This window comes from Streptomyces sp. NPDC056486, assembly GCF_042795295.1.
GTDB lineage: Bacteria > Actinomycetota > Actinomycetes > Streptomycetales > Streptomycetaceae > Streptomyces.
The window spans coordinates 1-54079 of sequence record NZ_JBHTSF010000054.1 but is presented as its reverse complement, the minus strand read 5'-3'; the positions used below and the strand labels follow the sequence as shown (position 1 = coordinate 54079).

The following is a 54079-nucleotide window of genomic DNA, read 5'->3' as shown; positions in this document are numbered from 1 at the left end:
GCACAGGGGACGGGGTGTGGCTAGCCCTCGAAGCCGCGCAGGCGTTCCATGTCCCGGCGGTCGCGCTTGGTGGGGCGACCGGTTCCTCGGTCGCGTACGCCGGCGGGGGCCACGGCCTCGCGGGGCGGTGGGGGAGGGCTGTTGTCGACGTAGCACTCGACGGCCACCGGAGGGCCGACGCGCTTGCGGATGAGGCGTTTGACGACGACGACGTGCTCGCGGCCGTCCGCGTGGCGCAGGCGCACCTGGTCGCCGACGTGCACGCCGTAAGCGGGCTTCACGCGCTCGCCGTTGACCCGCACATGGCCGCCCTTGCAGGCCGCCGCGCCCATCGGGCGGGTCTTGACCAGGCGTACGGCCCAGATCCAGGCGTCGATCCGCACGGACCCCCCGCCCGCAGCACCGCCCGCACCCGCGCCCCCGCCTGAAGTCTCCGAAGCCATGCCCCGACTTTAGTGCCTGCCCGGCGGTTCATGGCCGGGGCCCGCGATGCCCGGCTCAGCACCTCGCGGCATGGCGGCTCGGCCGGGAAGGCGCTGTGTGGCAGCTGTGCGGCAGCAGTGCGGCATCCCCGGCCGCCCGGCGAGCCGTTCGGAAACCGTTCGCCTCGGAGTCTGATAATTCGGGCTAATCACCACAAAGCCGGATGCAGACCCAGGGGTGCCGCCTATGAAGCTCGAAGCCACCGTCGATGACCTGATGGACACGTTGCGCGCCGACCTCGAACGGCTCGCCGCGATCCCCTCCATCGCCTTCCCCGGTTTCCCGGCCGAACCGGTGAGGGAGGCGCACGATCTGCTGGTCGAGCTGCTGCGGGGAGCGGGGGTGCCGACCGTCGAGCGGCTCGACCTGCCGGACACCTCGCCGGTGATCTACGGGGAGATCCCGCCGCCGACCCCCGAGGCGCCGACGGTCCTGCTCTACGGCCACTACGACGTCCAGCCGCCGGGTGACGAGAGCCTGTGGAAGTCGCCGCCCTTCGAGCCGACCCCGATCGACGCGGCGGAGAGCGGCCTGCGTGCCCGGGGCATCGCGGACGACAAGTCCAACGTCATCGCCCACCTGGGGATGCTGCGGGCCTACGGCGGCCGCCCGCCCGTCGGGATCAAGATCGTCATCGAGGGGCAGGAGGAGTACGGCAGCGCCTTCGACGCCTATCCGCCCACCGACCCCGAGCGGTTCGCCTGTGATGCCATGGTGGTCGCCGACCTCGGCAACCTCCGCCCCGGCACCCCCACCCTGACCACCGCCCTGCGCGGCGCGTCCGAAGTCGTCGTGGAGGTGCGCACCCTCGACGAGCCGCGCCACAGCGGGGAGTTCGGGGGCGCGGCGCCCGACGCGCTGCTCGTGCTCCTCAAGGCGCTTGCCACCCTCCACGACGTACACGGAGACGTGGCCGTGGAGGGGCTGCGGCGCGAGGAATGGAGCGGCACGAGCTACACCGAGGACGAGTTCCGTTCGCTCGCCGGTGTGCGCGAGGGAGTGCCGCTCATCGGCAGCGGCAGCCTGGGCGAGCGGCTGTGGAGCGGCCCCGCGATCACGGTGATCGGCTTGGACGCGCCCGGCGTCGAGCACGCCGCGTCGGCCGTGGTGCCGTACGCACGCGCCAAGTTGAACCTCCGCTTCCACCCCCGTCAGGACGCGAAGGAGGCGCAGGACAGGCTGGTCCATCACCTGCGCTCGCTCACCCCCTTCGGCGTCCACCTCACCGTCACGCCCGGCGACACAGGACCCGGCTACGAGGCGGCCACCGGCGGCCCCGCCTACCGCGCCGCGCGCGCCGCGCTCAAGGAGGCCTGGGGCGAGGACGCCTCGTTCGTGGCGACCGGTGGCTCCATCCCCCTGGTCAACGGCCTCGCGAAGGCCGCACCCGGCGCCGAGGTCCTGCTCTTCGGCGCCCAGGACAGCATGTGCAACCTGCACGCCCCGAACGAACGCGTCCTCTTCTCCGAGCTGCGCAACACGGTCCTCGCCATGGCCGCCTTCGTACGTGAGTACGCCGCCGACTTCAGCGGACCCGACGCAGGACCCGACGCAGGCTCCGGCGCCGCCGGGGAGAGCGGCGTATGAGTACCACCGCGACCGGCCAACCCGGCACCGAAGAGCCCGAGCACAAACCGAAGTTCACTTTCCCCAGCGCCCTGACCATCCTCGCGATCGTCACCGTGGCCGTCTGGCTGCTCGCCTTCCTCATCCCGTCCGGCGCCTACGACCGCAACGACAAGGGCGCCCCCGTCGAGGGCAGCTACCACCGCGTCGACTCTGGCCAGAGCTTCGTCGACCGCCTCAACGACCTCTTCCTCGCGCCGGTCAACGGTCTGTACGGGATCCAGGACGAGAAGTCGGGCGTCGTCGGGCCCGACATGGCCGGTGAGCTGTACGGAAGCGCGGGCGTGTTCCTGTTCGTGCTCGCCATCGGCGCGTTCATCACCGTCGTCTTCGCCACCGGCGCGCTCGACCGCGGCATCGGCCGTCTCGCCCACCGCCTTGGCGGGCGCGGCGCGATGCTGATCGCGGGCGTGATGGTCGTCTTCTCCGTGCTGGGCACGGTCGAGGGATTCGCGGAGGAGACGCTCGGCTTCTACGGCCTGATCGTGCCCCTGATGCTCGCCCTCGGCTACGACCGGATGGTCGCGGTCGGCGCGATCATCCTGGGGGCCGGGATCGGCGTGCTCTGCTCGACGGTGAACCCGTTCGCGACCGGCGTCGCGTCCTCCGCCGCGGACATCTCGCTCGGCGACGGCATCGTGCTGCGGTTCGTGATGTGGGTCGTCTTGACCGCGGTCACGATCGCCTACGTCATCCGCTACGCGAAGCGCGTGCAGAAGAACCCGGCACGCTCCCTCTCCGGCTTCCTGCCCGGCGACCGCGAGCAGACCGCGTCCGACGCGGGCGAGGTGCCGGAGCTGACCCGCCTGCACAAGGCTGTGCTCGTCCTGGTCGCCCTTGTCTTCGCCTTCATGATCTTCTCCGTGGTGCCCTGGTCGAGCGCGCTCACGGGCAAGGCGGACGCGACGCCGTACGGATTCGAACTCGGCTGGTCCTTCCCGCAGTTGGCGGCTCTCTTCCTCGTCGCGGCGGCGCTCGTCGGCTGCGTGGCGCGGATGGGCGAGCAGAAGCTCAGCTCGACGATCATCCAGGGCGCGGCCGACTTCATCTCGCCCGCCCTGGTGATCGTGCTCGCGCGCGGCGTCACGGTGATCATGAACAACTCGAAGGTCACGGACACCGTCCTGCACTCCATCGAAGGGGTGGTGAAGGGGACGTCCTCCGGCCTCTTCGCGATCATCGTCTTCGTCGTGAACCTGCCGCTCGCCTTCCTGATCCCGTCCACATCCGGCCACGCGACCCTCGCCATGCCGATCCTCGCCCCGCTCGCCGACTTCGCCGGGGTCTCCCGCTCGGTCGTCGTCACGGCCTGGCAGGCGGCGAGCGGCTGGATGAACCTCTGGGTGCCGACGACCGCCGTGACCATCGGTGGCGTCGCGCTCGCGAAAGTCGGCTACGACAAGTACCTGCGCTTCGTCTGGCCGTTGCTCGCCATCTTGTTCGTACTGATCTGCGTCTTCGTGGCGCTTGGAGCGGCTCTCACATGACAACGACCTCACCAGCTGCGGTGGCTCGGCCCTCGGCCGCCGCTTACCGCAATCTCGCCGTGGCCACCATCGGGTTCACGCTCACCTTCTGGGCGTGGGACTTGATCGCGCCGCTGGGCAGCGATTTCGGGGAGCGGCTCGGCCTCTCCTCGTTCGCGCAGTCCCTGCTGGTCGCCGTGCCGGTCATCGTCGGCTCGCTCGGCCGTATCCCGGTCGGTGCGCTGACCGACCGCTACGGCGCCAAACTGATGTTCCCGCTCGTCTCGGCGCTCACCATCGTGCCGGTCCTGCTGATCATTCCGGCCAGGGGCAGTTACGTCGCGATGCTCGCGGTCGGTTTCCTGCTCGGCCTGGGCGGAACGACGTTCGCGATCGGCATCCCGCTGGTCAACTCCTGGTTCCCGCCCGCGCACCGCGGCTTCGCGCTCGGCGTCTTCGGGATGGGGATGGGAGGCGTGGCGCTCTCCGGGTACTTCACGCCGCGGATCGCCAAGCACGGCGAGAACCTGCCGTTCGTGGTCGTGGCGGTCGCGCTTGCCGCCTTCGCGGTGGTCGGGGCGCTGCTCATCACCGACCGCCCCGACCGGCCGGTGCCGACGAGTCCGCTCACCACCCGCCTCGGGGAGGCAGGGCGGCTGCGGGTGACGTGGGAGCTCTCCTCGCTGTACGCGATCGGCTTCGGCGGCATCGTCGCCTTCGGGGTCTACCTGCCCACATATCTGAAGACCTGGTACGACCTCTCGCCCACGGACGCGGGCACGAAGGCCGCAGGGTTCGCCCTGGTCACGGTCATTTTCCGGCCCATCGGCGGCTGGCTCTCCGACCGGATCCACCCGGCGACGGTCACCTCGTCCGCGCTGGCCGTCGTCGCGGTCTTCGCCATCGCGCAGGCCTTCGAACCGTCGCTGAATCCGGGCGGCACGATCTGCTTCCTGGTCATGGCGGCGGGCCTCGGCACGGCGAGCGGCGCCGTCTTCGCGCTCGTCTCGCAGGTGACGCCACAGGCGCAGGTCGGGTCCGTGACGGGGATCGTGGGGGCGATGGGAGGCCTGGGAGGGTTCGTCCCGCCGCTGGTCATGGGGGCGATCTACAGCGCCAAGGACTCGTACTCGATCGGATTCATGCTGCTCTCGGATCTGGCGCTCGCGGGGTGTGTGTACGCGTACGGGCGGATGCGGGGCCTGCGGGCCGGGTAGCGGCGGAGCCAGGGTTCGGGCGGGCCCTGCGGGGTCATCCCCAATCCCGCCCCTTCCCGAAACCATGGGGCTTCGCCCCCTGGACCCCGACAAGATGGCCTCAAACGCCGGCCGGGCTGAAATCTTTCAGCCGTCCGGCGTTTGAGGACCGGGGTCTGGGGCGGAGCCCCTGCGCGGCGAAGCCGCCAATAGATGCAGCCGGGAAGGGGCGGGGTTGGGGACTAACCCTGTTCCTCGTCCTCGCCGAAGAGTTGCCGCACCGTCGACCGGTAGTTGGTCCTGACATGGGCCAGCGCCACGCCCCGCGCCCGCTCCGCATCCCCCGAGGCCACCGCCTCGTACAGCTCCCGGTGCTCCGCGAGCAGATGCGTCCACTCCTCGTTCCGCCGCGTCATCCACCGCAGCCGCCCGTCCACCGGCTCCATGACCGACGTCAGCAGGCCGTTCCCCGCCATCGCCAGGATGCGGTCGTGGAAGCGCGTGTTGATGTCCGTGATCGCCTCCGCGTCCGCCGTACGCGTCGCCTTCGCGGCGCTGTCGAGCAGGGTGGACAGCTCCGCGAGCCCCTCCTCGGTGGCGCGCTGCGCCGCGCGCCCCGCCGCGAACACCTCCAACGCCTCGCGCAGCTCGAAGAGTTCGGTCACGTCGGTACGGGTGAGGCGGCGGACCACGGTTCTGCGCGGGGTCTCGAAGGTGACGAAGCCCTCGGCGACCAAGGCCCGGATCGCCTCGCGGACCGGGACCCTGGACACTCCGAGGCGCTCCGCGAGCTCCCGTTCGACCAGGCGGTCGCCCGGGCCGAGGCGTCCGGCGATGATCTCCTGCCGTAGCTCGGCGAGCACGCGTTCGCGTACGGCGGCCAGCGGCTGCTCCACGGTCGTCATGGTGTCCATCATTGCCGAACCCCGCATCGATTTACCGATTCGTAACCGTACGGACATTGCCGGGCGCCTCCGGGAGCGGGAGCATGACGGAATCTTTGGTATACCAAACTTTGGTATACCAAAGAGCACCGCACCTCCGTCCCCCTTGCAGGAGGCCCCGTGTCCCTCACCGAGCGCGCCGACGCCCCAGACGCCGCGACCGACTTCGTGCCCGATCCCCGTCTCATCAACGAAGACCTCGCTCCCTCCGCCGAACGCAAGTGGAAGGTCTTCGACCTCTTCGCCCTGTGGATGTCCGACGTCCACAACCTCGGCAACTACACGTTCGCGGCCGGTCTGCTGGTCCTCGGCCTGAACGTCTGGCAGATCTTCACCTCGCTCCTCGTCGGCTTCCTGCTCATCTACGTCGGGATGAACATGATGGGGCGCATCGGCCAGCGCCACGGCGTGCCGTTCCCCGTCGTCAGCCGCATCAGCTTCGGCGTCTGGGGCGCCAACATCCCCGCCCTGATCAGGGCCGTGATCGCCATCATGTGGTACGGAATCCAGACCTATCTGGCCTCCATCGCGGTCAATGTGATGCTGATCGCCGCCTTCCCGGGCCTCGACTCCTGGACCGAGCACTCCTTCCTCGGCCTGCACGCCCTCGGCTGGTGTTCGTTCGTCGCCCTCTGGCTCGTGCAGGGGCTGATCATGACCCGAGGCATGGAATCCGTACGGAAGTTCCAGGACTTCTGCGGGCCCGCCATCTGGGTCGTGATGATCGCCCTCGCCGTCTGGATCCTCTGGAAGGCGGGCTGGACCATCTCGCTCACCAGCACCCCCAACCCCGTCTCCACCGGTGAACAGGTGCGGCAGTGGTTCGGCGCCATCGGGCTCATCCTCGCCACCTACGGCACGCTGATGCTCAACTTCTGCGACTTCTCGCGCTTCGCCCCCGACTACCGCACCGTCAAGCGCGGCAACTTCTGGGGCCTTCCCATCAACTCCACCGCCTTCGTGATCCTCTCCGTCATCGTCACCGCGGGCAGTCTCGAAGTCTTCGGCAAGGCCATCACCGACCCCGCCGAACTGGTCGCCGAGATCGGCAACACCTGGGTCCTCATCTTCGGGGCGCTCACCTTCGCCGTCGCCACGATGGGCGTGAACATCGTGGCCAACTTCGTCTCACCCGCGTACGACCTGGCCAATGTCTGGCCGCAGAAGATCACCTTCAAGATCGGCGGGATCATCTCCACGGTCGCCGCGCTGCTCGTCACGCCGTGGAACCTCTACTCCAACCCCACCGTCGTGAACTACTTCCTCGGCGGCCTCGGCGCCTTCCTCGGACCGCTGTTCGGGATCATCGCGGTCGACTACTTCTGGGTGAAGCGCGGGCGTATCGACGCCGAAGCGCTCTTCAAGGCCGAGCCGGGATCGCCGTACTACTACAAGAAGGGCGTCAACCCGAAGGCGCTCGCCGCCTTCGTGCCGACGGCGGGCTTCGCGGCCGTCTGCGCCCTTGTGCCGTTCTTCGACTACGTCGCGCCGTACTCCTGGTTCATCGGGACGGCGACGGCCGCCCTGCTCTACGCCGTGCTGTGCCGCGCCGAGCGGTCCGCGGCGCTCACGGACGCGGTGGAGGTGGAGGGCTAGTGCGCATCGTCGTCACCAACTGCAACACGACGCAGGCGATGACCGAGGAGATCGTGCGCGGCGCCCGGGACGCGGCAGCCCCCGGCACCACGATCACCGGCCTCACCCCCGCCTGGGGGCCGGAGTCCGCCGAGGGGTGGCTCGACAGCTATCTCTCGGCGGCCGCCGTCCTCGACACCCTGCGCGGAACCCTGCGCGCAGACGAGGAGCCGTACGACGCCGTGGTCATGGCCGGGTTCGGCGAGCACGGACGCGAAGGTGCCCGGGAACTCCTGGACGTGCCGGTCGTCGACATCACCGAGGCCGCCGCGCATCTGGCCTGTCTCCTTGGCCGGCGGTACGGCGTCGTCACCACCCTCGACCGGGCGCGCGGCCAGATCGAGGACAGCCTGCACGCGGCGGGCGTCGCGCAGAACTGCGCCGCTGTCGTGGGCACCGGGCTCGGCGTCCTGGACCTCGGGGACTCCGAGGTCACCGTCCGCGCCTTCCTCGCCGCGGCCGAGCGGGCCCGCGACGCGGGGGCCGAGGTCCTGGTGCTCGGCTGCGCCGGGATGACCGGGCTGCAGGAGAAGGTCGGTGCCGCCCTCGACATGCCCGTGGTCGACGGGGTGGCCGCCGCGGTGAAGCTCGCCGAGTCGCTCGTCGGGCTCGGCCTGACCACGAGCCGCGCCGGTGGCTACGCCAAACCCCTGCCGAAGACTCGCACTTGGGCGCCGCCGCCGTCGGAGTGATTCTTCGGGTGATCTGCCGCCGGACCGGCGGTGTACGGGGCCTCGCGGGGGCCCGGCGACCACAGACTCCGGGGAACGCGCCGGGCCCATCCGGTGCCGAGCAACTGGAGGTGCCCGGTGTCGCAGCCGCCCTTCCGATCACCCGGTCGAGTCCGTGCCCGCCTTGCCCGGTTCCTCGCCGTCGCGCTGCTGCTGAGCGCGGCGGCGTCCGGCGGCGCGGAGGCGGCAGGGCCCGAGCCCCGGGCGGCCGTCGCACCCGGCGCCACCTTCTGGGTCGACCCTGGAAGCGCCGCCGCCCGCCAGGCCGCGGCGTGGCGGAGCCAGGGCCGGACCGGCGATGCCTGGCTCATCGAGCGCATCGCCACACGCCCCCAAGCAGTGTGGCTGCACAGCCCGGGGCCGGGTCCGGTGGTCCGCGCGGCCACGGAGGCGGCGACCGCCGCGCGCCGTACCGCGGTACTCGTCGCGTACTTCATCCCGCACCGCGACTGCGGTGACTACTCGGGAGGCGGGGCGGAGAGCGCGGCGGAGTACCGGCGGTGGGTCGACGAGTTCGCCGCGGGTATCGGTGACCGCGCCGTGTACGTCGTCGTCGAACCGGACGCCGTCGCGCAGAAGATCGCGGGCTGCGCGAAGGCCGACGCCCGCGAGCGGTACGGGCTGCTCGCGTACGCCGTCGCTCGCATCAAGGAGCAACCGCACGCCAAGGTCTATCTCGACGCGGGCAACTCGGGCTGGATCCCCGACCAGAACCGCCTGGTCGCCCCGCTGCGAGATTCCGGTATCGCCAAGGCCGACGGCTTCGCCGTCAACGTGTCCAACTACCAAACGAACGGGGCGAGTTCAGCGTACGGCTACCGTCTCGCCCGTGCACTCGGCGGTGCCAAGCACTTCGTCGTGGACAGCAGCCGCAACGGCAACGGCCCCTACACCGGCGGGGGCGACGAAGCCTGGTGCAACCCGCCGGGCCGCGCCCTCGGCACCCCGCCCACCACCGCCACCGGCGCCGCCGCGCTGGATGCCTACCTGTGGATCAAGCGCCCCGGCGAGTCCGACGGAACCTGCCGGGGCGGGCCGAGGGCGGGGCAGTGGTGGCCGCAGTACGCACTGGGGCTCGCGATGAGGGCGCGAGGCTGACGATCTGGCCAGGGGGCTACTCCGGGACGACGGCCGTGGCCGTGATCTCCACCAGCTGGCCCGCATAGCCGAGACACGTCGTGCCCAGCAGCGTCGAGGTGTGCGGCCCCTTCGCGAGCAGGTCGGAGGCGCGCACGACCTCCCACGCCTCGCTCAGCGGTCCTGGCTCGTCGCTCACGACGTACACCGTGCTGGCCACCACCTGCGTCAGGTCGCTGCCGATCGCCCGCAGGGCCTCGTCGAGGTTGGCGATGACCTGCTCGGTCTGGCGCGCCACGTCACCTTCCCCGACGAGGTTCCCCTCGGGGTCGAGCGGCACCGAGCCCGCCATGAAAGCGAGCTTGGTGCCGGCCTCGACGAGTGCGGCGTGGGCGTATCCGGGCGGCGGGAAGAGGGTGGGCACGACGGTGCGGTATGTGGTGGTCATGGGCCCTGATCCTGCGCGAGGCGGGCGGCGGTACGCATCCGAATTACGCCGGGGGCGGCAGCGGGCCCTTCAGCGCACCACCGCCGGTGAAGTCCCTCCCCGTACAAGCAAGTTCGGTGCCCCATCGCCGTCGGCCCGCGCCGTCCAGATGTCCTGCTTCCTGCCCTCGGCGCCCGGCAGGGCGTACGCCAAGGTCTTGTCGTTCAGCCATGCGGCCTGGTCGTCGACGCCGCGGGTTTCGGCGAGGGGGTGTTCGCGCAGGGTGCGCAGGTCCAGTACGTAGAGGCGCCAGGGGTTCGAACCGCCCTTCCGTACGCGCTTCTTGAACGCCAGGCGCGTGTTGTCGGGCGAGAGCGAGGGGCACTCCACGTTCGTGCGCAGGGTGCGGGCCGCCCACTTCGTCATGTCGCCCTGGACCAGGTACGTCCTGCCCTTCGTCGACACCGTCGCGTAGAAGCGGTTGTCGTCCTTGGCGAAGGTGACGCCCCAGTAGTTGACGTCGGGGGAGTGGTAGCGGCGGCCGTCGAGGGTGAGGGGGATCTCCTCCATGTTCTTGATCAAGTAGCCCGTGCGGGTGTCCAGAATCGATGTGCGGGTGGAGAAGGAGGAGCCCGCGTACGAGTCCCCCGTCGCGAACATCGTCCAGGACAGCATCCGGCCCGATGCCGAGACCCGGGCCCGGTTGGGGATGCCGGTGAGCGCGATGCGGCGCTTCTCGCGCAACTGGCGGTCCAGGACGATGGCGTACGACTTGGGCGGGATCCCCGAGCGGCGCTGGAGGCAGAGCGCGGTGTCCCCGGCGGCGTAGAAGCGCTCGCAGGAGGGGCCGCCGGAGGTGCGGGGGCCCTTGCCGGGCGGGCGCGGCGCGGGGTCGGTACGGGCCACGCGGCCCGCGTCCGCTGCTTCCGTGCCGCGGAAGTAGAGATGGCCCGGATCGAGTGCGAACTCCGAAGTGGCGGCGGCCGGTTCGGCCCGTTCGGCCGCGTGCAGGGTGTAGGTGACGGCCACTGCCGCGAGGACGGCGGCGGCCGTGGCCACGGCGATGACGCGGGTGCGCAGGGACTTGGGGGTGGAGGCGGGGGGTGGTTCGGAGGCGGGGGGCTTCATGTCGGTGTCTGCCTTTCCCGGCGGGGCAGGAGCGCCGTCGCCCCCGCCAGTGCCGCCGTCAGTGCGAGCGCCGCGCAGGTCAGCGCGGGACCGATGCCCCACAGCGTCCAGGCCGCGCCGAACCCGGCCGCCGCGATGAGGCGGGCCAGGGCCTGGCCCGTCTGCAGGATTGCCATGCCGCTGGCCCGGCGCTCCTGCGGAAGCACCGGCGTGGCGAGCGCCATCAGGACGCCGTCGGTGGCCGCGTAGAAGATGCCGAGGAGCAGAAGTACGCCGATGAGCAGGGCCCAGCCGTCGGTGGGGGAGAGCAGCAGGACGTAGCCGCCGAGCAGTGCCACATGCCCGGCCAGGAAGGGGATGCGGCGCCCCGCGCGGTCGGCGAGGCGCCCGGCGGGCACCGCGAGCAGCAGATAGACCGCGGCGGCGCCAAGCGGCAGGAGCGGGAACCAGCTCACCGCGAAGTCGAGCCGCCGCTGGAGGAGCAGATAGAGGAAGGCGTCGCCGATGGTGGCCGCGCCGAGGAGAGACGCGGCGCCGAGGATGCGCCGAAAGGCGGGGAGCCGCAGGAGGTCGAGCACCCTGCCCCTGGGGCCTGTTGGCTGTGTCTCCTTCGGCGGGGAAGGCAGGCCGTCCCGCCCGGGAACGAACGCGATCAGCATCAGCACTCCGAGCAGCCCGAAGCAGAAACTGACCACGAACACGGCGTCGTACGCGTCCGCCGTCGCCCAGAGCAGCGCGAACGCGGCGAGCGGCCCGAGCAGCGCGCCCGTGGTGTCCATCGCGCGGTGCACGCCGAACGCCCGGCCCAGGGCGTCCGGCGGGCTGCTGAGCGAGATCAGCGCGTCGCGCGGCGCGGTCCGTACTCCCTTGCCGACGCGGTCCGCTGCGAGCGCCGCGCCGATCCCGGCCGTGGCGCCGCCCGCGAGGAGCAGGCCGAGCCGGGAGAGCGCGGAGAGTGCGTAGCCGCCGCCCGCGACGAGCTTGTGCCGCCCGCCGCGGTCGGCTGCGTACCCGCCGAGGAGTCGTACGAAGGCGGTGACGCCGTTGTAGAGGCCGTCGAGGAATCCGAACTGGAGTGGTGACAGGCCGAGTTGGAGTACGAAATAGAGCGGAAGGACCGCCGTGACCATCTCGGACGAGATGTCGGTGACCAGGCTGACCGCGCCGAGGGCGATGACGGGCCCGGCGACGCGACCGCGCTCGGCCTTGGCTTTGGCGACCGCATCCGTGGATGCCAGATACATCTCAGCAGCTCAGTGGCTCAGCAGCTCAGCGGCACTTGTAGGACGGGCTGCTGTCCTTCGTCGCGCCGTCCGTGCCGACGAGGTTCCAGGAGAAGCCGGTGTCGGTGAAGTTCAGCTTCACCACGCCGAAGGTCTTGGTGATCCGCTTCTGGCTGTTGGGCTGGACCTCCTCGATCTTGTACGGGTTGGCGCCGCCCATGCCGCCGAGCAGCTCGACGATGCCGTTGGCGTCGGCCTTTCCGTCCGCGTTCTGCGGCGCGAACCGCTCGTAGTGGTGATCGTGGCCGTTCATGACCAGCTCGGCCTTGTTGGCGTACAGGAGCTTCCATACGGGCCTGCTGACCGGGTCGTTGCCGTGCTCGCCCGAGGAGAAGAGGGGGTGGTGCCAGTAAGCGGCCACGCACTTCTTGGAGTTGGCGGCGAGATCGGCCTTGAGCCAGTCGATCTGCGCCTTGTCGTCGAAGCTGTTGGAGTCGAGGGCGATGAAGTGCCAGTTGTCCTGGTCGTAGCTGTAGTAGCTCTCGCCCTTCGGGTAGGCGATGCTGCCGAAGTAGGACTTGTAGCCCTTCAGGGCGCCTGCCGGGTCGTACGTCTCGTGGTTCCCGGGCACCGGGCGTGTCTTGTCCTTGAACGCGCCCCAGCTGGTGTCGTAGTAGTCCTCGAAGTCCCGCAGCCGGGCGTCGTCGTACTGGTTGTCGCCCATCGTCAGGACGAAGGACGGGTCGAGCTTCTCGACGAGCGCGGCGGTCTTGGGGTGTGCGCAGCCGCTGTCGCCCGATGTGCACTGTTCGGCGATGTCGCCGGCGGCCACCGCGGTGAAGGCGGCCCTGGTGTCCGCGCCGTTCGGCGTGGCGTCGGCCTCACCGGCCGGGGACCAGAGGAGGACCCCGCCGACGAGGGCGAGGGATGCTCCTGCTGCCAGGGGGATGGCCCAACGGGTCTTTTCGGTACGGGATTTCATGGCGCGGGGGGTGGGCGGCATGTCCGTCTCCTAGTTCGGCGTGGGGGGCCGTGAGCGGTGCGGAGGCCATTCGCAGGCATCTTGTCGGCATGGCATGTGCGCGTCAATCCTTTGGGCGAACTATTGTTAGGAAAGTTTCCTACTAACAATCATCCCGGGGTGGCTGGCCTAGGGTGGCCTGCGGGAATGACGTACGAGTGGCCGAGGGCGAGCGAGGTGGTGAACGTGATGGCGGGGATGGCGGGGATGGCAGGGGCTGGCGCGCCCACTGCTGCCACTGCCGCGCCCACTGCTGCCACCGCCGCGCCGCTGCCCGCTGTGGGGCGGCTCGGAGAGCTCGTGCGCTCCTGTGCTGCCGTCTTCCTTCCGGCCGAGGTGCCGAGGGAGGGGCGGATCGCGTTCTGGGCGCCGGAGGGGGAGCTGCCTGCCGGGCTTTCCGGGGCTGGGGCCGACGCGGGATCGTCTCCTGGTGAGGGCGGGCTGCCCGGCGCGACGGAGGGCGAGATCGCCGTCGTACGCCCCCACGGCAAGGGCGTCCGTACGCGTACCGTCCCCGCGCTGATCCTGCCGGTGGCGGAGGCCGCCCCGCTCCTGCTGCGCGCCGGACCCGCGCACCCCGCGGTGGCCTGCTGGGCCGCCGCCACCCGGCACGCCCTCCACCTGGCCGCGCGGGGCAGGCTGCTGCCCGGCCTGACCGGCGAAGACCTGGACGCGTGGCGGGCAGGGCCGCTGGACGCCGCCGATGTCACGCAGCTGCGAGGCATCGCCGCCGCGCTGCCGGCGGAGGCACACGCCGTACCGCTGCCCGGCAGCAAGCCCCTCCTGCTCCCCGAGCCGCTCGCCCTCGTCAGGGCCTTCGTCGACGCGGTGGTGGACACCCTGCCGCGCACGCCCGCAGCGGCGCACGCGGTCGGCGCGCCCTTCGCCGCGCGGGAACCGCAGCGGCTGCCGGGTGCGCGGGAGTGGGCCGCGGAGGTGGCGGCCGGGATGGATGCCGGGGTGCGGGTGTCGCTACGGCTCGATCTGCAGGCGCACGAGGTGTTCGACGCGGCGGCGGACGGCGTACCCGATGCCGCGGCCGGTGACCAGAAGGGCGGCGAGGGGGGCGGCCCCCGTGAGAGCGTGGCCAGCCCGGCGGCGGCCGTCGTGCAGGTGCACAGCCTCGCCGACCCCACCCTCGTCGCGGATGCGGCCCAACTCTGGTCCGGTACCGACCACTTCGGCCCGCGTGCCCGCGTGGACACACTGCTCGCGGTGCGGCGCGCGGCCCGCGTATGGCCACCACTGACCCGACTCCTCGAACGGCCGCGCCCCGACGTACTGCCGCTGAGCGAGGGGGAGTTGTACGAACTCCTCGGCGTGGCGGCGACCAGGCTCGGCGCGGCGGGGGTGGCCGTGCACTGGCCCAGGGAGCTGACCCGCGGCCTTACCGCGACGGCGGTCGTGCGTCCCGCGCCCGGCACGGCGGCGGACAACTTCGATTTCTTCAAGACCGAGCAACTCCTCGAATTCCGCTGGCAGTTGGCGCTGGGTTCCGGCGACGGGGAGGGTGAAGGGGGACTCCTCACCGAGTCGGAGATGGACATCCTGGCGGAGGCGCACCGCCCGGTCGTACGCCTCCGTGACCAGTGGGTTCTCGTCGACCCCGAACTCGTACGCAAGGCACGCAAAAGAGATCTGGGGCTTCTGGACCCGGTGGACGCGCTGTCCGTCGCGCTGACGGGCGCGGCGGAGGTGGACGGCGAGCGGGTCGACGCGGTTCCGACCGGCGCCCTGGCCCGGCTGCGGGAACGCCTGACCGGCGACCTGCACCCCGTCACCCCGCCGCCCGGGCTCGCCGCGACCCTTCGTGACTACCAACTCCGGGGCCTGGCCTGGCTGGACCGGATGACATCCCTTGGCCTCGGCGGCTGCCTCGCCGACGACATGGGCCTCGGCAAGACGGTCACCCTGATCGCCCTCCACCTGCACCGGGCGCGCCCCGAACCGACGCTCGTGGTCTGCCCGGCGTCGCTCCTCGGCAACTGGCAGCGGGAGATCGAGCGGTTCGCGCCCGGGGTCCCGGTGCGCCGCTTCCACGGTGCGGGCCGCAGCCTGACCGGCGACCTCCAGGGCGGCTTCGTCCTGACGACGTACGGAACGATGCGTACGAGTGCGTCCGAACTCGCCGCCCATGCCTGGGGCCTGGTGGTCGCGGACGAGGCGCAGCACGTCAAGAACCCGCACGCGGCGACGGCGAAGGCGCTGCGCACGATCCCCTCCGCGGCGAGGGTGGCCCTCACCGGCACCCCGGTCGAGAACAACCTCTCCGAGCTCTGGGCCTTGCTGGACTGGACGACGCCGGGCCTGCTCGGCCCCCTCAAGACGTTCCGCGCGCGCCATGCCCGCCTGGTGGAGGGTGGCGAGGACGACGAGGCGATGGCGCGCCTTGCCCGCCTGGTACGCCCCTTCCTCCTGCGCCGTAAGAAGTCCGACCCGGGCATCGCCCCGGAACTGCCTCCGAAAACGGAGACGGACCACCCGGTGACGCTCACCCGCGAACAGGTATCGCTCTACGAGGCGGTCGTACGCGAGACGCTCGCCCGCATCGAGGCGTCCGAGGGCATCGCGCGCAGGGGCCTGGTCATGAAGCTCCTCATGGCGCTGAAGCAGATCTGCAACCACCCGGCGCAGTATTTGAAGGACGGCGAGATCGCGACACGCGGGGGCCGCTCCCGCTCGGGGAAACTGGAACTGCTCGACGAACTCCTGGACACGATCCTGGCGGAGGACGGCGCGGTACTTGTCTTCACGCAGTACGTGGAGATGGCGCGCCTCCTCGAATCGCACCTGTCGCAGCGCGGTATCGGCACGCAACTCCTGCACGGGGGTACGCCGGTCCCGCGGAGGGAGGAGATGGTGGACCGCTTCCAGTCCGGCGAGGCCCCGGTGTTCCTCCTCTCCCTCAAGGCGGCAGGCACGGGCCTGAACCTCACCCGGGCGGGCCACGTCATCCACTACGACCGCTGGTGGAACCCGGCGGTCGAGGAACAGGCCACGGACCGCGCCTACCGCATCGGCCAGACCCAGCCGGTCCAGGTCCACCGCCTGATCACGGAGGGCACGGTGGAGGACCGCATCGCCGAACTCCTGGCGGCGAAACAGGCGTTGGCGGACGCGGTGCTCGGCGGCGGCGAGTCGGCACTGACGGAACTCTCGGACGCGGAACTGTCGGATCTCGTCTCGTTGCGGAGGGTGTCGTGAGGGGCGGCGGCGGTCGTTCTGGAGCTGGTGGAGCTGGTGGAGCTGGTGGAGCTGGTGGAGCTGGCGGTGCTGGCGGTGCTGGTGGAGCGACCGGTAGGACGGGCGCGACCGGTAGGACGGGCATGACCGGTAGGACGGGCATGACCGCGGCCCGCCTCGCCACCAACACCGGCCGCATCTTCCCCCCGCTCCCTCAACACCCCGACCCCCACGCCCCGTTCGCCACCTCCTGGTGGGGCAACGCCTGGATCGGCGCGCTGGAGGGGACGTCGCTCGACGCGGGGCGCCTCGCCCGCGGGCGGGCCTATGCCCGTGAGGGGCACGTCGACACGATCACGGTCGCACCGGGCCGCATCGTGGCGTACGTACACGGCAGTCGCCCCCGTCCGTACCGTGCCGAGATCCGCATGCGCACGCTCACGCCTGAGGACTGGGACAACTTCCTGGACGCGGTGGCCACCGAACCGGCGCACATCGCGGCGCTCCTGGACAAGGACATGCCGCACGCACTGGTGGAGGCGGCGGACGAGTCAGGCATCCAACTCCTCCCAGGCTCAGGTGACTTGGTCCCATCCTGCACCTGCCCCGACCACGGCCGCCCCTGCAAGCACGCGGCAGCCCTCACCTACCAGACGGCCAGATTGTTGGACGCCGACCCCTTCGTACTCCTCCTCCTGCGAGGCGGGGACGAACAGGAGCTGCTCGACGAACTGGCCCGGCGCAACGCGCACCAGGCAGCCCGCGAACAATCCGCCACCACACAGGGCGCGACCGGCGCATCCCTCCCCGGCACCCTGGCCCGCGACGTCCTGGCGACGGACTACCGCCCGCCGCTCCCGCCCCCGCTCCCCGCCCCCGCCCACCCCGGCGAACCCCCGCTGCTTCCCTCCCTCCCGGGCGCCCCCAACCCCACATCCCTGGAGTTCCTGGCCACGGACACGGCGACCCGGGCCCACGCGTACTTGACCACCGGTGCGGACCCTTTCCCCACCGCCGACCCTTGGCGGGACGCGGTCCGCCTGGCCGCCTCCCACCCAGGCCTCACGGGCCGCCGCACTTTCAGCCGCCAATTCGCCGAACTGGCAAGGTCGGTGGACCACACCCCCGCCGACCTTTCCCGAGCGGCAGCGGCCTGGCGCCAGGGCGGCGAGGAGGGCTTGGCGGTCCTGGAATCCCCCTGGGACCCCCCAGCGGGCCCCTTCGACCGAGCCCGCGGCGCCCTCATCACGGCAGACCTCCCCCGCATGACGATCCACCACAACCACCTCACCAACGCCTCCGGCTCCCTCCAACTCCGCTACGGCCAAGACGGCCGCTGGTACCCGTACCGAAGCGAGCCGGGACGGGACGACTGGTGGCCGGAGGGAGAGGCGGACGCGGATCCGGTGGGGGCGGTGGCGGGAATGATCGGCCCATAGCCGACCGCAACGCCCCCCCGGGGGCCCGTGACGGCCGGCGTCGTTCGCAGAAGAATCCCCCAGCGGCCATCGAGTTGACCTGCAGCGTTGAATCGCCTACCCGCCTTTGACGAATGCATATGCGTGACGGCAGTTGCTGGCTAGAGTCGTCTTGTCACAGTTGGTTGTGGGGACAACCGAAAGTGTCTTTCGGCTGCCAATGTCCTGGGGAGGGCCAGCAGCAAATGAGTCGTCGTTCTACCGGCTTTGTCGGCGTGTGGGCTGAGGTGCAACGGCAGCAGCAGCGCCAGTCGGAAGCCGAAGCCAGACAGCGGAGACAAGCTGCCCAGCAAGCGCGGGCCTACCAGCGGCGAGCCGCACAGAGCCACCGCGAGTACAGGCAGGCTGAGGCGTTGCGTCGCACGGAGGAGCTGGACGCGGAGATAGCGACGCTGCAAAGCCTTCTCGCCGCAGGTTGCGAGGCTCCGGCTTTCAGGGCGTCCTCACTCATGCGAGCTGAGGATGTTCAGCCTTTCGCTCCGGGCCCGTTGGCGCAGCCCGTGCCCATGCCGGATGCCGACCAGTACCAGACTCAGGGTGGTTGGACCGCGAGTCGCCGAGCTCATGCACAGGCCGAGACGCGGGCGCGTTTCGAGCGGGACCTGCAGGCTGCACAGGCAGCGGAAGCTCACCGCCAACAGCAACTGGCCGCGTATCAGCGTGCGTACCAGCAGTGGGTGGACGCCCAGCTGGCCGAGGTACGTGAGCACAACAGCGGCGTCCGTGCGTTATCCGAAGGCGTGAGGCGCCGGGACCCCGATTCCGCGGTCGAGTACTTCTCAGCTGCTCTCTACGCCTCGACGGCGTGGCCTGAAGACTTCCCGCGACAGATGGCAGCAGCGTACGACCCCGCTGCCCGACAGCTGGTGCTCGACTGGGAGCTGCCCGCGTACGACATCGTCCCTGCGGTCAAGTCCGTTCGGTACATGGTCGGGACCGACCAGGACAAGGAGATCGCCCGCCCCGAAAGCCAGCGCCGGGGCCTGTACAAGGAGGCTCTCGCACAGTGCATGTTGCTTGTCCTGCACGAGCTCTTCGCCGCTGACGAACAGGGGGCGCTGGAGTCAGTGGCCCTGAACGGGTTCGTCGACGGACATGACCCCACGACGGGCCGGCCGGGGCACATCTTCCTCGGTACGGTCATGGCCTCACGCTCCACGTTCCGTGACCTGCACTTGGCGCAGGTGGATGCAGGAAGTTGCCTGGCCGGCGCGCTGAGAGGGCAGCTATCGGCCAGGCCGGACCAACTCGCACCGGTACGGCCGAGCCGCAGGCCACAAGACGTCGGAAACCGCGTCGTCGCGCACGGAGGCGACGAGGAACCGGACCTGTACGACATGGATCCGGTGGAATTCGAGAACCTCGTCGCCGATCTCTTCCGTGCCATGGGGATGCAGGCGGTGACGACCCAGCGGTCGAGCGACGGCGGCGTGGACGTGGACGCACTGGATCCGGCGCCCATCCGAGGCGGCAAGATCGTCGTGCAGGTGAAGCGCTACCGCAACACGGTGCCGCCCACCGCCGTGCGTGACTTGTACGGGACCGCGCAGGGCGCCGGCGCCAACAAAGGTGTCCTGGTGACGACGTCAGGGTTCGGCCCCGGCTCGCACGCCTTCGCCAACGGCAAGCCGCTGGAGCTCATCTCGGGCACTGAACTCGTCGACCTGCTGCACCGTCACGGACTGCGTGGGCGGTTGGGCGAGGGTGGTCGTCAAGCCTCACCGCAGCCGACCCCGCCGGACCCGAACACCCGGCTCCCCGACGACTACAACGTCCTGGGAATGTCGTGGACCGGAAACGTCGCCTTGGACGTGTGCGCGCTCGTCTGCCATGGCAACCGTGTCCTCAGTGACGATCACTTCGTCTTCTTCAACAATCCACAGACTCCCGACGGCTCCGTGCGCGCCCTTCCCGCGGCGGCCCCCGACAAGGCAGCGATCTGTGTCGCCTTCGACGCGCTGCCCGCGGAGGCTGATCGGTTCGTGCTGGTGGCAGCCATCGATCCGGAGATCAACCCGGACGCGGATCTCTCCGGATTCACAGATGCCCGCATCCGGCTGCTCGATCCGGAGATGTCGGAGCTGGGACGGCTCGAGGTCTCTGACGGCCGCCCGCTCGAAACCGCCTTGGTGCTCGGGTCCTTCCGCCGCAGGGCCAGCGGGGACTGGGAGTTCGTCCTCGGCGGCAAGGGCTACGGGGGTGGTCTGGAGGAACTCGTTCAGGACTACGGCATCGACGTGGAGTAGATCAGCACAGCGACTGCACGCGGCACAGCTTCATGAGCTGCGGTCAGCCCTCGGCGCTGCTGGAGTGGCTCGGGCCCGTCCGGCGTGTCCACAGTGAAATGTCGCTGCTCGTCGCGACGGCGATGGTCATCCCGGAGGGCGAGAAACCGAACGCTCGGAGTTCGGAGTAGTTGGAGTGAAAAATGTGCCACCACCCCTCTCCGTGTGGACCGGAGTGGGGCAGGCCACCATCGCCGGAGAGCAGGACGCGGTCATTCGGCCAGGCCGGGGTGACGACCTCCAGAGTCCAGCCGTCCCTGGTGGTGGTGTGGAACCCTCCGCCGAAAAGCCCCGCGATGCGCACGCGGACACCACTGATCGGCCCCAGTCCGGGGCAGGACAGATCGGCGACCCCGTCGGGGGTGCTGTCCTCCAGATCGGGGTCGCGGTCCCTGGCGATCTTCTCCCCGGTGACGGTGTCGAAGAGGCCGTGACCGTCGCGCGAGACGACCATCACCAGATCGCGGCCGTCCTCGGGATGCGAGGCGAAGCCGATTCCGAGGAGCCCGCCGACGGGCGCGAAGGCAACGCGAAGCCAGGGGTCGGGTGCAGTCACCACGGGAGGCGCGAGCAGCCGTGCCCGCAATGTCTGTTGGTACGCGGAGAGCTCCGGCTCAAGATCTGTCCGCTCGACTTCAGCTGCTCTGCTCGTCCGCTTCGTCACAGCTCCATGATCCACCCTGTGGCGGGTACGCCCGACGGGGGTAGCGCGGCACGCGGCACGGTGGTCCCGGTGTAGCCGGTGGCGAGGCGGCGAGCGCACCAGGCGCGCCATTTCGGGGCGAGGGTGGGTGTAGACATCGGCGGAGTCCTTGGGGCGCAGGACGAGGTTCGTCCTGCGGGCCAGCTCGAGGGGCAGGCCTGCGAGGGGGGGGCGCGGTGTTTCGCGAAATCGTCACATCACGGAAATACTCTCGTCCCTCCCTCTCCACGAGCACCGTTTACGGTTGACCGTAAGCCCAGGCCGATGTCGTCCGGCGGTATACGTACCCGATCCGCATACGTACCCGATCCGATGACGACAGGAGCACGTGAATCCGGTGATCCCGCGCGCAGCAGCTTCCCTTCCGCCGTGGCTCGGCCATGCCCTGCGTACACAGCGTGGGCCTGTGCCGTGGCACGCCGTGGTGCGGGGTGCGCTGGCCGCCGGGCCGTTGCTCTGTGCGGGTGTGGTCGCCGGGCGGGTCACCGTCGGGGTGGTTGCCGCGCTCGGGGCCATGCTGGCCGGGACCAACGACCGGCCGGGGAGCCGGCGAGCCGCCGTACGGCGGCTCGGGGCGCCCGCGCTGGCGGGAGCGGGAGGGATGGCCCTCGGGGCCTACATCGCCGATCGAGTCGGCGGATCGTATCTGCTGCCCTTGCTGTTCGCGGTGCTCGGGCTGCTCGCCGGTGCCTTCAGCGCTGTCGGGCCCGTCGCTTCGGCCGGCGGCACGCAACTGCTCGTCGCCGCCGCCATCGGGGCCGGGATGCCGTTGCCCGAGCCCGGGTGGCAGCGGGCGCTGTTCTTTCTCGCCGGGGCCGGGTGGCTGATCCTGCTGAGGCTCCTGCTGCCGTCGCCCACGCCCGGCAACGGGTGGGCCGGTGTCGGCGGAGGTGCTGGTGGCGGTCTTCCCTACCGCCTGGACGGGGAGCGTGCCGCCGTCTCCGCCGTCTACGAAGCCGTCGCCTCGCTCCTCGACTCCGCAGGCACCCCCGCCTCGACCGCCCGCCGAGCCGCCCTCACCGCCGCGCTCGACCAGGCGCAGGACGCCCTCTCCGGGCCGCGCCTTCGACGGCGTGCGAGTTCGGCGGCCGAACGGCGGCTGCACGCGCAGTACCGCGCCGCACTGCCGCTCGGCGAGGCGGCGACCGCGCTCGCCTGGACCGATGAGCCGCTCCCCGAACGCGCCGCAGAGGGGCCGCGCCGTCTCGCCGCGGCCATCCGCGACGGCGTTCCCTGCGGGCCGCTGCCCGCGCCCGCCCGCTCCGGCGCCGGGCTCCGCGCCCTCGACGACGCGCTGCTTCACGCCGCCGAGGCCTTCGACAGCGGCACCGCCAGGCCCCCGCACGGCCGCAGTCGCGGCCCCGTCGAAGTACTGCGCACAGCGATCGGCCCCGGCGGGCGCGAGTACGGCGTGCGGGTCGCGCTCTGCTTCGGGGCGAGCGCCGCGGTCGCGCAGACCCTGCACCACCCGCACTGGTACTGGCTGCCCGCCACCGCCGTCTTCCTGGTCAAGCCCGACCTCGGGCCGCTCGCGTCACGCGTCCTGTGCCGCGCCTTCGGCACCGTCCTCGGCGCCGTCCTCTTCGCGGGGCTCGCCGCCCTGCTGCCGCGGCCCGCCGGGCTCGTCGCCGTCGTCGCCGTGTGCGGTGCGCTGATCCCGGTCGCCACCCGGCACTTCGCCGCCCAGACCGCCGTCGTCACCGTCCTCGTCCTCGCCCTCGTCATGGTGGGCGGCGAGCCGCAGGCCTCCTGGGGGCGGATCGGCGAGACGCTGCTCGCCTGCGGGATCGTCCTGCTCGTCGGGCATCTGCCGTGGCCGGTGCAGCGCGGCGGCCGCGTACAGGACCGCCTTTCGGCCGCCCGCGAGTCCGCGCACGCGTATCTGCGCCACGTCCTGAGCGGGGCGGGGGACGGCGGTCCCACAGGTTCCGCGGTCCCGGCGGACGCGGAGCACCGCGCCGCCCGCTGGGCCCTGCGGCGCGAGGCCTACCGGACGCTGGCCGAGGCCCGGGCCGCGATCGACCTGGCGGCCGCCGAACTCCCCACCCTGGCGCGGCACTCCGCGGGCTCGGAGCAGGTGGCGGTCACCCTCGAACGCCTCGTCGACACCACGACCGCCTGCGCGGTGCACGTCGACGACACCGGGCGCCTGCCACGGCGGCACGCGGAGCGCATCGACGCGCTGCTCGCGGAGCTCACCACCGTGGCATGACCATCCCAGGCCCTATCCCTATCCCTATCCCTATCGTCGGCCCCGGCCCCGTGCGTCTCAGAAGTCCACGCGCAGCCTGTCGTCGAGGCGGGCCACCGAATCCTGCGCGTACTCCTTCACGTAGTCCTTGCGGATCTCCTCGATCAGGGCGTCGCTCCTGTGCGCCTGTGACGTCGGATACAGCAGGATCAGCTCGTACGAACGCTCACGCTCGATCTTGCCGTTCGAGTCCCGCCACTGGCCGCGGCCGTCCTGCACCGTGAGCCCGTCGGGGAACGACGGCGTCACCTCGACGTCGATGAACTTCATGAACTGCTTGTCCGTCACATCGGGTCCGCCATCGGGGCGTTCGGTCCCGAAGAGGAGGCGGGTCTCCGTGTAGGCGTCGCCTCGCGAAACCTGGGTCGTGGTGGTCGTGCCGGACGTGCCGGACGTGCGCGTGTCCGTGTCGAACGAGGCGTACGCGGCCGGGGCGCCGACGGCGAGGACCGCGGCGGCGGCCGCGGTCGCGGCGAGACGGGTGCGGGAGACGCGGGAGAGGGTGAGGGGCATGAGGGCTGATCCCTTTCAGCGAGGGGGGCAGATCAGTTGCTCTACGGGTTCTACGGGCGTGCGGAACACAGGCGTGCGGAACACAGGCGTGCGGATCACAAGCTGCCGATCACAGGTGTGCGGATCACGAGCGTGTGGATCTCTGAGTACGTTGATCCATAACCGGCGCAGACGGTAGCGGACTCGCCGCTGTCCCCGCCCTCCACCTCGTGGCCACACGGCTGGATATCTCTCCTCTCCCGTAAATCGCCGTCTTCCCATACGACACTCAACTCCCATACGTTTCATCAGAATTGACCGGAGCGGTGGAGGGGATGGCTGGGATGAGGGCACGTACGAGGGTGGGTTCGAGGGCACGTACAGGGACAGGCCTTGCCATGGCCGTCGCGGCGGCGGGCGCTCTGGCGCTCGGAACCGCCGGGTCCGCGAGCAGCGCCGCCCCCGCCGCCGACGATCCGGCACCGCAGTCGCCGTACGCCTCCACCACCGGTGTCGGCGTCCACAATGCCTACGAGAAGTCGAAGTTCCCGTACTTCGCCGACGCGCTCGACTCGGGCGCCGGGATGCTCGAACTCGACGTGTGGACCAACGTGTTCGGCAGCGGCTGGCGGGTCTCGCACAGCAACCCGGTCGGGAACGACAGCAACTGCGAGAACGCCACGAGTCCGGCCGAATTGCGCACCAAATCGCGTAATCAGAGCTTCGCGGGCTGCCTCTCGGACATGAAGAGCTGGCACGACGCCCACCCCGGCCACCGGCCCATCCTTCTGAAGGTCGAGCTGAAGGACGGCTTCCAGGGGAAGAACGGACGCGGGCCCGCCGACCTCGACGCCCTCCTGACCAGCAAGCTCGGCGACGCCGTCTACCGCCCCGGACAGCTCACCGGAGGGCACGCCACCCTCGACGATGCCGTACGGAGCGACGGCTGGCCCCAGCGCAGCGCCCTCGCCGGGAAGTTCATCGTCGAGCTCATACCCGGCACCGTCGAGCAGAGCAATCCGGTCGACACCCTGTGGACCGACCGCGAGTACGCCACGCATCTGCGCGACCTTGCGGCGGCCGGGCGACTCGGCGAGGCCGCAGCCTTCCCCGCCGTGCTCGGCGCCGAGGCGGGCGACCCGCGCGGGCGGTACACGGACGCGGCGATCCGGCCCTGGTTCGTGCTGTTCGACGGCGACGCGTCCAAGTACGCGGGCGGCACCATCGACACCAAGTGGTACGCCGACCGGCGCTATCTGGTCGTCATGTCCGACGCCCACAACGTCGCCCCGGCCATCGACTCCGTGAACCCGACCGAGACCCAGGCCCGGGACCGCGTCGCCCTGCTCGCGCGCGGCAACGCCACCATCGTGTCGTCGGACTGGTATCCGCTGCCCGGCGTGCTCTCGACGGTGGTCCCGCGCGGCTGAGACTCAGCCCTTGGGCAGCACCGTGTGCACCAGCGCCGTCCCCGGCGCTGTCCGCCCGCCGGGGCCCGGCGTGTGCGTCACCGTCCCCGGAGTCAGCTCCCCGCCGCAGTGCGCGCACGTCACGCGGGGCTCCGCCGGGTGGCCGCAGGTGTCGTGGACGGGCAGCAGGGGCGGACCGCCGCCGTCGGAGCGGTGGCGGTCGCCCCAGGTCATGAGGGTCAGGACGGTGCCGTAGAGCTCCTGGCCCGCAGGCGTCAGTACGTATTCGTGGCGCACCGGGCGGTCCTGGTACGCCCGGCGTTCCACGACGCCCTCGGTGGTCAGGTGGTCGAGGCGGTCCGCCAGGATGTTCGTCGCGATGCCCAGGTCGGCACGGAGATCCTCGTAGCGGTTCAGGCCCAGGAACAGGTCGCGCAGGATCAGCACCGTCCACTGGTCGGCCGTCACGGCCGCCGCGCGCGCCACCGAGCAGTGCATGCGGGCAAAGCGTTCGCCTTTCATGGCGTCCACGGTACTCGCTTGTGATTTGCAAGTTACCGGCTTACGGTTACCGGATACGGTCCCTTGTGAAATGCAAGCCACCCGCGAGCCGCTCGGTCACCGGAGGTGCCCTGATGTACCACGCCATCGTCCGCCGCAAGGTCCGAGCTCTCTGGCGCATCGCGGGCGACGGCAGCGGCAACTACCGCCCCGCCGTCGCCATGGCCGCCCCCGATCTGCGATTCCGCTTCATCGGCGACGGCGTCCTCGGCGCCGAGCTGCGCGGCCCCGAAGCCTTCGCCGACTGGTTCGAGCGGGCCAACCAGACCATCCCCGGCATGCGGCTCAGCCTCACCGACGTGGTCGTCAAGGGCTGGCCATGGAACACCACCGTCGTCGTCCGGCTGCGCATCGAGGCGACCCTCGCGGACGGCAGCCCGTACGAGAACGAGGGCATCCAGTGGGCCAGGATCCGCTGGGGGCGGATGGTGGAGGACACCGTCCTCGAAGACACGCTGCGGCTCGAACAGGCCTGGCAGCGCCAGAACTCGGCGACAGCCGCGAAGAGCAGGGGCTAGGGCCTAGGGTCCTAGCGCTCGATCCGGATCCACACCGGCGCGTGGTCCGAGCCCCTCGCGTCCCTGCGCACCGCCGGATCCTCGTCCTCGACCGACGGCAGCGCGGTCGCCGTCGAGCCCGGCACGCCCGTGCCCGCCGCCGTGACCATGCTCAGGAGGCTGCGGCTCACCAGGACGTGGTCGATCAGCTCGCGACGCCCCGCATGGATACGGGAGTAACGCTGCTCGGCCGGGATGCGCGGCGCCACGTTCCACAGCCGCTGCGCGTCGCCCTTGTCCGGCTGGTCGAATCCGGGGGTGCCGATCTCGGAGCCGGGCGGGCCGAGCAGGATCTGGGTCGTCGCCGCCGACACCTCGTCGTTCAGATCGCCGAGCACCACGACGTCGTGCTCGCGGCCGTCGCCCTTCAGGAGGCGTCCCGCCATCGAACGCACCAGCGTGGCCTCGGCCGCACGCCGGTTCAGCGCGTACGCCCCGAAGCGGGCCCGCTCACCCTCGTCCCGCGGCGTGAACCGGCCGCCGCCGTACGAGAGCAGCTTCGACTTCAGATGACAGACGGCCGCGTCGAAGAAGAAGGCGCGCGTCGACACCGTCACCGCGAGCACCCCGCGCCCCGCCTGCGCCACCGGCTTGCCCGCGTCGCCGACCTGCACCGGGCGCAGCGGGGCGGGGAAGCGGTCCTCGTCGGCCACGACGGAGACCGGGAGCGAGCTGAGGAAACCGACACGGGTGCCGCGCTCGTCCGCGTGCTCCGAGAGCGTGGTGTGCCAGGTGCCCTCCAGCATCCCGGCCAGATCCGTCAGGGCCTCCGGGTCGCCGACCTCCTGCACGCCGAGCACGCTCGGGTTCAGCGCCTTGATCGTCGCCGTGAGCGAGGCCAGCTTCGCCTCGTACGCGGCCTTGTCCTTGGGCCCGAACTTGCCGCCGGGCCGGTAGAGGTTCTCCAGGTTCCACGTGCCGAGGAGCATGGCGGGCTCCAACTGTGTTCGAGTGGTCGGTGGTTGACGTCAGCCTGCTCGCGAAACCGGCGGTACGACAGGGCACGGGATGCGCACTCCCCGTACCGTGAAGAGATGACGCCGCCTCCCGCGCACGGCCCCGCCGACCTCGTCATCACGGGCTGCACGGCCCTCGTCCACGACGCACAGGGTCAGGTCGGATTCCTCGACGACGCGGCCATCGTCGTACGCGACGGCCGCATCGAAACCGTCACCACCACCCCCGCGGTCGCGGGCCTCCAGGCCACCGAGCACATCGACGCGCACGGCCAGGCCGCCCTGCCGGGTCTGATCAACTGCCATACGCACACACCGATGGTGGCCCTGCGCGGCATCGCCGAGGATCTGCCGGAGCACGAGTGGTTCAACGACTGGATCTGGCCCATCGAGTCCAATCTGACCGATCGGGTCGTCGGACTCGGCGCGCGGCTCGCCTGCGCCGAGATGATCCGGGGCGGTGTGACGACCTTCGCCGACCACTACTTCGCGATGGACACGGTCGCCGACGTAGTCACCCGGAGCGGTCTTCGGGCCAACCTCGGCGCGGCCTTCTTCTCCTCGCAGGGGCCAGAGGGCCGCGCCGCCTCCCTGGAGTTCGCGCTGCGGCAGCGCGGCGCCGCCGACGGCCGCATCACCACCTCGCTCGCCCCGCACGCCCCGTACACCGTCGACGAGGCGGACCTCGCCGCGACAGCCGAACTCGCCCGCGAGCACGGCCTCCTGGTCCATCTCCACGCAGCGGAGAACCGCGCCCAGACCGACAGCAGCCTCGACCGCCACGGCCGCACCCCCATCGAGATCCTGCACAGCACAGGACTGCTCGACGTCGACGTCCTCATCGCGCACGGCACCGGCATCCTCGACCGCGACCTGCCGGTGCTGAGCCAGGGCACGGGACGCATCGCCGTCGCGTCGGCGCCCCGCGGCTACCTCAAGTTCGGCTGGGACACCACGCCCGTGCGCGCCCTGCGCGAGATCGGCATCCCCGTCGGCCTGGCCACCGACGGCGCCGCGTCGAACAACACCCTGGACGTGTGGGAGTCCATGACGCTCACCGCGCTCGTGCAGAAGTCCACGCAGCGCGACCCGGCGTGGCTCACCGCGCGCCAGGCACTCGACCACGCCACGCTGCAGAGCGCACGGGCCGTCGGCCTGGGGGACGACATCGGCAGCATCGCGCCGGGCCGCCGCGCCGACATCGTCCTCGTCGACCTGGAAGGACCGCACACCCGACCCGTGCACGACCTCGCGGCCACGCTCGTGCACAGCGCCCGCTCGTCGGACGTCACCACGACGATCGTCGACGGGCGGGTCCTGATGCGCGACCGGCGACTGCTGACGCTCGATGTGCCGGAAATCGTCGCGGAGTTGGAGGCCGAGCTGCCCGCGCTGATCGACCGCGGCCACGGGAAACGCATCCAGGAGTATGAGGTCTGAGGGCTGCGGTCTGAGGGCTGAGGGTGGCGCGGGCGCGCGGACTGCTCGCGCTTCCGGGGGCGCTCCGGATTCTTCCGGATTCTTTTGAAGATTCTCCGCCGCGACCGATGAGTTCCGACGAGCCCGCAGGTCACCCCTCTCAGAAGTACGGATCCGAGGGGCGGGTCCGCAGGAGGGACTGACGGATCATGGGACTTCCCGACATCGTCACGCGCGAGGAGTGGCTCGCCGCGCGCAAGGAACTGCTCGCCAAGGAGAAGGCGGCGACGAAAGCGCGTGACGCGCTCAACGCCGAGCGGCGCCGGCTTCCGATGGTCGAGATCGAGAAGGAGTACCTGTTCGACGGGTCCGACGGCAAGGCGACGCTGTTCGACCTCTTCGACGGAGGATCCCAACTGATCGTCTACCACTTCATGTTCGCCCCGGAGTGGGACGCGGGATGCCGCAGCTGCTCGGCCTTCATCGACCAGATCGGGCACCTCGCCCATCTGCGGGCCCGCGGCACGAGCTTCATCGCCGTCTCCCGTGCCCCGTTCACCAAGATCCTGCCCTTCAAGGCACGGATGGGCTGGACGGTGCCGTGGTACTCCTCGAACTACAGCGACTTCAACCACGACTTCGACGCCACCGTCGACAAGGGCGAAGGATCCTACGAACAGCCCGGCCTCAGCTGCTTCCTGCGTGACGGGGACCGCGTCTTCCACACGTACTCGACGTACGACCGCGGCCTCGACTGGACGGCCTCGTACTCCAGCCTTCTCGATCTCACCGCCCTTGGCCGTCAGGAGGACTGGGAGGAGCCGAAGGGCCGGTCGACGGGGCTCGGGGCTCCGGCGGGCAGTGCCCGGCTGCGGTATCACGACGAGTACGAGATGTGAGGAACTGGCACAACTCGGTGTCAGGTCCGTCACGTTGCGAGTCCTTTAGCCCCCTCGGCGCGTTCTACTTCGAAAGAGTCCTATGAGGACTGCCAACGGGGGAGCAGAAGGACAATGATGAACAGTCGAGTGGTACTGGAACGCTTTCCGGCCGGTGGGTCGCGAGGTTCGTGGCCCGCGGAGGAGTTCGCGCGGGCCCGCCGTATGGAGGGGCAGCAGGCGGAGGTCGTGATGGACCTCGCATCCGACGCCTTCCTGGTGATCGTGCGCGAGCCCGTCGCGACCGCGGTGCCCGATCTGGCCGAGATAGCCGCCGCCGCGTAGGCCCGAGCACGCCCCTCAGCGCTCAGGCCTCAGGCCTCAGGTTTCAGGCCTCAGCGCTCGGCGTGTCCGTTCGGTGAGGGGACCTTCGCCGTGAACTGGTCGGCCTGCAGGGCGTACAGCTCCGCATAGACACCACCCGTCCGCAGGAGCTCGTCCGGTGTACCCGACTCCACCAGACGGCCTCCTTCCAGGACATGGACCAGGTCGGCGTGGCGCACCGACGCCAGGCGGTGGGTGATGAGGATGACGGTCTGGCCCGTTCCGGCGAGGGCCCTGATCTTCTCGAAGACCTCGAGCTCGGCGCGGGCGTCGAGCGCCGCCGTCGGCTCGTCCACGATGAGGATGCTGCCGCGCCGGTACGCGGCACGCGCGATGCCGAGCCGCTGCCACTGACCGCCCGAAAGCTCGTGCCCGCCGGTGAACGCGCGGGCCAGCAACGTGTCGAGCCCGCGCGGCAGATCGGCCACGACGTCCCCGGCACCGGCCTCCCCGACGGAGTCGCCGATCCGGTCGTCCGTGAGCGGCACCGATGACCGGCCGATCGCGATGTTCACGCGCGCCGTGAACGGCCAGCGCTTGAAGTCCTGCGCCACCATCGCGATACGTTCCGCCAGCTGATGCCGGTCCGCGGTCGCCGCGTCGACGTCGTCCCACAGGATCCGGCCGTCCTTCGGCGCGTACAGGCCCGCGAGCAGCTTGACCAGCGTGGTCTTGCCGGAGCCGTTCTCGCCCACGAGGGCGACGATCTTTCCGGTGGGCAGGGTGAGGGAGATGTCGCTCAGCGCGTCCCTGCCCGAGGTCCCCGGATAGCGGAAGGTGACGTTCTCGAACCGTATCTCCCGTGGATTCGCCGGGAGTTCGGCGCCGCCGACCGGGATCGCGCGCTGCGCGGCCTCCACGAAGAGCCGCTCCAGGTCGCCGACGAACAGGGCGTCCTCGTGCAAGGAGTTGATCTCCACGACGAGTGTGTCGAGATTGGACGCGCCGGTGCGGATCGCGATGACGGCGGTGCCCGCCACGGACAGCGCCATCGCCCCGGCGAGCATAAGGCCGCCGAGCGTCGCGTACGTCGCCACGGTGGCGAGGCCCGTCCAGGCCGCCGCGATCAGGCCCGTCCGTGCGGCGAGCCGCGCCAGGCGCGCCTGCTCATCCTCCGCGGCCTCCGCCATGGACCGGAAGTGCCGCAGCAGGAAGGGGCCCACGCCGTGCACCCGGATCTCCGGGGCCGCCCGCGCCTCCGTGAGCAGGCTGCCGATGAGGCGCCCCGCGCGCGCGTGCTGCACCCACGCGTGGAAGGAGACGTAGCGGCGCCGGGCGATCGTCAGGGCGCTCCACGCGCTCGGCAGGGTCATCGTCACCAGGAGCGGAAGCAGCAGCGGGTGCAGGACGGTCAGTACGCTCGCCGCCGCGATCAGCGAGATCATCGCGTTCACCACGCGCGTGGCGATGCCGATCATGCGTCGGGCCGACGCCGCTCCGTACTGCGCGGTGTCGAGCAGCTTGTGGAACGCGTCGTCCTCGATGGCCGAGAGCTCCACCGACGCGGCCCTCTCCAAGTACTGCTCGGTGGCGACGCGTTCGACCTTCGGTTCCAGGCGGCCCGTCGCGTACGTCGACGCGGCGCGCAGCAGTGCGGCCACCAGCAGTACGCATGCCACCGTCACCAGGGCGGGCGCGGCGCCGCGCAGCCGGTCGGCCACCGGGGCGTCGGTCATCAGACGCCCGAGGACGCTGTTGACCGCGAGGAGGCTCACCGCCTGGGCGAGCCCGCGGCCCAGCTCGGAGCCGATGACGATGCGCGCGGCCCGCCGGTCGGCCTGTCGGGCGAGCCGGAAGCTGGCGGCGAGGAGCGCGGGAAGCCGCTTCAGCATGGACCGGAACCCCAGCTGGAGGAAGGCCTCCTCGTACTGGGCCCAGCCGGTGTCGTAGCGCAGGGGGCCGCCGAAGAGCAGTGACTCCGAATCCGAAGTTCCGCTCTGTGAGTGGGGGTTGCCCGTCTCGCTCGTCTTGTCGCTGTCGCTCTGCTTGTCGTTGTTGTTCTTCTTGTCGTTCGTCTGCTTCTCCTTCTGCGTTGTGCGTACGCCCGATGCGGGCTTGCAACCCCGGGCAACTGTTGCCGGTTGGCCCGGGCCGCAGTGCCATACCCCATGCACGCGACTCCGCACCCGCGCAGGCAAAGGAGTTCTTCCGTGAGTGACACAGTCCGGACACCTCGAGCCCCCTATGCGCACGGCCTTGACGGCCCCGCACTGCTCGACGCGTACCGCACGATGCGTACGATCCGTGACTTCGAGGAGCGCCTCCACGAGGAGTTCGCGACCGGCGACATCCCCGGCTTCGTCCACTTGTACGCAGGTGAGGAGGCGTCAGCCACCGGAGTGTGCGCTCATCTCGATGACGACCGCGACGTCATCGCCTCGACGCACCGGGGCCACGGCCACTGCATCGCCAAGCACGTCGACGTGAAGTCGATGATGGCCGAGATATACGGGCGAGGCGATCGAGCGGGCGCGTTCGGGCGGCGGCCCCACCCTCATCGAAGTCAAACTCACCCGCTACTACGGGCACTTCGAGGGCGACCAGCAGAAGTACCGGGACGCCGCGCGGGTCGCCGCCGCCGTCAAGTCAGTCGTCGATGGGAAGCCGTGAGGTGGCTGTGAGGATGTCGTTCATAGAGCGGGTCACCATGCCGAAATGGGGCCTGTCCATGAAGACCGGAAAGATCACCAAGTGGATCGCGGAGGAGGGCGACGAGGTCGCGGAGGGTGACGATCTGGCCGAGATCGACACCGACAAGATCGCGGGCACGCTCGAGGCGCCCCGGGGCGGTGTACTGCGGCGGATCGTCGCGGATGCGGGCGGTGAGGCGCCCGTCGGCTGTGTCATCGCGGTCATCGCCGGGGCGGACGCCCCGGAGGGCGAGATCGAGCGGGTGGCCGCCGAGGCACGGGAGCAGCTGGGGCGCGGGGTGCCCGCGGAGGACGAGGGCAGCCCGGTGAGCGGCATCGCCGAGGTGGCAGGCAGGGCGCTCGCGTACGCGACGTCGGGTGGTGGCGCGGAGGAGATCGTCCTTGTGCACGGGTACGGCGGCGACAAGAACTCCTGGCTCTTCGTGCAGGAGCCGCTCGCGGCGAGGCACACGGTGTACGCGCTCGACCTGCCCGGTCACGGGGAGTCGGCCAAGGAGGTGGGGGACGGCAGCCTGACCTCGCTGACGACGGTCGTCACGGGCTTCCTCGACGCGCTCGGCATCGAGCGGGCGCATCTGGTGGGGCACTCCCTCGGGGGTGCGGTGGTCACGGGGGTGGCGGCGAGGGTCCCCGACCGGGTCCGCTCCCTGACGCTGATCGCACCCGCCGGGTACGGGCCCGACGTGGACGCCTCCTACCTGCGGGGTTTCGCGGATGCCGGGACGCGGCGCGAACTCCGTCCGCACCTGAGCAAGCTGTTCGCCGACGAGGGGCTCGTGACGCGGCAGCTGGTGGACGACCTCCTGAAGTACAAGCGCCTTGACGGCGTCGACACGGCGCTCCGTACGCTCCTGCCGACGCTGGTCGCCCCGGGCGGCGGGGCGGCACTGGACGTGAGCGCCCTGCTGCCCACAAGCGTGCGGACGGTCGCCGTGTGGGGCGAGGCGGATCAGGTCATCCCGGCGTCCAATGCGGCGTCCCTCGAAGGGAGGGCCCCCGTGCGCGTGATCGAGGGGGTGGGCCACATGGCGCAGATGGAGGCGCCGGGGGAGATCGTCGCCGCGGTGGAGGCCGCGGTGGCGGGGTGAGGGAGCGGGGCGGCGCCTGCGGGAGGGTGCCGCCCCGGGTTTTCCTGGCTCTGAGGGCTCTGAGGGCTCTGAGGGCTTGCTCCGGCGAAGTCGGCGTACAGGTGGAGTCGCCGTACAACGGTGCAGGTCTAGGCCCGTACGGCCCGGGACCAGGCCGGTGTGGTGCCCGTGGCCCTGCACCACGCCAGATACAGCGGAATCGGCGGCGTATAGGGAACCTCGCCCCCGGAGGGGCTGTGGATCAGCGAAGGAGCGTGCCGGGCGCCCGGCACCACGGCTCCCGCGGCGTAATAGGCGGGGGACGGCCATTCCAGTGCGACGTCGGAGTCGGCCGGCACGATCCACCACCACCGCGCCGCGTCCACGTCCTCGTACACACACCCCACGCGAGGCAATCGCGCCATCAGCAGGGGTCCGAACCGGGAAGGCACCGAGACCGCGTCGCACCCCAGGGGCTGCGTCATCCCCTCCGGGACGGCGAGCCGTGTCAGGGGCGGTGGGGAGGCGGCGGCAGCCCGCTTCCGTTCGAAGCGGACCAGCGTGTCCAGATCCAACACCCGCCGCACCGTCACCGTGCTCACACGCCCCCTGTCCACGTCGTCCTCACGCCCGCACCCTCATTCACGTCACGCCCGCAGTTCCGCCCATACGGTGAGGCCGACTCCGGGACCCTCGTCCCGCACACCCCACGCGTTGCTCACCGCTTCGACGAGGAGCAGTCCCCTCCCGTGCTCATCGTCTGCGTCGGGCCCCTCCTGGGCGGGCCGCGGGACACCTGATCCGTATCCATCGTCACGCACAGCTATGCGCAGTGTCCCGGGTCTCGTGCAGAGCTCGCAGACGATCCGGTGACTCGCGGTGTGCACGATCGCGTTCGTCACCAGCTCTGACACCACGAGGGCCGCGGCGTCGCGGGCGTCCTCGCCTATGTTCCAGCCCAGGAGCTGGGCTTTCGCCAGCTGTCTCGCCTGTGCGGCGGAGCCCGGCCGTGGCACGAGCGCGAAGCTGACGCAGAGCTCGGAGCCGCTGTCGGCCCACACGTCGGCGGTAACGCCAACAGGGGCTTCGGCGGCAGCTGTGTGTAACGGCGCGGGCGGAGTCACGCCATCCACTATCGCCCCGCCGGGAACACCTTGGCAAGACCCACTCTGAAAAGTGCACAGTGGCGTGTCCCTTCTAGACGGCACATGGCACACTGCTCGCAACGGCTCCAGGTGCGGAGTGAATTGGCATTACATGGAGTACGTGGAGGTAGGACGTGAGCGAACCGCGGTCCGCGCCGACCGTCGGCCAGGTCGTCCTCGGCCGTCGCTTGCAGGACCTGCGTGAGCGCGCGGGCCTCAAGCGAGAGGAGGCGGCGCGGATTCTTCGCGTCGCCCCCGCCACGGTCCGCCGCATGGAGATGGCCGAGGTCGCGCTCAAGATCCCGTATCTCCAGCTCCTCCTGAAGTCCTACGGCGTCGCCGACGACGAGGCGGACGCCTTCGTGACGCTCGCCGAGGAGGCGAACAAGCCGGGCTGGTGGCAGCGGTTCCACGACATCCTGCCGGGCTGGTTCAGCATGTACGTCAGCCTGGAGGGCGCGGCCAGCCTCATCAGGTCCTACGAACCGCACTTCGTGCCCGGCCTGCTGCAGACCGAGGAGTACGCACGTGGTGTGATGCGCTCCGGGGCGATCGGCCAGACCCGCCCCGAGGACGTCGAGCGGTATGTGGCGCTGCGGATGGAGCGCCAGTCCCTGCTCACCCGTGAGGACGCGCCACGGCTCTGGATAGTGATGGACGAGACCGCCCTGCGTAGACCCGTGGGCGGCCCCGAAGTGATGCGAGAGCAGATCGACAAGCTGCTCGAAGCCGTCGAACTTCCGCATGTGACGCTGCAGATCGCGCCGTTCGCGGCGGGTCCGCACCCGGGCACGTACGGACCGTTCGTGCTCTTCCGCTTCGCCATGGCGGAACTGCCGGACATGGTCTACAGCGAGTACCTGACCGGCGCCGTCTATCTGGACGCGCGCACCGAGGTCGCGACCCACCTCGAGGTCATGGACCGCATGGCGGCGCAAGCCGCGACGGCACAACGCACAAAGGAGCTCCTGAGGGACCTCCGCAAGGAGCTGTGAATGGATCGACACCGAGCCGGCACGCGACCCGGGTCCAAGCCCGGAGCCGGGTCACGCCCCGAGTCCCGGGACGACTCCCGGATCTACAACGGCATGCCCGCGCGTGACCTCGGCAGCGAGGGCTGGCACAAGCCGTGGAGCGGCGGCAACGGCGGCAACTGCCTGGAGGCCATGAAGCTGGCCGACGGCCGGGTCGCCGTCCGCCAGTCGGCCGATCCGGACGGTCCGGCGCTGATCTACACGTACGGCGAGATCAACGCGTTCATCCAGGGGGCGAAGGCGGGGGAAGCCGACTTCCTGCTGTCCTGAGCCTGCCGTCCCTGAGCCTGCCGCCCATGAGCAGGCGGTTGTTTCACAAGCGGTTGTTTCGCAAGTGGTTGATTCACACGGTCATCGGCCGGTCGTACGGTCCGATCGGTGCCGCGAGCTGGGTCGTGCCCGTCAGCCACCGGTCCACCGCGGCGGCGCTCGCGCGGCCCTCGGCAATGGCCCACACGATCAGTGAGGCGCCGCGGGCCGCGTCGCCCGTCGCGAAGACGCCCGGCACGTTCGTCGTGAAGTCCGCGTCGCGGGCGAGGGCGCCGCGGTCGTCGACCTCCAGGCCGAGCTGGTCGACCAGGCCGCCCGGCGTCCGCTCGGGCCCGGAGAAGCCGAGCGCGAGCAGCACCAGATCTGCGGGGAGCGTACGGGTGGTGCCGGGCCGCGGGCGGCGATCCGCGTCGACCTCGGTCAGCTGCAGGGAGCGCACCCGTCCCGCCTCGTCGCCGCTGAAGCGGAGGGTGGAGGCGGCGAACAGGCGTGCGTCGGCGTCCGCCGCGGGAGCGGTGCGCAGCTCGCCCGCCTCCTCGTGGGCGCCGGAGAGGCGGTAGACCTTCGGGTACGTCGGCCAGGGCTCGGCCAGTTCGTCGCGCAGATCACCGGGCCGCTCGTAGATGTCCAACTGCGTGACGGACGTGGCACCTTCACGCACCGCCGTGCCCAGGCAGTCCGCTCCGGTGTCCCCGCCGCCGATGATCACGACGTGCTTGCCCGCGGCGGACAGCGGGGATGTGTCGAAGTCGCCCTCGCACACGCGGTTGGCGAGCGGGAGATACTCCATCGCCTGCTGGATCCCGGTCAACTCCCGCCCCGGTACGTCCAGGTCACGCCATGCGGTGGCGCCCACGGCGAGTACCACCGCGTCGTACCTGGCCCGCAGCTCCGCGGCGCCGATGTCCCGCCCGATCGTGACGGACGTACGGAAGACCGTGCCCTCGTCCCGCATCTGCGCGAGCCGCCGCTCCACGTGGTGCTTCTCCATCTTGAACGCGGGGATCCCGTACCGCAGGAGCCCGCCCGCGCGATCCTCGCGCTCGTACACGGCGACGGTGTGACCGGCCCGCGTCAGCTGCTGCGCGGCGGCGAGTCCGGCGGGTCCCGAGCCGACGACGGCGACGGTCCTGCCGGAGTGCCGGTCCGGGGGGAGGGCCGGGTTGAGGCCGTCCTGCCAGGAGCGGTCGGCGATGGCCACCTCGACGTTCTTGATGGTCACAGCGGGCTGGTTGATCGCAAGGACGCAGCCCGCCTCGCAGGGGGCGGGGCAGAGGCGGCCCGTGAACTCGGGGAAGTTGTTCGTGGCGTGCAGCCGTTCCGCCGCCGCATGCCAGTCGGAGCGCGAGACGAGTTCGTTCCAGTCGGGGATCAGATTGCCCAGCGGGCAGGCGTCGTGGCAGAAGGGGATGCCGCAGTCCATGCAGCGGTCGGCCTGCTGCTCGACGATGGGCAGCAGTGCACCGGGGACGTACACCTCGTCCCAGTCCTTGACCCGTTCGCCGACGGGGCGGCGCGGCCACTCCTTGCGGGTGGTGGTGAGGAAGCCTCTGGGGTCGGCCATAGCCGTCTCCCTCGCGTGCTTTCACAGGCTTCCGGCCACTGTACGACGGGTGGGCGGGCCCGGCATGTTCGCACATGTTCGCAGGGGGAGACGGGTGGCAGGTCAGGTCAGGTCAGGGCGAGGGTGAAGGATGCCGACGCGGCAAGGGACGCACCGACCCGGATGTGGTTCCACATGGTCCACTCGCGGACGTACGTACGCCAGTGGTCCGCGCTCTGAGGCGCCTGCGCGTCGAGCTTGGCGAGGGCGTCGTTGCGGGGGACGTTCGCGGCGATGGTCACCCCGAACGAGCCGAACAGATACAGCGCGCTGCCGAGCAGCAGCTCGACGGTGCCGCCGTCGGGCCAGAGCACGAAGGTGACGACGGCGACGACCGCGCTGAGACCGGCGGCGCCCATGAACACGGTCATGAACCCGGCGGTGAGTGCCTTGACGTTGATCGACTGCATCGCCGCGATGCCTTGCGCCGGGGGCAGCGCGGCCAGGCCCTGCATCACGAATGTCGAGAACGCGACGAACGCTCCGGCGACCAGGCCGCAGGCGAGTGCGCTCAGCACGACGAGCACGAAATACGGTCCCTCGATCATGGCAACTCCCGCGTTGGGTAAGGCAGCCGGCAGGTGAGTGAGCCGCAGTGATCCTCCATGGCGCGGCCCCGCACCACAAGTGAATTGCCCTTACCGGGGTGGGGGCCATGCGTGGGGCGCGCGGGCGCATGCGCGGGCGTCTGGACGGGGTCTCGCTACGCGCTTCGCGCTTCGCGCTTCGCGGTGGGTCGTCCGCTTCCCGCCGCCGGGGGCTGATCCTGTCCCGCCGCTTCGCGACGGACGCTCTCCCACCCACCCGCCCGATCACCCCGTGTCGGGGGGGCGGGCGAACGGGCGTGCCGGCCCGGCTGTCGTTCGCTGCCCCGCTGCTCGACACGGGGTAATCGGCCGGGTGGGCGGGAAAATATCCGGCGCGAAGCGGCGGTTCAGGCCCCGTAACGAGGGCAGGCCCCGCCACGGGAGCGCCTGCCCATCAGACCGCCACGCCCCTCCGCTCAGGCCCCTGCCAGGCCCGAAGCACCGCCTCCACCGCCGGGGCGATCCGGCGACGGGCCTCTCCCCGGGGGACCCCGCTCATGAGGAGGCGGTCGTACGGCGTCTCCGTGTGCCGGACGGCGGCCACCACCGCCCCCGTCACCGCGCCTGCCGACAGGGCCCGGCCCGCCGCGCTCCTGCCCACCCGCCCACTGCCCCGCACGGACGCGTGCGCGGCGATCGCACGGCACCGCTCCTCGGGGCACCCGGGGAAGAGGCGGCGTATCTCGTCGGAGAAGGCCGCGGTGAAGCGGACGTCCTGCGCGGCCCGGCGCGCCGCATCCCGTGCCCGGCGCCGCGCCCGAGCCTCGGCGTCGGCGAGGCACCGCTCCTCGGCCAGCGCGAGCGCCGCCTCCTCGACGAGGACGCCCTGGCGCTCGTACCGCCCCTGGCGCCGGTTGAAGCGGACGACCACGGCCGAGAGCCCGCTCCCCTCGCGGGCCCGACGCGTCAGCGCGGTGTCGCCGCGCGGCAGGAAGACGAGATGGCCCAGGTCGGCGCAGTCCAGGCAGCGCGGCTCGGAATCCTCGATGACCAGGAGGGCGAGCGGCCCGCCGCGGCACTCCGTGCAATGGCGGCGCTTGAGGGGCTGGATGGCCAGAAGTCCGCTTCGGGGGAGGGGAATTGGTGCCATACAGGGTTCATTCCCTCGGTCGGTGGACGCGTACCGTCGTGAGGGAGAGGCAGGAGAGCCCGGCGACACCATGGCGGGAAGGCCCGGCATCATGGGACGGGTGCGACTCGAAGCGATCACCTGGGACCGGCTCACGGACACCCTTGCCGACCGCCTGCTCGACCTGAAGACGGCCGACGCGAGCCCCTGGCCCCGCATCGCCTTCGACGGGGCCCCAGCGGGCAGACCCGGCGAACTGGCCCGGAGCGTGGCCGACGCACTGCGGGTGCGCGGGCGATCCGCGCTCGTCGTCGGCACGGAGGGCTTCCTGCGCCCCGCCTCGCTGCGCCTCGAATACGGGCGCGAGGACGTGGAGGCGTACTACAGCGGCTGGTTCGACACGGGTGCGCTCTGGCGCGAGGTCTTCGGGCCGCTGGATCCTGGCGGCACGGGGCGAGTGCTGCCCGACCTGTGGGACCCGGCCGCGGACCGCGCGACGCGCAGCCCGTACGTCCAACTCCGGCCCGGCGCGATGCTGTTGCTGCACGGCCCGCTGCTGCTCGGCCATTGGTTCCCCTTCGACCTGACGGTCCATACCAGCCTCTCGCCGGGTGCCCTGCGGCGGCGTACGGAGGAGAGCGAGCGTTGGACTCTGCCCGCCTTCGAGCGGTACGAGACGGAGACGGATCCCGGCGCGGTGGCCGACGTGGTCGTACGCGCGGACGATCCACGGCATCCGGCGTGGAGCGGTTGAGGGGTCTCAGGAGAAGGAGATGGCGAAAGCCCTTTTATATGCACGTGCATGTAGTTAGAGTCTGGGCATGGCTACGGAAGCGCTCCACTTCAGCGATTCGGTCCGCACTCTCCTCGACGGCAAGAACTTCGCCGGTGTCGCGACACTCGGCCCCGGCGGCGCACCCCAGAACTCGGTGGTGTGGATCAAGCGGGAGGGCGACACCGTGCTGTTCTCCTCCACGGCGGGGCGGCAGAAGGTCCGCAACCTCGAACGCGACCCGCGCGTCAGCATCTCGGTCTTCGACCTGGCCGACCCGTACACCTCGGTCGAGATCCGCGGCGTCGCCGAGATCCTCCCCGATCCGCAGAAGCGGCTCCCTCACGAGCTCTCGCACAAGTACCTCGGCATCGACCCGCCCGGCGAGAAGGACGAGGAGGCCAGGGTGATCATCAAGGTGATCCCGCAGAAGATCGTCGGCTTCTCCGCTTGAGGGGTGCCCGTCTCTGAGGGGTGCCTGTCTTTGAGGGGTAGCCGTCTCCGAAGGGTGCCCGCCTCCGGGGCGTACCGCCTCCTGCGTGCTGACCTTCGCAGGCCCGGCGAGAACGAGGGGCGCCGGGACTAGGGCGCTTCTGACGGATCTCCGCGGCGCCCAGTGGATCCCCGCACACGAGACCCTGGACCGCGCCGCACAACTGATGCGTCAGCTCGACGTGGGCGCGCTGCCCATAAGTGACGAGAACGAGCGGCTCTGCGGCATCCTCACCGACCGCGACATAGTCGTCGGCTGTGTGGCAATGGGGCACGACCCGTCCCGGGTGACCGCGGGCGACATGGCCAAGGGCACGCCACGCTGGATCGACTCGGGCGCAGGCGTCGACGAGGTCCTCCAGGAGATGAAGGGCAGCCAGATCCGCAGGCTCCCGGTCATCGAGAACAAACGCCTGGTCGGCATGATCAGCGAGGCCGACCTCGCCACGCACCTCACCGACGACCAGCTCGCGGGCTGGGTCGAGAGCGTGTACGCGAAGGGCTGACCGCCGGTCGCCCGGGCCACCGGGTCTGCTTCTCGGATCAGCCCGTGCGGCCTAGAGCCAGCCGTTGCGCCGGAAGCCGCGGTAGAGCGTGAAACAGATGGTGACGATGACGCCGACCACTAGGCCGTAGCCGTACTTCCAGTGCAGTTCGGGCATGTGGTCGAAGTTCATTCCGTACAGCCCGCAGATCATCGTCGGTACGGCGATCACGGCGGCCCAGGCGGTGATCTTCCGCATGTCCTCGTTCTGCGCCACCGTCACCTGTGCCAGATGGGCCTGCAGGATGGAGTTCAGGAGTTCGTCGAAGGAGGCGATCTGCTCCGTGACCCGCTTGAGGTGGTCGTCGACGTCCCGAAAGTAGGCCTGTATCTCCGGGGCGACCGCCCGCATCGGCTGGGTGGAGAGGATCTGCAGGGGGCGGCCGAGCGGCACCACGGCCCTCTTCAGCTCGAGGAGTTCCCGCTTGAGTTGGTATATGCGGCCGGGGTCGGCGCGCTCCCCGTCCTTGGAGAACACGTCCATCTCCACCTGGTCGATGTCGGCCTGCACCGCGTCCGTCACCACGAGATAGTCGTCCACGACGTGGTCGGCGAGCGCGTGCAGGACCGCCGCAGGACCCTTGGCGAGCTGCTCGGGCGCCGATTCGAGCTCCTCGCGCAGCGGGCCGAGCGAACCATGGCGGCCGTGCCGCACGGTGATCACGAACTCCGCGCCGACGAAGACCATGATCTCGCCGGTGTCCACCACCTCGCTGGTCGCGGTGAGTTCGGCATGCTCCACGTAACAGACGGTCTTGAACACGGCGAACAGCGTCTCGTCATACCGCTCGACCTTCGGCCGCTGGTGGGCGTGGACCGCGTCCTCCACGGCGAGCGGGTGCAGGTCGAAGAGGTCGGCGATGCCCGCGAACTCCTCCTCCGTCGGCTCGTGCAGTCCGAGCCAGACGAATCCGTCACCGCTCTTGCGGACGCGCTCGACCTCCTCGACGAGATCGCGGCCACCCTCCTGGCGCACGCCGCTGCGATACGTCACGCACTTCACCACCGCCGAGCCCAGCGGGGAGCGGGCGGGGTGACTCAGGTCGACGCGCTTGTGCTTGCGCACGAACTGGGCGACCCGCGCGACCTTCCGCAGGCCGCTTACCTTGCGAAGGTTCCCTACCTTTCGCAGGTTGCCTGCCATCGACATGCGTGGCTCCTCGTTCTGGTGACTTGGCGTGCCAGTCTGCCAGTACGTTCCGACATCGCGTCCCGAGCCTGTGGGAACGGAACACTCCGCTCCATGTGTTCGGGGCCGCCTCCCGGGAGTAAGCCGGGTAATTGGGATAATCGCCGCATGACGCTCATTGACGGCTATCTGACGGGCAATCGGAATCGGCACGCCGGGGGCGCGGGCGCGGGCGAGCGCTCCGAGGCCTTCTCCGCGCTCTTCGACCCCACGACCTTCCGGCACATCGAGCGGCTCGGCATCGGGCCGGGGTGGCGCTGCTGGGAGGTCGGCGCGGGCGGATTCTCCGTCGTCTCCTGGCTCGCGAAGCGGGTCGGCCCCACCGGGCGGATCCTCGCGACCGACACGGACATCTCCTGGCAGACGTCGGCCGCCCGGCCACCGGTCGAGGTGCGCACGCACGACGTGGGGGCGGAAGCGCCGCCCGGCGGGGGCTTCGACCTCGTCCACGCCCGGCTCGTGCTCGCCGGGGTGCCTGACCGGGAGCTGGCGTTGCGCTCGATGATCCGGGCGCTGCGGCCCGGGGGCCGCCTGCTGATCGAGGAGGCGGATCCGGCACTGCAGCCCCTGCCCTGCCCGGACGAGCACGGCCCGGCAGAGCAGTTGGCGAACCGCCTGCGGCACGCACTGCTCACCCAGCGCGGCACCGACCTCGCGTACGGCCGCGGCCTGCCCCGCCTGCTCCGCGCGGCGGGCCTGCGCCAGGTGGAGGCCGACGCGTACTTCCCGCTGGCCTCGCCCGCCTGCGCGGCCCTGGAGACGGCCACGATCCAGCAGTCCCGCACGGCCCTGACATCCGCCGGTCTGGCCACGGACGCCGAGATCACCGACCACCTCGCGAACATCGCCGCGGAGCCGATGGACCTGGCGAGCGCCCCCCTGATCTCGGCGTGGGGGAGGAAGGCCTAGGACAACCGCCCTCCCCGGCGGTCGGCGCGCCCCGCCCGACCCTTGCGGCGCCGGGGGCGGGGCAGCAGCCTGAGGGCATGACGGACAACACGGCACGTCTCGACCACGTCGTCCTGTGGGTGCGCGATCCCGCGGCGGCAGCCGACTTCTACGAGAGGGTGCTCGGCCTCGAACCACTGCGTGTCGCCGAGTTCACCGCGGGCGAGGCCTCGTTCCCGTCCGTGCGGCTCAACGAGGAGACCATCTTCGACCTCGCCCCGCTCACGCTCGCCGAGCGCATGAGCGTTGTGCCGGGCGCGGACAAGAGCGCGGGCCACCCGGTCAACCATGTCTGCCTCGCCCTGGCGGAGACCGGCTTCGAGGCGCTGCGCGCCCGTCTGGAGGAGCACGGCACACCGGTGTCGGACATCTCGTACGACGCGTTCGGCGCTCGCGGCAGGGCCCGCCGCAGCTTCTACTTCCGGGACCCGGACGGCAACATCTTCGAAGCGCGGCACTACGGAGAAGCCGGAGAAGCCGGAGAAGCCGGAGAAGGCTGACCCGTGCCGGAGGGCCGTGCGGGGCCCGGCTAGGGTGACCGGCCATGACCACGAATGATCAAGCTGTCGCGTCCTTTGCCGTACACATTCCGGATGTCGACCTGGAGGCCGAGCCCCTCGAGCCCGAGCAGATCGTCTCCGGTACCCCGGAGGTCACCGGCAAGGTCCTGTGGGAGTCCGCCGACGGCAAGCAGCTGCGCGGCATCTGGCAGATCACACCCGGCGTCGTCACCGACACCGAGGCCAACGAGCTCTTCGTGGTCGTCAGCGGCCGCGCCACGGTCGTGGTCGAGGGCGGCGACGTGATCGAGGTCGGCCCCGGCGACGCGGCCTTCCTGCGCGAGGGCGACCGTACGACGTGGACGGTGCACGAGACGCTGCGCAAGGCGTACCACATCACGCTCCCGTGACCGCCGAGGTCACCGAGCCCCCGGATCAGGCCTTCTTGACCGCCCGCCGGAGCGCGAGCGCCGCCATCGGCAGCAGCACGCAGACGCCGATGAGGTTGAGCCAGCCGTAACTCGCCCGGGCGACGATGAGACCGGCGGCCGCGCCGCCGATGCCCGCCGCCGTGTTCATGGTCAGGTCCGACAGGCCCTGCACGGCGGCCCGGGCGGGCTGCGGCACGGAGTCGGTGAGCAGCGCGGAGCCGGAGACGAGACCCGCGGACCAGCCGAGGCCGAGGATGAAGAGACCGGCGGCGGTCTGGCCGTGGCTCGGCCCCGCCGTACCGGCAAGCAGCGCGGCGCAGCACAGCAGCCCGATCGCGAGGCCGATCACGGAGAGCCGCCCGAACCGGTCGGAGAGCCAGCCCATCACCGGCGAGAGCGCGTACATGCCCGCGATGTGGCCGCTGATGACCAGGCCGACCAATTGCAGGTCCGCGCCGTGATGCCCCAGGTCGACCGGGGTCATGACCATGATCGAGACCATCACCGTGTGCGACACGGCCACCGTCACCAGGGCGAGCCGGGCCATCGGCGACGCGGCCACCGCGGCGACACCGGCCCGCAGCGAACGGCTCTGCGCGGACTGGTTCTCCTGCGGGGCGAGCGCGCGGGCGGTGAGCAACGGGTCGGGGCGCAGGAGCACCGCCACCACGAGACCGGCGAAGGCGAAGATCCCGGAGGCGAAGAGGAAGGGGCCCGCCGCCTCGGGGATGGAGGTGCCGGCGAAGGCGCGGCTCGTGGGCGCGGCGATGTTCGGGCCGAGGACCGAGCCGATGGTGGTGGCCCAGATGACGAGGGAGATGGCACGGCCGCGCCGGTCGGGCTCGGCGAGGTCGGCCGCCGCGAAGCGGGCCTGGAGATTGGCCGACGAGCCCGCCCCGAAGCCCGCCATGCCGAGCAGCAGCAGGGGGAAGCTCTCGATGACGGCGGCGAGCACCACGAGTCCCGCTCCAAGGGCGCCGATCAGATACGCGAGGACGAGGCCGGGCCGCCGTCCGCGCGATGTCATCAGGGCGGCGAGCGGCAGCGAGAGCAGGGCGGTGCCGGCCACGGACGCGGTGGGCGCGAGGCCGGACAGCGCCTCCGTCCCGCTCACCTCGGTAGCGAGCATCGGGGCCAGGGCGATACCGATCGGTACCCCGAGCCCACCCAGTATCTGACTGGAGACCAGCACCGCGGTGGTGCGGCGGCGCAGGGCCGGCAGTGCCTCCGGTGCGGGTATGTCAGGAGCGTCGAGGGTCGAAGTCACTGACGCAGTGTGCCAGGACGTCCGTACGCGGGGAACGCGGTTTTCACAGTCGCCGGGGAGCCGTCGCCGGGGGCGCCGAAGGGGTGGCTTCACGTCAGAACAGTGGCTCCGGCAGCACCCCTTCCAGGGCGAGCAGCCGCCGCTTGGTCTCGACGCCGCCGCCGAAGCCGCCGATGCCGCCGTCGCTCTCGACCACCCGGTGGCACGGCACCACGACCGGCAGCGGGTTGGCACCCATCGCCATGCCGACCGCCTGGGCCGCGCCGGGCTGACCGACGCGGCGGGCCAGGTCTCCATAGCCCACGACGGCGCCGTAGGGAACGGTGGTCAGCTCGCGCAGGACCTGGCGGTTGAACCCGGAGATCAGCGACCAGTCGAGCGGCAGCTCGAAGTCGTGCCGCTCGCCCGCGAAGTAGGCCGTGAGCTGGTGTATGGGCTCGGCGAGGAGCTCGGAGCCGGGTGCCTCGACCGGCTCGGCCCCCAGCCGGGAGCCGAGCCGCTCGAGTGCCTGGTCACGCACCTCGTCCGTGGCGTGGAAGACGACGGTGACCAGGCCGTCGTCGGTGGCGGCGAGCAGCAGTGGGCCGATGTCGCTCGCGACGACGGCCCACACCGCCTGCCGCGGGTCGTCATGCCCCGGCCCGCCCTGCCCGTGCTGCCCCTTGGCGTTCATGTGAACCACCGTACGACCGGGCACTGACAACGCCGTCCCCCGAGCCAGCCGGTGTTGGTCAGTGCTTGTCGGCGCTTGTCGGTGCTAGTCGGAGATGGCCTTACGCACGACATCGGGTGTGTTGGTGATGATGCCGTTCACCCCGAAGCCCGCCACCCGCTGGGCGGCGGCCGCGTCGTTCACGGTCCAGGTGAAGATCTCCAGGCGCTTGCGGTGCGGCCCCTTGAGCGAGTGGATCGCGGAGACGTACTCCTTGGAGATGGAGGTGTGCGTCGAGTTGATCTGGTCGGAGAACTTGGCGTACTCGGGCAGCTCGGCGACCGTCGGCGTACCGAGGAAGCCGGTCTTTATGTCGGGCCGCAGCTTGTGCACCGTCTTGACGCTGTCGGCGCTGAAGCTCTGGATGACGAGCTGGTTCTTGACGTGGTGCTTGTCCAGCCAGCCCGTCTTGCGCAGGACGGCCAGGCCCTGCTTCTCGATGCCCGGGTACAGCTCGGGCTTCTTGAACTCGAAGACGAGCTTCTGGTGGTTGCGCGAGACCCGGTTCATGTACTGCTTCAGCGTCGGCACCCGCTGCCCCGCGTACTTCGGGCTGAACCAACTGCCCGCGTCCAGCGTGGCGATCTCCGCCGCGGTGAAGTCCGCGACCTTCCACGGCGCGCGGTCGGGGAAGAGCTCCTCGACGTTCGTCGTCCGCTTCAGGGTGTCGTCGTGCACGATCACGAGCTCGCCGTCCTTGGTGCGCTGGACGTCGTTCTCGACCCAGCGGAACCCCATGTCAGCGGCCTTGTCGATGGCTGCGAAGGTGTTCTCGGGCGCGTAGGCGGACGCGCCCCGGTGCGCGACGACCAGCGGTCTGTCGTGCGAGACGGACGTCTGCGCCGACGGCTTGTCGACGGCGTGAGCGGTGGTGGAGGGGAGGACGAGCGCACCGGTTCCGAGAAGGGCGGCGGTGGCGGCAGCGGCAACACGTGCGGACAAGGGTGACTCCTCGCGCTGAATGGGCACGGACCGGATGAGAGTGACAGTCCACGGCCAACGCGAGACAGGTGCAGGATGGCCACAGGTTGAACGGAGACAGCCGGGTCTATTTCCCGGAAAATCGTTCGCAAGTTCCGGAGTGAGCTTTACTCTCTGCTTCAGTCCATGGCCTGTCAGTAGACGGCCGACTGGGGCCACTTGGGTGTAATCCCGGGCATATGGACACAACAGCGGAAGGGCTACCGCGCATGCAGGGCACGGTCGACGGTTTCAGTTATGGACTAGTCACACCGGTGACGGCGTACCTCATGGCGTGCCTCGGTGGAGCGCTCGGTCTGCGCTGCACCACAAGGTCGCTCCTTGTCGCGCACTCCTGGCGGCCAGGATGGCTCGCGCTCGGCTCGGCGGCGATCGGGTCCGGCATATGGACGATGCACTTCATCGCGATGATGGGCTTCTCCGTCGAGCAGGCCCCGATCCACTACGACAGGACGCTGACCTTCGCGAGTCTCGCCGTCGCCATCGTCATGGTCGGCGTCGGGATCTTCATCGTGGGCTATCGCGGCGCCACCGGGGCGGCGCTGTTCACCGGGGGAACGATCACCGGCCTCGGTGTCGCGTCGATGCACTATCTGGGAATGGCCGGAATGCGTCTGCGCGGGACGCTGGACTACAACACCCTCACCGTTTCCGCGTCCGTCGTGATCGCCGTCGTCGCCGCCACCGCGGCACTATGGGCGGCCGCACAGGTCAGAGGCTTCCTCTGGAGCCTGGGTGCGAGCCTCGTCATGGGCCTGGCGGTCACCGGCATGCACTACACCGGGATGGCGGCCCTCAGGGTCCATCTGCACGCGGGCTCGTCCGCGGCGCCGACCACGGGGGACTCGCCCGCCGAGCTGCTCGCGCCCATGATGATCGGCCCGCTCGCCTTCCTGCTCCTCGCGGGTGTCATCGTGATGTTCGACCCGCTGATGGTGATGGGCAAGGCGGACCTCCAGAACGCCGCACAGGGGCAGCGCGCCCCCTATCCCGTCCCTCGCTCGGGCGACCGGCACGACCCGCGGGCGGGCCGCAGGCCCCAGCAGCGCTCCGGCCCCAGGACCCCGCAGAGCTGGTGATCCGACCCCGTTGTCAGTGCGGGGTCGTACGGTGGGTTCCATGCGGCCCGTATCCAAGATCGAACGCACGGTGGCACCTTTCGAGGTCGTCAGTGACTACACGCCAAGCGGCGACCAGCCGGCGGCCATCGCCGACCTGGAGCGGCGCGTGCGCGCAGGTGAGAAGGACGTCGTCCTGCTCGGCGCGACCGGCACAGGCAAGTCGGCCACCACCGCGTGGATGATCGAGAAGCTCCAGCGTCCCACCCTCGTGATGGCGCCGAACAAGACGCTGGCCGCCCAGTTGGCCAACGAGTTCCGAGAGCTCCTGCCGAACAACGCGGTGGAGTACTTCGTCTCGTACTACGACTACTACCAGCCCGAGGCGTACGTCCCGCAGTCGGACACGTACATCGAGAAGGACTCCTCGATCAACGAGGAAGTCGAGCGCCTGCGCCACTCCGCGACGAACTCGCTGCTCACCCGGCGTGACGTGATCGTGGTCGCCTCCGTCTCCTGCATCTACGGCCTCGGCACCCCGCAGGAGTACGTGGACCGGATGGTGTCGCTCAAGATCGGCGACACGATCGACCGCGATCAGCTCCTGCGCCGCTTCGTCGACATCCAGTACACCCGCAACGACATGGCCTTCGCCCGCGGCACCTTCCGGGTCCGCGGCGACACCATCGAGATCTTCCCGGTCTACGAAGAGCTGGCCGTCCGCATCGAGATGTTCGGCGACGAGATCGAGGCGCTCTCCACGCTGCACCCCCTCACCGGCGAGGTCATCAGCGACGACGACCACCTGTACGTCTTCCCGGCCTCGCACTACGTGGCGGGCCCGGAGCGCATGGAGAAGGCGGTCAACGGCATCGAGAAGGAGCTCGCCGAGCGCCTTGCCGAGCTGGAGAAGCAGGGCAAGATGCTGGAGGCCCAGCGCCTGCGCATGCGCACGACGTACGACCTGGAGATGCTCCGCCAGATCGGCTCCTGCTCCGGCATCGAGAACTATTCGATGCACTTCGACGACCGCGAGCAGGGCTCGGCGCCGAACACCCTCATCGACTACTTCCCCGAGGACTTCCTCCTCGTCATCGACGAGTCGCACGTCACGGTCCCGCAGATCGGCGCGATGTACGAGGGGGACGCCTCCCGCAAGCGCACCCTGGTGGACCACGGCTTCCGGCTGCCGTCCGCGCTCGACAACCGCCCGCTGAAGTGGGAGGAGTTCCTCGGCCGCATCGGCCAGACCGTCTACCTCTCCGCGACCCCGGGAAAGTACGAGCTCTCGCGCGGCGACGGCTTCGTCGAGCAGATCATCCGCCCCACCGGTCTCATCGACCCGGAGGTCGTGGTCAAGCCCACCGAGGGGCAGATCGACGACCTGGTGCACGAGATCCGCACGCGCACCGAGAAGGACGAGCGCGTCCTGGTCACCACGCTCACCAAGAAGATGGCCGAGGACCTCACCGACTACTTCCTCGAGCTGGGCATCCAGGTCCGCTATCTGCACAGCGACGTCGACACCCTGCGCCGCGTCGAGCTCCTGCGCGAACTGCGTGCCGGTGAGTACGACGTCCTGGTCGGCATCAACCTCCTGCGCGAGGGCCTCGACCTGCCCGAGGTCTCCCTGGTGTCGATCCTCGACGCCGACAAGCAGGGCTTCCTGCGCTCCGGCACCTCTCTGATCCAGACGATCGGCCGCGCGGCACGCAACGTCTCCGGTCAGGTCCATATGTACGCGGACAAGGTCACCCCGGCGATGGAGCAGGCCATCGACGAGACCAACCGCCGCCGCGAGAAGCAGATCGCGTACAACAAGGAGAAGGGGATCGACCCGCAGCCGCTGCGCAAGAAGATCAACGACATCGTGTCGGCGATCGCGCGCGAGGAGGTCGACACGGAGCAGCTGCTCGGCACCGACTACCGCAAGGCGAAGGGCGGCGACGCGAAGGCTGCCGCCAAGGCGCCGGTGCCCGCGCTCGGCGGCAAGGCGGGCAAGGCGGCCAAGGGCAAGGCCGCCGAGAAGGTGCCCACCGACCGGCCCGCGGCGGAACTGGCCGAGCAGATCGAGGAGATGACCGCACGGATGCGCACGGCCGCCGCCGACCTGCAGTTCGAGATCGCCGCACGGCTGCGTGACGAGGTGTCAGAGATGAAGAAGGAGCTGCGGCAGATGAGGGAGGCGGGGCAGGCGTAGGCGTACTGCCTGGTGTGTTGCAAGACCGACACAAAGTGCCGCCCACACTGCGGCACCGTCAGCGCCTCTGCGTAGGGTGCTGGGCAACCGCGCAGACCGGCGGTTGCCCGGGCATTTCGAGAGGGGACAGCGCGTGACGGTCAACATGACCAAGGGTCAGGCCATCAGCCTGCAGAAGGACGACGGGGGCGCCCTGACCGCGGTGCGCATGGGGCTCGGCTGGCAAGCGGCCCCGAGGCGAGGTCTGTTCGGCACGCGCACGCGCGAGGTCGACCTGGACGCGTCGGCGGTTCTGTTCGCCGACAAGCAGCCGGTGGACGTCGTGTTCTTCCGTCACCTCGTCAGTGACGACGGTTCCGTGCGGCACACCGGTGACAACCTCGTCGGCGGTGTCGGCCAGGGCGGCGACGACGAGGCGATCCTCGTCGACCTGGCGCGGATCCCGGTCCACATCGACCAGATCGTCTTCACGGTGAACTCCTTCACGGGTCAGACGTTCCAGGAAGTGCAGAACGCGTTCTGCCGCCTGGTCGACGAGACCAACGGCCAGGAGCTCGCCCGCTACACGCTCGACGGCGGCGGTCAGTACACCGCGCAGATCATGGCGAAGGTCCACCGCGCGGGCACGGGCTGGCAGATGACGGCCATCGGCAACCCGGCCAACGGCCGCACGTTCCAGGACCTGATGCCGTCGATCCTGCCGCAGCTGTAGCCACGCGGCACCAGTAAGTACAGAGGGCACGAGGGGGACGTAGGCGATGACGGCCGAGCTGGTCCGGGGGCAGAACCACCCGCTTCCCGAGACCCGTCTGGAGATCCGGGTCTCGGTCGGCAAGCCGATCGTGGCGGGGGTCACGCTCAGCGACGACCAGGGCAAGGTACGTGGCCCGGACTGGGTGGCCCATCCCGGCTCGCCCACGCTGCCCGGGCTCGAGGTGCCCAGGCAGGCCGCCGCCGACCACCGCCTGGCGGTGGACCTCGGCGCCGTGCCGCAAGCGGTGCACCGGGTCAACGTCCTGCTCGCGCTGCCCGTCGGCGTCGGGGGACCGGTCAGCTTCGGCTCCCTCGCCGCTCCTTTCGTGGCCGTCACCGCACTCGACGGCTCCGAGGTCGCCAGCTACACCATCACCGACCTGGACGCCGAGTCCGCCGTCGTCGCCCTGGAGCTCTACCGCAGGCAGGACGCGTGGAAGGTGCGCGCCGTCGGCCAGGGGTACGCGGGCGGCCTCGCCGACATGCTCACCGACCAGGGCCTTGCGCAGGCCCACGAACTGGCGGGCACGATCAACGAAGCGGTGGCCCAGGGTCTCGCCCGCTCGGTGGCGGTGCCACCGCCCCGCCCCTCGGACGAGGCCCGCGTGCGGGCGGCGGGGCAGACCGCCCCCGGCCCGGGAGCGCCGGGCCCGGACGGCGACGCGTCCCCCCAGCCCACCCCGGCGACGCACCAGCCGGGCGACGCGAGCACCGCGGCCGGTGGCCCCGTCAATTACACCCACCCCAGCCGACAGACGAGCGCACCGCCGCCGCCCTCGCCGACGGCGGCCCCGGCCGAGCCGGGCAGGGCGGCTCAGCCCGTGGCGGGCGACGCGACCGGCTGGTCCATGGAGGAGCGGCTCTACAACCAGGTGTGGGGCATGTTCGAGGACCTGGCCCGCTCCACGGCCGCGTACCGGAGCGCCGTCGACTTCGCCGAGTCGCGCATGGACCAGGAGCTCGACAAGGTCCTCTCCGACCCGCGCAGCCGCATCGGCAACACCGGTGACGCCGCGCGCGAGGCCGCCCGCGCCAAGCACGGCCTCCTCGTCGACCGGGCGAGAGCCGCCCTCGACCGCGACCTGGGCCAGCTCGCCGCCGAGTCCGAGGTCGTCGAGCCCGCCCTGCCCATGGCGTTCGCCGGCTGGGACAGCCCCGTCTGGCACGCCTACCGCACCCCCATGGAGATCCCCATGGCCCTGCGCCTGGGCGACCTCCAGCTGCCCGAGCGCCCCGACCTGCGCATCCCGATGCTGGTGCGGCTGCCCCTTGAGCGCGGCCTGTGGATCGACAGCGGCCGCTCGTCGGGCACGGACTCCCTGGCCGACGCGGACCAGCTGCGCCGCCTCGCCGTGGACAGCGCGGTCGCGCACGCCACGCGGCTGCTCGCGGTCTATCCGGCGGGCGAGTTCACGGTGCACGTCATCGACGCGGCGGGCTCCGCGGCCGGCGCTCTCTCCCCGCTGGTGACGGCGGGCGTGCTCGACGAGCCCCCGGCTTCCGGCGCGGCAGGCGTCTCCGCGGTCCTCGCCAAGCTCACCCAGCGCGTGGACCTGGTGCAGATGGCGATCCGCGCGGGCGCCGCCGACGCGCTGCCGCCGGACCTGGACACCGCCGAGCAGCTCCTGATCGTCAACGACTTCCCGCACGGCTTCGACGACCGCGCCGTGACCCAGCTCCGCTACCTCGCGGACGAGGGCCCGGCCGTCGGCGTGCACCTGATGATGGTCGCCGACCGCGAGGACGCCTCCGAGTACGGCCCGCTGCTCGACCCCCTCTGGCGCGCGCTCCTGCGCCTGACCCCGGTGGCCGACGACCACCTCGCCGACCCCTGGGTGGGCCATGCGTGGACGTACGAACCGCCGATGGCGCCGCCCGGCAGCCGGGTGCTTCAGCAGGTCCTGAACCAGGTCGCGCACGCCCGGCGCACGGGCGGCCGCTGACGCGTCGAAGGGCCCGGTGAGTCCGCGCGACAGCCAATGACGACTGACGGTAAAGCGACTTTTGGCCGTCCCTGACCTGGCCTTTTGGCTCCGGCTTGCCGTCTCCTTTACTAAGTCTTGGTGTTTCGCGTACTCTTCTTGCAGCGGAGGGGAGTACTCCCGAACGCGACGTACCCGTCAATACGGACCGCCATCGGTCCCGGGGCGTCGGCCCGCGGGGCTGTGAGCCGCCTCGGGTGGAAGAGACCTCCGGCAGCGACGACGCTGATCAGTAGCCGTACGACGCCGGAGGCGCAGTGGACGTTTCAATGACCCTTTGGGTACTGACCATTCTTGGTCTGTGTGCCCTGATCGCGGTCGACTTCTTCATCGGCCGCAAGCCGCATGACGTATCGATCAAGGAAGCCGGAATCTGGACGGGCGTCTGGATCGCCCTTGCCGGGCTCTTCGGAGTGGGCCTGCTGATCTGGGGCGGTGGCCAGGCGGGCGGCGAGTTCTTCGCGGGCTTCATCACCGAGAAGTCGCTCAGTGTCGACAACCTCTTCGTCTTCATCCTGATCATGGCGAAGTTCTCGGTGCCCAGCCATCTCCAGCAGCGGGTGCTGCTGTTCGGTGTGCTGATCGCGCTGGTCCTGCGAGCGATCTTCATCGCCGCCGGCGCCGCGGTCATCGCCAACTTCTCCTGGGTCTTCTACATCTTCGGTGCGTTCCTGATCTACACCGCCTGGAAGCTCATCCAGGAGGCGCGCTCCGGTGACGAGGACGAGGAGTGGGAGGAGAACCGCCTCCTGAAGGCCGCCGAGAAGAAGTTCGGCGTCGCCGACCAGTACCACGGCACCAAGCTGTTCATCCAGAAGAACGGCAAGAAGATCATGACGCCGCTCATGATCGTCATGCTCGCCATCGGCACCACCGACATCCTCTTCGCGATGGACTCGATCCCCGCGATCTTCGGCCTCACCCAGGACCCGTACATCGTCTTCACGGCGAACGCCTTCGCCCTGATGGGTCTGCGCCAGCTGTACTTCCTCATCGGCGGACTGCTCAAGAAGCTGGTCCACCTCAGCTACGGCCTGTCGGTCATCCTGGGCTTCATCGGCGTGAAGCTGGTGCTGCACGCCCTGCATGAGAACGGGGTGCACGTCCCCGAGATCTCCATCCCGGTCTCGCTCGGCGTCATCTGCGGTGTCCTGGTCATCACGACGATCACCAGCCTCATGGCCACCAAGAAGCAGGCGAAGAAGGAGGCCGCGGAGAAGGCGGCCGACGAGACTCCGAAGGACAGCATCGGGGCCTGACGGCATCCGACGTAGGAGTTACCAGCACGGCCAGTGGCCCGCGGCTCATTGC

Annotated in this window: 51 protein-coding genes and 1 pseudogene; 31 read left to right on the top strand and 21 right to left on the bottom strand. The window is 70.5% G+C overall.

Annotation, left to right across the window (positions count from 1 at the left end):
* Positions 1-20: 20 nt before the first annotated feature.
* On the bottom strand, positions 21-443 hold the full coding sequence (locus ACFQ7F_RS22215; protein ID WP_383272958.1) for an RNA-binding S4 domain-containing protein: 423 nt from the start codon (positions 441-443) through the stop codon (positions 21-23).
* A gap of 226 nt (positions 444-669) precedes the next feature.
* On the opposite strand from ACFQ7F_RS22215, the gene ACFQ7F_RS22210 reads away from it, so the two are divergent.
* The 3 genes from ACFQ7F_RS22210 to ACFQ7F_RS22200 are packed head-to-tail and all read left to right on the top strand — an operon-like array spanning position 670 to position 4792.
* Complete coding sequence (locus tag ACFQ7F_RS22210) at positions 670-2070, top strand: M20/M25/M40 family metallo-hydrolase (protein WP_383272956.1); 1401 nt, start codon at positions 670-672, stop codon at positions 2068-2070.
* Positions 2067-3596 carry a YfcC family protein gene (locus ACFQ7F_RS22205; RefSeq protein ID WP_383272954.1) on the top strand — a complete coding sequence of 510 codons (1530 nt, stop codon included), beginning with the start codon at positions 2067-2069 and terminating at the stop codon, positions 3594-3596. Before ACFQ7F_RS22210 ends, ACFQ7F_RS22205 begins: the two co-directional genes overlap by 4 nt.
* Positions 3593-4792: an MFS transporter gene (locus ACFQ7F_RS22200; protein ID WP_383272952.1), complete on the top strand. Its 1200-nt coding sequence runs from the start codon at positions 3593-3595 to the stop codon at positions 4790-4792. Before ACFQ7F_RS22205 ends, ACFQ7F_RS22200 begins: the two co-directional genes overlap by 4 nt.
* Positions 4793-5013: 221 nt before the next feature.
* Here ACFQ7F_RS22200 and ACFQ7F_RS22195 read toward each other — a convergent pair whose 3' ends face one another.
* Positions 5014-5676 carry a GntR family transcriptional regulator gene (locus ACFQ7F_RS22195; protein ID WP_383272950.1) on the bottom strand — a complete coding sequence of 221 codons (663 nt, stop codon included), beginning with the start codon at positions 5674-5676 and terminating at the stop codon, positions 5014-5016.
* 159 nt (positions 5677-5835) lie between these two features.
* Here ACFQ7F_RS22195 and ACFQ7F_RS22190 point away from each other — a divergent pair, with 159 nt between their 5' ends.
* From ACFQ7F_RS22190 to ACFQ7F_RS22180, 3 genes are all read left to right on the top strand, one after another.
* Positions 5836-7311, top strand: a complete 1476-nt coding sequence (locus ACFQ7F_RS22190) for an NCS1 family nucleobase:cation symporter-1 (protein ID WP_383272948.1) — start codon at positions 5836-5838, stop codon at positions 7309-7311.
* Positions 7311-8042, top strand: coding sequence for an aspartate/glutamate racemase family protein (locus tag ACFQ7F_RS22185; protein ID WP_383272946.1), 732 nt, complete (start codon positions 7311-7313; stop codon positions 8040-8042). The genes ACFQ7F_RS22190 and ACFQ7F_RS22185 overlap by 1 nt, the downstream gene beginning before the upstream one ends.
* Before the next feature lie 117 nt (positions 8043-8159).
* The gene (locus ACFQ7F_RS22180) at positions 8160-9179 is read left to right on the top strand and encodes a glycoside hydrolase family 6 protein (RefSeq protein ID WP_383272944.1); all 1020 of its coding nucleotides are present in this window, start codon (positions 8160-8162) and stop codon (positions 9177-9179) included.
* Positions 9180-9195: 16 nt separating this feature from the next.
* Here the strand turns inward: ACFQ7F_RS22180 and ACFQ7F_RS22175 are convergent, their stop codons facing one another.
* The 4 genes from ACFQ7F_RS22175 to ACFQ7F_RS22160 form a co-directional block, all read right to left on the bottom strand.
* Positions 9196-9606, bottom strand: coding sequence for a RidA family protein (locus ACFQ7F_RS22175; RefSeq protein ID WP_383272942.1), 411 nt, complete (start codon positions 9604-9606; stop codon positions 9196-9198).
* Positions 9607-9675: 69 nt separating this feature from the next.
* Positions 9676-10713, bottom strand: a complete 1038-nt coding sequence (locus ACFQ7F_RS22170) for a TolB family protein (RefSeq protein ID WP_383272940.1) — start codon at positions 10711-10713, stop codon at positions 9676-9678.
* Positions 10710-11957, bottom strand: a complete 1248-nt coding sequence (locus tag ACFQ7F_RS22165; protein WP_383272938.1) for an MFS transporter — start codon at positions 11955-11957, stop codon at positions 10710-10712. Before ACFQ7F_RS22165 ends, ACFQ7F_RS22170 begins: the two co-directional genes overlap by 4 nt.
* A 25-nt stretch (positions 11958-11982) precedes the next feature.
* Positions 11983-12939 carry a metallophosphoesterase family protein gene (locus ACFQ7F_RS22160; RefSeq protein WP_383272936.1) on the bottom strand — a complete coding sequence of 319 codons (957 nt, stop codon included), beginning with the start codon at positions 12937-12939 and terminating at the stop codon, positions 11983-11985.
* Between the two features lie 225 nt (positions 12940-13164).
* On the opposite strand from ACFQ7F_RS22160, the gene ACFQ7F_RS22155 reads away from it, so the two are divergent.
* From ACFQ7F_RS22155 to ACFQ7F_RS22145, 3 genes are all read left to right on the top strand, one after another.
* Entirely contained in the window at positions 13165-16161 is a 2997-nt protein-coding gene (locus ACFQ7F_RS22155; protein WP_383272972.1) for a DEAD/DEAH box helicase, read from the top strand.
* Between the two features lie 122 nt (positions 16162-16283).
* Complete coding sequence (locus ACFQ7F_RS22150; protein ID WP_383272934.1) at positions 16284-17579, top strand: SWIM zinc finger family protein; 1296 nt, start codon at positions 16284-16286, stop codon at positions 17577-17579.
* Positions 17580-17803: 224 nt separating this feature from the next.
* A complete protein-coding gene (locus ACFQ7F_RS22145) occupies positions 17804-19864 on the top strand; it encodes a restriction endonuclease (protein WP_383272932.1) in 2061 nt (686 codons plus the stop codon).
* A gap of 43 nt (positions 19865-19907) precedes the next feature.
* On the opposite strand, the gene ACFQ7F_RS22140 is transcribed toward ACFQ7F_RS22145, so the two are convergent.
* Together ACFQ7F_RS22140 and ACFQ7F_RS22135 are read right to left on the bottom strand one after the other, a co-directional pair.
* A complete protein-coding gene (locus tag ACFQ7F_RS22140) occupies positions 19908-20567 on the bottom strand; it encodes a hypothetical protein (RefSeq protein WP_383272930.1) in 660 nt (219 codons plus the stop codon).
* On the bottom strand, positions 20564-20704 hold the full coding sequence (locus ACFQ7F_RS22135; protein ID WP_383272928.1) for a hypothetical protein: 141 nt from the start codon (positions 20702-20704) through the stop codon (positions 20564-20566). The genes ACFQ7F_RS22140 and ACFQ7F_RS22135 overlap by 4 nt, the downstream gene beginning before the upstream one ends.
* 242 nt (positions 20705-20946) lie before the next feature.
* Here ACFQ7F_RS22135 and ACFQ7F_RS22130 point away from each other — a divergent pair, with 242 nt between their 5' ends.
* Positions 20947-22818: an FUSC family protein gene (locus tag ACFQ7F_RS22130; RefSeq protein WP_383272970.1), complete on the top strand. Its 1872-nt coding sequence runs from the start codon at positions 20947-20949 to the stop codon at positions 22816-22818.
* Between the two features lie 57 nt (positions 22819-22875).
* On the opposite strand, the gene ACFQ7F_RS22125 is transcribed toward ACFQ7F_RS22130, so the two are convergent.
* A complete protein-coding gene (locus ACFQ7F_RS22125) occupies positions 22876-23370 on the bottom strand; it encodes a DUF3574 domain-containing protein (RefSeq protein ID WP_383272926.1) in 495 nt (164 codons plus the stop codon).
* A gap of 377 nt (positions 23371-23747) precedes the next feature.
* Between ACFQ7F_RS22125 and ACFQ7F_RS22120 the strand changes: the two genes are divergently transcribed.
* Positions 23748-24779, top strand: a complete 1032-nt coding sequence (locus ACFQ7F_RS22120) for a phosphatidylinositol-specific phospholipase C domain-containing protein (protein ID WP_383272924.1) — start codon at positions 23748-23750, stop codon at positions 24777-24779.
* Positions 24780-24782: 3 nt separating this feature from the next.
* On the opposite strand, the gene ACFQ7F_RS22115 is transcribed toward ACFQ7F_RS22120, so the two are convergent.
* Entirely contained in the window at positions 24783-25280 is a 498-nt protein-coding gene (locus tag ACFQ7F_RS22115) for a winged helix-turn-helix transcriptional regulator (protein ID WP_383272922.1), read from the bottom strand.
* Positions 25281-25393: 113 nt separating this feature from the next.
* On the opposite strand from ACFQ7F_RS22115, the gene ACFQ7F_RS22110 reads away from it, so the two are divergent.
* Entirely contained in the window at positions 25394-25837 is a 444-nt protein-coding gene (locus ACFQ7F_RS22110) for a nuclear transport factor 2 family protein (RefSeq protein ID WP_383272920.1), read from the top strand.
* An 11-nt stretch (positions 25838-25848) separates the two neighbouring features.
* On the opposite strand, the gene ACFQ7F_RS22105 is transcribed toward ACFQ7F_RS22110, so the two are convergent.
* Complete coding sequence (locus ACFQ7F_RS22105; RefSeq protein WP_383272918.1) at positions 25849-26805, bottom strand: endonuclease/exonuclease/phosphatase family protein; 957 nt, start codon at positions 26803-26805, stop codon at positions 25849-25851.
* 105 nt (positions 26806-26910) lie between these two features.
* Between ACFQ7F_RS22105 and ACFQ7F_RS22100 the strand changes: the two genes are divergently transcribed.
* The 3 genes from ACFQ7F_RS22100 (at position 26911) to ACFQ7F_RS22090 (ending at position 29474) form a co-directional block, all read left to right on the top strand.
* A complete protein-coding gene (locus ACFQ7F_RS22100) occupies positions 26911-28272 on the top strand; it encodes an amidohydrolase (protein WP_383272916.1) in 1362 nt (453 codons plus the stop codon).
* Between the two features lie 188 nt (positions 28273-28460).
* Entirely contained in the window at positions 28461-29150 is a 690-nt protein-coding gene (locus tag ACFQ7F_RS22095) for a DUF899 domain-containing protein (RefSeq protein ID WP_383272914.1), read from the top strand.
* A gap of 117 nt (positions 29151-29267) precedes the next feature.
* Positions 29268-29474 (top strand): hypothetical protein, encoded by a 207-nt coding sequence (locus tag ACFQ7F_RS22090; protein ID WP_383272912.1) that lies wholly within the window; start codon positions 29268-29270, stop codon positions 29472-29474.
* Positions 29475-29524: 50 nt separating this feature from the next.
* On the opposite strand, the gene ACFQ7F_RS22085 is transcribed toward ACFQ7F_RS22090, so the two are convergent.
* Positions 29525-31426: an ABC transporter ATP-binding protein gene (locus ACFQ7F_RS22085; protein WP_383272968.1), complete on the bottom strand. Its 1902-nt coding sequence runs from the start codon at positions 31424-31426 to the stop codon at positions 29525-29527.
* 195 nt (positions 31427-31621) lie between these two features.
* Here ACFQ7F_RS22085 and ACFQ7F_RS22080 point away from each other — a divergent pair.
* The 3 genes and pseudogenes from ACFQ7F_RS22080 to ACFQ7F_RS22070 form a co-directional block, all read left to right on the top strand.
* Positions 31622-31969: pseudogene (locus tag ACFQ7F_RS22080) on the top strand (thiamine pyrophosphate-dependent enzyme); the annotation flags it as partial.
* Positions 31970-31973: 4 nt separating this feature from the next.
* Positions 31974-32123, top strand: a complete 150-nt coding sequence (locus ACFQ7F_RS22075) for a thiamine pyrophosphate-dependent enzyme (RefSeq protein ID WP_383272966.1) — start codon at positions 31974-31976, stop codon at positions 32121-32123.
* 13 nt (positions 32124-32136) lie between these two features.
* On the top strand, positions 32137-33252 hold the full coding sequence (locus ACFQ7F_RS22070; protein ID WP_383272910.1) for an acetoin dehydrogenase dihydrolipoyllysine-residue acetyltransferase subunit: 1116 nt from the start codon (positions 32137-32139) through the stop codon (positions 33250-33252).
* A 128-nt stretch (positions 33253-33380) separates the two neighbouring features.
* On the opposite strand, the gene ACFQ7F_RS22065 is transcribed toward ACFQ7F_RS22070, so the two are convergent.
* Positions 33381-33833 (bottom strand): hypothetical protein, encoded by a 453-nt coding sequence (locus tag ACFQ7F_RS22065; RefSeq protein WP_383272908.1) that lies wholly within the window; start codon positions 33831-33833, stop codon positions 33381-33383.
* A 45-nt stretch (positions 33834-33878) separates the two neighbouring features.
* Entirely contained in the window at positions 33879-34355 is a 477-nt protein-coding gene (locus ACFQ7F_RS22060; RefSeq protein ID WP_383272906.1) for an ATP-binding protein, read from the bottom strand.
* Between the two features lie 155 nt (positions 34356-34510).
* Here ACFQ7F_RS22060 and ACFQ7F_RS22055 point away from each other — a divergent pair, with 155 nt between their 5' ends.
* Both ACFQ7F_RS22055 and ACFQ7F_RS22050 read left to right on the top strand, forming a co-directional pair.
* A complete protein-coding gene (locus tag ACFQ7F_RS22055) occupies positions 34511-35371 on the top strand; it encodes a helix-turn-helix domain-containing protein (protein WP_383272904.1) in 861 nt (286 codons plus the stop codon).
* 93 nt (positions 35372-35464) lie between these two features.
* A complete protein-coding gene (locus tag ACFQ7F_RS22050; protein ID WP_383272964.1) occupies positions 35465-35680 on the top strand; it encodes a DUF397 domain-containing protein in 216 nt (71 codons plus the stop codon).
* Positions 35681-35753: 73 nt separating this feature from the next.
* Here the strand turns inward: ACFQ7F_RS22050 and ACFQ7F_RS22045 are convergent, their stop codons facing one another.
* The 3 genes from ACFQ7F_RS22045 to ACFQ7F_RS22035 form a co-directional block, all read right to left on the bottom strand.
* Positions 35754-37244 (bottom strand): glutamate synthase subunit beta, encoded by a 1491-nt coding sequence (locus ACFQ7F_RS22045; protein WP_383272902.1) that lies wholly within the window; start codon positions 37242-37244, stop codon positions 35754-35756.
* A 107-nt stretch (positions 37245-37351) separates the two neighbouring features.
* Positions 37352-37831, bottom strand: coding sequence for a DUF1772 domain-containing protein (locus ACFQ7F_RS22040; RefSeq protein ID WP_383272900.1), 480 nt, complete (start codon positions 37829-37831; stop codon positions 37352-37354).
* Between the two features lie 433 nt (positions 37832-38264).
* Complete coding sequence (locus tag ACFQ7F_RS22035) at positions 38265-38960, bottom strand: DUF2293 domain-containing protein (RefSeq protein WP_383272898.1); 696 nt, start codon at positions 38958-38960, stop codon at positions 38265-38267.
* A gap of 91 nt (positions 38961-39051) precedes the next feature.
* Here ACFQ7F_RS22035 and ACFQ7F_RS22030 point away from each other — a divergent pair, with 91 nt between their 5' ends.
* The 3 genes from ACFQ7F_RS22030 to ACFQ7F_RS22020 all read left to right on the top strand — a co-directional run bounded on the left by ACFQ7F_RS22030 (position 39052) and on the right by ACFQ7F_RS22020 (position 40709).
* Positions 39052-39693, top strand: coding sequence for a uridine kinase (locus ACFQ7F_RS22030; protein ID WP_383272962.1), 642 nt, complete (start codon positions 39052-39054; stop codon positions 39691-39693).
* Between the two features lie 67 nt (positions 39694-39760).
* Positions 39761-40165, top strand: a complete 405-nt coding sequence (locus tag ACFQ7F_RS22025; protein ID WP_383272896.1) for a PPOX class F420-dependent oxidoreductase — start codon at positions 39761-39763, stop codon at positions 40163-40165.
* Positions 40166-40304: 139 nt separating this feature from the next.
* Positions 40305-40709 carry a CBS domain-containing protein gene (locus ACFQ7F_RS22020; RefSeq protein WP_383272960.1) on the top strand — a complete coding sequence of 135 codons (405 nt, stop codon included), beginning with the start codon at positions 40305-40307 and terminating at the stop codon, positions 40707-40709.
* 51 nt (positions 40710-40760) lie between these two features.
* On the opposite strand, the gene ACFQ7F_RS22015 is transcribed toward ACFQ7F_RS22020, so the two are convergent.
* Complete coding sequence (locus tag ACFQ7F_RS22015; RefSeq protein WP_383272894.1) at positions 40761-41897, bottom strand: magnesium and cobalt transport protein CorA; 1137 nt, start codon at positions 41895-41897, stop codon at positions 40761-40763.
* Between the two features lie 147 nt (positions 41898-42044).
* Here ACFQ7F_RS22015 and ACFQ7F_RS22010 point away from each other — a divergent pair, with 147 nt between their 5' ends.
* From ACFQ7F_RS22010 to ACFQ7F_RS22000, 3 genes are all read left to right on the top strand, one after another.
* Positions 42045-42845, top strand: coding sequence for a methyltransferase domain-containing protein (locus ACFQ7F_RS22010; protein ID WP_383272892.1), 801 nt, complete (start codon positions 42045-42047; stop codon positions 42843-42845).
* 77 nt (positions 42846-42922) lie between these two features.
* Positions 42923-43384: a VOC family protein gene (locus ACFQ7F_RS22005; RefSeq protein ID WP_383272890.1), complete on the top strand. Its 462-nt coding sequence runs from the start codon at positions 42923-42925 to the stop codon at positions 43382-43384.
* 44 nt (positions 43385-43428) lie between these two features.
* On the top strand, positions 43429-43794 hold the full coding sequence (locus tag ACFQ7F_RS22000; protein WP_383272888.1) for a cupin domain-containing protein: 366 nt from the start codon (positions 43429-43431) through the stop codon (positions 43792-43794).
* Between the two features lie 25 nt (positions 43795-43819).
* Here ACFQ7F_RS22000 and ACFQ7F_RS21995 read toward each other — a convergent pair whose 3' ends face one another.
* The 3 genes from ACFQ7F_RS21995 to ACFQ7F_RS21985 form a co-directional block, all read right to left on the bottom strand.
* A complete protein-coding gene (locus tag ACFQ7F_RS21995) occupies positions 43820-45082 on the bottom strand; it encodes an MFS transporter (protein ID WP_383272886.1) in 1263 nt (420 codons plus the stop codon).
* Between the two features lie 94 nt (positions 45083-45176).
* The gene (locus tag ACFQ7F_RS21990) at positions 45177-45755 is read right to left on the bottom strand and encodes a methylated-DNA--[protein]-cysteine S-methyltransferase (RefSeq protein WP_383272884.1); all 579 of its coding nucleotides are present in this window, start codon (positions 45753-45755) and stop codon (positions 45177-45179) included.
* An 84-nt stretch (positions 45756-45839) separates the two neighbouring features.
* Positions 45840-46736: a glycerophosphodiester phosphodiesterase gene (locus ACFQ7F_RS21985; RefSeq protein ID WP_383272882.1), complete on the bottom strand. Its 897-nt coding sequence runs from the start codon at positions 46734-46736 to the stop codon at positions 45840-45842.
* A gap of 248 nt (positions 46737-46984) precedes the next feature.
* On the opposite strand from ACFQ7F_RS21985, the gene ACFQ7F_RS21980 reads away from it, so the two are divergent.
* The 5 genes from ACFQ7F_RS21980 (at position 46985) to ACFQ7F_RS21960 (ending at position 54027) form a co-directional block, all read left to right on the top strand.
* Positions 46985-47854, top strand: a complete 870-nt coding sequence (locus ACFQ7F_RS21980; RefSeq protein WP_383272880.1) for an MHYT domain-containing protein — start codon at positions 46985-46987, stop codon at positions 47852-47854.
* Between the two features lie 40 nt (positions 47855-47894).
* Positions 47895-50033, top strand: a complete 2139-nt coding sequence (gene uvrB, locus ACFQ7F_RS21975) for an excinuclease ABC subunit UvrB (RefSeq protein WP_383272878.1) — start codon at positions 47895-47897, stop codon at positions 50031-50033.
* Between the two features lie 133 nt (positions 50034-50166).
* The gene (locus ACFQ7F_RS21970) at positions 50167-50745 is read left to right on the top strand and encodes a TerD family protein (RefSeq protein ID WP_383272876.1); all 579 of its coding nucleotides are present in this window, start codon (positions 50167-50169) and stop codon (positions 50743-50745) included.
* A gap of 46 nt (positions 50746-50791) precedes the next feature.
* A complete protein-coding gene (locus tag ACFQ7F_RS21965; protein WP_383272874.1) occupies positions 50792-52729 on the top strand; it encodes a TerD family protein in 1938 nt (645 codons plus the stop codon).
* Positions 52730-53037: 308 nt separating this feature from the next.
* Positions 53038-54027 carry a TerC family protein gene (locus ACFQ7F_RS21960; protein ID WP_383272872.1) on the top strand — a complete coding sequence of 330 codons (990 nt, stop codon included), beginning with the start codon at positions 53038-53040 and terminating at the stop codon, positions 54025-54027.
* Positions 54028-54079: the final 52 nt, after the last annotated feature.

Excerpts from the sequence above, each read along its gene's own strand:
- ACFQ7F_RS22160 (WP_383272936.1), bottom strand. The coding sequence starts at position 12,939 with ATGCCGCCCACCCCCCGCGCCATGAAATCCCGTACCGAAAAGACCCGT.
- ACFQ7F_RS22030 (WP_383272962.1), top strand. The coding sequence starts at position 39,052 with ATGGGACGGGTGCGACTCGAAGCGATCACCTGGGACCGGCTCACGGAC.
- ACFQ7F_RS22155 (WP_383272972.1), top strand. The coding sequence starts at position 13,165 with ATGGCAGGGGCTGGCGCGCCCACTGCTGCCACTGCCGCGCCCACTGCT.
- ACFQ7F_RS21990 (WP_383272884.1), bottom strand. The coding sequence starts at position 45,755 with ATGAACGCCAAGGGGCAGCACGGGCAGGGCGGGCCGGGGCATGACGAC.
- ACFQ7F_RS22045 (WP_383272902.1), bottom strand. The coding sequence starts at position 37,244 with ATGGCCGACCCCAGAGGCTTCCTCACCACCACCCGCAAGGAGTGGCCG.
- ACFQ7F_RS22150 (WP_383272934.1), top strand. The coding sequence starts at position 16,284 with ATGACCGGTAGGACGGGCATGACCGCGGCCCGCCTCGCCACCAACACC.
- ACFQ7F_RS21960 (WP_383272872.1), top strand. The coding sequence starts at position 53,038 with ATGACCCTTTGGGTACTGACCATTCTTGGTCTGTGTGCCCTGATCGCG.
- ACFQ7F_RS22050 (WP_383272964.1), top strand. The coding sequence starts at position 35,465 with ATGCCCGCGCGTGACCTCGGCAGCGAGGGCTGGCACAAGCCGTGGAGC.
- uvrB (WP_383272878.1), top strand. The coding sequence starts at position 47,895 with ATGCGGCCCGTATCCAAGATCGAACGCACGGTGGCACCTTTCGAGGTC.
- ACFQ7F_RS22165 (WP_383272938.1), bottom strand. The coding sequence starts at position 11,957 with ATGTATCTGGCATCCACGGATGCGGTCGCCAAAGCCAAGGCCGAGCGC.
- ACFQ7F_RS22215 (WP_383272958.1), bottom strand. The coding sequence starts at position 443 with ATGGCTTCGGAGACTTCAGGCGGGGGCGCGGGTGCGGGCGGTGCTGCG.
- ACFQ7F_RS22005 (WP_383272890.1), top strand. The coding sequence starts at position 42,923 with ATGACGGACAACACGGCACGTCTCGACCACGTCGTCCTGTGGGTGCGC.
- ACFQ7F_RS22210 (WP_383272956.1), top strand. The coding sequence starts at position 670 with ATGAAGCTCGAAGCCACCGTCGATGACCTGATGGACACGTTGCGCGCC.
- ACFQ7F_RS22205 (WP_383272954.1), top strand. The coding sequence starts at position 2,067 with ATGAGTACCACCGCGACCGGCCAACCCGGCACCGAAGAGCCCGAGCAC.
- ACFQ7F_RS22095 (WP_383272914.1), top strand. The coding sequence starts at position 28,461 with ATGGGACTTCCCGACATCGTCACGCGCGAGGAGTGGCTCGCCGCGCGC.
- ACFQ7F_RS22015 (WP_383272894.1), bottom strand. The coding sequence starts at position 41,897 with ATGTCGATGGCAGGCAACCTGCGAAAGGTAGGGAACCTTCGCAAGGTA.
- ACFQ7F_RS22000 (WP_383272888.1), top strand. The coding sequence starts at position 43,429 with ATGACCACGAATGATCAAGCTGTCGCGTCCTTTGCCGTACACATTCCG.
- ACFQ7F_RS22025 (WP_383272896.1), top strand. The coding sequence starts at position 39,761 with ATGGCTACGGAAGCGCTCCACTTCAGCGATTCGGTCCGCACTCTCCTC.
- ACFQ7F_RS22090 (WP_383272912.1), top strand. The coding sequence starts at position 29,268 with ATGAACAGTCGAGTGGTACTGGAACGCTTTCCGGCCGGTGGGTCGCGA.
- ACFQ7F_RS22125 (WP_383272926.1), bottom strand. The coding sequence starts at position 23,370 with ATGCCCCTCACCCTCTCCCGCGTCTCCCGCACCCGTCTCGCCGCGACC.
- ACFQ7F_RS22100 (WP_383272916.1), top strand. The coding sequence starts at position 26,911 with ATGACGCCGCCTCCCGCGCACGGCCCCGCCGACCTCGTCATCACGGGC.
- ACFQ7F_RS22195 (WP_383272950.1), bottom strand. The coding sequence starts at position 5,676 with ATGACGACCGTGGAGCAGCCGCTGGCCGCCGTACGCGAACGCGTGCTC.
- ACFQ7F_RS22145 (WP_383272932.1), top strand. The coding sequence starts at position 17,804 with ATGAGTCGTCGTTCTACCGGCTTTGTCGGCGTGTGGGCTGAGGTGCAA.
- ACFQ7F_RS22115 (WP_383272922.1), bottom strand. The coding sequence starts at position 25,280 with ATGAAAGGCGAACGCTTTGCCCGCATGCACTGCTCGGTGGCGCGCGCG.
- ACFQ7F_RS22175 (WP_383272942.1), bottom strand. The coding sequence starts at position 9,606 with ATGACCACCACATACCGCACCGTCGTGCCCACCCTCTTCCCGCCGCCC.
- ACFQ7F_RS22170 (WP_383272940.1), bottom strand. The coding sequence starts at position 10,713 with ATGAAGCCCCCCGCCTCCGAACCACCCCCCGCCTCCACCCCCAAGTCC.
- ACFQ7F_RS22120 (WP_383272924.1), top strand. The coding sequence starts at position 23,748 with ATGGCCGTCGCGGCGGCGGGCGCTCTGGCGCTCGGAACCGCCGGGTCC.
- ACFQ7F_RS22105 (WP_383272918.1), bottom strand. The coding sequence starts at position 26,805 with ATGCTCCTCGGCACGTGGAACCTGGAGAACCTCTACCGGCCCGGCGGC.
- ACFQ7F_RS21980 (WP_383272880.1), top strand. The coding sequence starts at position 46,985 with ATGCAGGGCACGGTCGACGGTTTCAGTTATGGACTAGTCACACCGGTG.
- ACFQ7F_RS22010 (WP_383272892.1), top strand. The coding sequence starts at position 42,045 with ATGACGCTCATTGACGGCTATCTGACGGGCAATCGGAATCGGCACGCC.
- ACFQ7F_RS21965 (WP_383272874.1), top strand. The coding sequence starts at position 50,792 with ATGACGGCCGAGCTGGTCCGGGGGCAGAACCACCCGCTTCCCGAGACC.
- ACFQ7F_RS22135 (WP_383272928.1), bottom strand. The coding sequence starts at position 20,704 with ATGTCTACACCCACCCTCGCCCCGAAATGGCGCGCCTGGTGCGCTCGC.
- ACFQ7F_RS22200 (WP_383272952.1), top strand. The coding sequence starts at position 3,593 with ATGACAACGACCTCACCAGCTGCGGTGGCTCGGCCCTCGGCCGCCGCT.
- ACFQ7F_RS22035 (WP_383272898.1), bottom strand. The coding sequence starts at position 38,960 with ATGGCACCAATTCCCCTCCCCCGAAGCGGACTTCTGGCCATCCAGCCC.
- ACFQ7F_RS22070 (WP_383272910.1), top strand. The coding sequence starts at position 32,137 with ATGTCGTTCATAGAGCGGGTCACCATGCCGAAATGGGGCCTGTCCATG.
- ACFQ7F_RS22040 (WP_383272900.1), bottom strand. The coding sequence starts at position 37,831 with ATGATCGAGGGACCGTATTTCGTGCTCGTCGTGCTGAGCGCACTCGCC.
- ACFQ7F_RS22110 (WP_383272920.1), top strand. The coding sequence starts at position 25,394 with ATGTACCACGCCATCGTCCGCCGCAAGGTCCGAGCTCTCTGGCGCATC.